This is a genomic window from Paraburkholderia sp. JHI869, assembly GCF_038900775.1.
GTDB lineage: Bacteria > Pseudomonadota > Gammaproteobacteria > Burkholderiales > Burkholderiaceae > Paraburkholderia.
On the sequence record NZ_JAYMSC010000023.1, the window covers coordinates 1 to 56,918 of the forward strand.

48 protein-coding genes, 3 tRNA genes and 1 pseudogene (1 of these 52 running past the window's edge) are annotated in these 56,918 nt (G+C 64.8%); 24 read left to right on the forward strand and 28 right to left on the reverse strand.

All coding sequences use genetic code 11. The annotated features are described in order from the left end of the window. The 3 genes from hemW to rph all read right to left on the reverse strand — a co-directional run. The coding region (gene hemW / locus VSR72_RS30445) for a radical SAM family heme chaperone HemW (protein ID WP_342956105.1) at positions 1-644 on the reverse strand (644 nt) is incomplete at its 3' end. A gap of 44 nt (positions 645-688) precedes the next feature. Next, positions 689-1,336 carry an RdgB/HAM1 family non-canonical purine NTP pyrophosphatase gene (gene rdgB, locus VSR72_RS30450; RefSeq protein WP_342955994.1) on the reverse strand — a complete coding sequence of 216 codons (648 nt, stop codon included), beginning with the start codon at positions 1,334-1,336 and terminating at the stop codon, positions 689-691. Then, entirely contained in the window at positions 1,329-2,069 is a 741-nt protein-coding gene (gene rph, locus VSR72_RS30455; protein WP_342955995.1) for a ribonuclease PH, read from the reverse strand. Before rph ends, rdgB begins: the two co-directional genes overlap by 8 nt. 290 nt (positions 2,070-2,359) lie before the next feature. On the opposite strand from rph, the gene VSR72_RS30460 reads away from it, so the two are divergent. The 5 genes and pseudogenes from VSR72_RS30460 (at position 2,360) to VSR72_RS30480 (ending at position 7,295) form a co-directional block, all read left to right on the forward strand. Beyond that, complete coding sequence (locus VSR72_RS30460) at positions 2,360-3,298, forward strand: DUF1732 domain-containing protein (protein ID WP_342955996.1); 939 nt, start codon at positions 2,360-2,362, stop codon at positions 3,296-3,298. 14 nt (positions 3,299-3,312) lie between these two features. Then, entirely contained in the window at positions 3,313-4,026 is a 714-nt protein-coding gene (gene gmk, locus VSR72_RS30465; protein WP_342955997.1) for a guanylate kinase, read from the forward strand. A gap of 39 nt (positions 4,027-4,065) precedes the next feature. Continuing rightward, positions 4,066-4,269, forward strand: coding sequence for a DNA-directed RNA polymerase subunit omega (gene rpoZ / locus VSR72_RS30470; protein WP_006400783.1), 204 nt, complete (start codon positions 4,066-4,068; stop codon positions 4,267-4,269). A gap of 101 nt (positions 4,270-4,370) precedes the next feature. Then, on the forward strand, positions 4,371-6,737 hold the full coding sequence (locus tag VSR72_RS30475; RefSeq protein WP_342955998.1) for a bifunctional (p)ppGpp synthetase/guanosine-3',5'-bis(diphosphate) 3'-pyrophosphohydrolase: 2,367 nt from the start codon (positions 4,371-4,373) through the stop codon (positions 6,735-6,737). Positions 6,738-6,816: 79 nt separating this feature from the next. Next, a pseudogene (locus VSR72_RS30480) lies at positions 6,817-7,295 on the forward strand (phage protein NinX family protein). A gap of 89 nt (positions 7,296-7,384) precedes the next feature. On the opposite strand, the gene VSR72_RS30485 reads toward VSR72_RS30480, so the two are convergent. Both VSR72_RS30485 and VSR72_RS30490 read right to left on the reverse strand, forming a co-directional pair. Further along, positions 7,385-7,461: transfer RNA gene (locus VSR72_RS30485), tRNA-Arg, on the reverse strand. An 81-nt stretch (positions 7,462-7,542) separates the two neighbouring features. Then, positions 7,543-7,619, reverse strand: a tRNA-Arg gene (locus VSR72_RS30490). Between the two features lie 141 nt (positions 7,620-7,760). Here VSR72_RS30490 and greB point away from each other — a divergent pair. After that, positions 7,761-8,324: a transcription elongation factor GreB gene (greB, locus tag VSR72_RS30495; protein WP_342955999.1), complete on the forward strand. Its 564-nt coding sequence runs from the start codon at positions 7,761-7,763 to the stop codon at positions 8,322-8,324. A gap of 81 nt (positions 8,325-8,405) precedes the next feature. On the opposite strand, the gene VSR72_RS30500 is transcribed toward greB, so the two are convergent. Together VSR72_RS30500 and VSR72_RS30505 are read right to left on the reverse strand one after the other, a co-directional pair. Then, on the reverse strand, positions 8,406-9,572 hold the full coding sequence (locus VSR72_RS30500) for a porin (protein ID WP_342956000.1): 1,167 nt from the start codon (positions 9,570-9,572) through the stop codon (positions 8,406-8,408). A 575-nt stretch (positions 9,573-10,147) separates the two neighbouring features. Further along, positions 10,148-10,348: a hypothetical protein gene (locus VSR72_RS30505; RefSeq protein ID WP_342956001.1), complete on the reverse strand. Its 201-nt coding sequence runs from the start codon at positions 10,346-10,348 to the stop codon at positions 10,148-10,150. 413 nt (positions 10,349-10,761) lie between these two features. On the opposite strand from VSR72_RS30505, the gene VSR72_RS30510 reads away from it, so the two are divergent. Continuing rightward, positions 10,762-10,965 (forward strand): cold-shock protein, encoded by a 204-nt coding sequence (locus VSR72_RS30510; protein ID WP_233863970.1) that lies wholly within the window; start codon positions 10,762-10,764, stop codon positions 10,963-10,965. A gap of 280 nt (positions 10,966-11,245) precedes the next feature. Further along, the gene (locus VSR72_RS30515) at positions 11,246-12,412 is read left to right on the forward strand and encodes an exonuclease domain-containing protein (protein ID WP_342956002.1); all 1,167 of its coding nucleotides are present in this window, start codon (positions 11,246-11,248) and stop codon (positions 12,410-12,412) included. Between the two features lie 6 nt (positions 12,413-12,418). On the opposite strand, the gene VSR72_RS30520 is transcribed toward VSR72_RS30515, so the two are convergent. From VSR72_RS30520 to VSR72_RS30530, 3 genes are all read right to left on the reverse strand, one after another. Further along, positions 12,419-13,009 (reverse strand): chorismate mutase, encoded by a 591-nt coding sequence (locus VSR72_RS30520; protein WP_342956003.1) that lies wholly within the window; start codon positions 13,007-13,009, stop codon positions 12,419-12,421. 256 nt (positions 13,010-13,265) lie between these two features. After that, on the reverse strand, positions 13,266-13,415 hold the full coding sequence (locus VSR72_RS30525; protein WP_027795377.1) for a hypothetical protein: 150 nt from the start codon (positions 13,413-13,415) through the stop codon (positions 13,266-13,268). A 558-nt stretch (positions 13,416-13,973) separates the two neighbouring features. After that, a complete protein-coding gene (locus tag VSR72_RS30530) occupies positions 13,974-15,086 on the reverse strand; it encodes an aldo/keto reductase (RefSeq protein ID WP_342956004.1) in 1,113 nt (370 codons plus the stop codon). A 117-nt stretch (positions 15,087-15,203) separates the two neighbouring features. Here VSR72_RS30530 and VSR72_RS30535 point away from each other — a divergent pair, with 117 nt between their 5' ends. From VSR72_RS30535 to VSR72_RS30570, 8 genes are all read left to right on the forward strand, one after another. Next, on the forward strand, positions 15,204-16,157 hold the full coding sequence (locus tag VSR72_RS30535) for a LysR family transcriptional regulator (protein ID WP_342956005.1): 954 nt from the start codon (positions 15,204-15,206) through the stop codon (positions 16,155-16,157). A 544-nt stretch (positions 16,158-16,701) separates the two neighbouring features. Further along, positions 16,702-18,048: an integrase family protein gene (locus VSR72_RS30540; RefSeq protein ID WP_342956106.1), complete on the forward strand. Its 1,347-nt coding sequence runs from the start codon at positions 16,702-16,704 to the stop codon at positions 18,046-18,048. A 200-nt stretch (positions 18,049-18,248) separates the two neighbouring features. Beyond that, entirely contained in the window at positions 18,249-18,941 is a 693-nt protein-coding gene (locus VSR72_RS30545) for a hypothetical protein (RefSeq protein ID WP_342956006.1), read from the forward strand. Positions 18,942-19,075: 134 nt separating this feature from the next. Further along, positions 19,076-19,498 carry a hypothetical protein gene (locus VSR72_RS30550; RefSeq protein WP_342956007.1) on the forward strand — a complete coding sequence of 141 codons (423 nt, stop codon included), beginning with the start codon at positions 19,076-19,078 and terminating at the stop codon, positions 19,496-19,498. Positions 19,499-19,619: 121 nt separating this feature from the next. Next, positions 19,620-21,620, forward strand: coding sequence for an AAA family ATPase (locus VSR72_RS30555; RefSeq protein WP_342956008.1), 2,001 nt, complete (start codon positions 19,620-19,622; stop codon positions 21,618-21,620). 190 nt (positions 21,621-21,810) lie between these two features. Continuing rightward, positions 21,811-22,242, forward strand: a complete 432-nt coding sequence (locus VSR72_RS30560; protein WP_342956009.1) for a hypothetical protein — start codon at positions 21,811-21,813, stop codon at positions 22,240-22,242. Beyond that, the gene (locus tag VSR72_RS30565) at positions 22,239-22,640 is read left to right on the forward strand and encodes a single-stranded DNA-binding protein (RefSeq protein WP_342956010.1); all 402 of its coding nucleotides are present in this window, start codon (positions 22,239-22,241) and stop codon (positions 22,638-22,640) included. Before VSR72_RS30560 ends, VSR72_RS30565 begins: the two co-directional genes overlap by 4 nt. Continuing rightward, positions 22,627-23,013 carry a hypothetical protein gene (locus tag VSR72_RS30570; protein WP_342956011.1) on the forward strand — a complete coding sequence of 129 codons (387 nt, stop codon included), beginning with the start codon at positions 22,627-22,629 and terminating at the stop codon, positions 23,011-23,013. Before VSR72_RS30565 ends, VSR72_RS30570 begins: the two co-directional genes overlap by 14 nt. Before the next feature lie 314 nt (positions 23,014-23,327). On the opposite strand, the gene VSR72_RS30575 is transcribed toward VSR72_RS30570, so the two are convergent. The 6 genes from VSR72_RS30575 to pepN all read right to left on the reverse strand — a co-directional run bounded on the left by VSR72_RS30575 (position 23,328) and on the right by pepN (position 28,917). Then, positions 23,328-23,456 carry a hypothetical protein gene (locus tag VSR72_RS30575; RefSeq protein WP_342956012.1) on the reverse strand — a complete coding sequence of 43 codons (129 nt, stop codon included), beginning with the start codon at positions 23,454-23,456 and terminating at the stop codon, positions 23,328-23,330. 170 nt (positions 23,457-23,626) lie between these two features. Further along, entirely contained in the window at positions 23,627-24,175 is a 549-nt protein-coding gene (locus VSR72_RS30580) for an ImmA/IrrE family metallo-endopeptidase (RefSeq protein ID WP_342956013.1), read from the reverse strand. Continuing rightward, a complete protein-coding gene (locus VSR72_RS30585; protein ID WP_342956014.1) occupies positions 24,175-24,537 on the reverse strand; it encodes a helix-turn-helix transcriptional regulator in 363 nt (120 codons plus the stop codon). The genes VSR72_RS30580 and VSR72_RS30585 overlap by 1 nt, the downstream gene beginning before the upstream one ends. Before the next feature lie 277 nt (positions 24,538-24,814). After that, positions 24,815-24,890 (reverse strand) — tRNA-Thr (locus VSR72_RS30590). Positions 24,891-24,955: 65 nt separating this feature from the next. After that, entirely contained in the window at positions 24,956-25,972 is a 1,017-nt protein-coding gene (locus tag VSR72_RS30595; RefSeq protein ID WP_342956015.1) for a class 1 fructose-bisphosphatase, read from the reverse strand. 254 nt (positions 25,973-26,226) lie between these two features. Further along, positions 26,227-28,917 carry an aminopeptidase N gene (pepN, locus tag VSR72_RS30600; RefSeq protein ID WP_342956016.1) on the reverse strand — a complete coding sequence of 897 codons (2,691 nt, stop codon included), beginning with the start codon at positions 28,915-28,917 and terminating at the stop codon, positions 26,227-26,229. A 359-nt stretch (positions 28,918-29,276) separates the two neighbouring features. Between pepN and VSR72_RS30605 the strand changes: the two genes are divergently transcribed. Then, positions 29,277-29,975 carry a DUF4136 domain-containing protein gene (locus VSR72_RS30605; RefSeq protein ID WP_342956017.1) on the forward strand — a complete coding sequence of 233 codons (699 nt, stop codon included), beginning with the start codon at positions 29,277-29,279 and terminating at the stop codon, positions 29,973-29,975. Between the two features lie 134 nt (positions 29,976-30,109). Here VSR72_RS30605 and guaD read toward each other — a convergent pair whose 3' ends face one another. The 7 genes from guaD to VSR72_RS30640 all read right to left on the reverse strand — a co-directional run bounded on the left by guaD (position 30,110) and on the right by VSR72_RS30640 (position 40,260). Then, positions 30,110-31,417 (reverse strand): guanine deaminase, encoded by a 1,308-nt coding sequence (gene guaD / locus VSR72_RS30610; RefSeq protein ID WP_342956018.1) that lies wholly within the window; start codon positions 31,415-31,417, stop codon positions 30,110-30,112. 181 nt (positions 31,418-31,598) lie between these two features. Further along, complete coding sequence (locus tag VSR72_RS30615; protein ID WP_342956019.1) at positions 31,599-32,660, reverse strand: adenosine deaminase; 1,062 nt, start codon at positions 32,658-32,660, stop codon at positions 31,599-31,601. A 40-nt stretch (positions 32,661-32,700) separates the two neighbouring features. After that, positions 32,701-33,759, reverse strand: coding sequence for a xanthine dehydrogenase accessory protein XdhC (xdhC, locus tag VSR72_RS30620; protein WP_342956020.1), 1,059 nt, complete (start codon positions 33,757-33,759; stop codon positions 32,701-32,703). A 118-nt stretch (positions 33,760-33,877) separates the two neighbouring features. Further along, on the reverse strand, positions 33,878-36,262 hold the full coding sequence (gene xdhB, locus VSR72_RS30625; protein WP_342956021.1) for a xanthine dehydrogenase molybdopterin binding subunit: 2,385 nt from the start codon (positions 36,260-36,262) through the stop codon (positions 33,878-33,880). Continuing rightward, positions 36,259-37,812: a xanthine dehydrogenase small subunit gene (gene xdhA, locus VSR72_RS30630; RefSeq protein WP_342956022.1), complete on the reverse strand. Its 1,554-nt coding sequence runs from the start codon at positions 37,810-37,812 to the stop codon at positions 36,259-36,261. The genes xdhB and xdhA overlap by 4 nt, the downstream gene beginning before the upstream one ends. Positions 37,813-38,189: 377 nt before the next feature. Beyond that, entirely contained in the window at positions 38,190-38,720 is a 531-nt protein-coding gene (locus VSR72_RS30635; protein WP_342956023.1) for a disulfide bond formation protein B, read from the reverse strand. Between the two features lie 151 nt (positions 38,721-38,871). Then, the gene (locus tag VSR72_RS30640; RefSeq protein WP_342956024.1) at positions 38,872-40,260 is read right to left on the reverse strand and encodes an amidase; all 1,389 of its coding nucleotides are present in this window, start codon (positions 40,258-40,260) and stop codon (positions 38,872-38,874) included. Positions 40,261-40,420: 160 nt separating this feature from the next. Here VSR72_RS30640 and VSR72_RS30645 point away from each other — a divergent pair, with 160 nt between their 5' ends. From VSR72_RS30645 to VSR72_RS30655, 3 genes are all read left to right on the forward strand, one after another. After that, positions 40,421-42,178 carry a cation:proton antiporter gene (locus tag VSR72_RS30645; RefSeq protein ID WP_342956025.1) on the forward strand — a complete coding sequence of 586 codons (1,758 nt, stop codon included), beginning with the start codon at positions 40,421-40,423 and terminating at the stop codon, positions 42,176-42,178. Between the two features lie 160 nt (positions 42,179-42,338). Then, entirely contained in the window at positions 42,339-43,706 is a 1,368-nt protein-coding gene (locus VSR72_RS30650; protein ID WP_342956026.1) for a gamma-glutamyl-gamma-aminobutyrate hydrolase family protein, read from the forward strand. A 273-nt stretch (positions 43,707-43,979) separates the two neighbouring features. Continuing rightward, positions 43,980-44,747 carry a DUF2968 domain-containing protein gene (locus tag VSR72_RS30655; protein WP_342956027.1) on the forward strand — a complete coding sequence of 256 codons (768 nt, stop codon included), beginning with the start codon at positions 43,980-43,982 and terminating at the stop codon, positions 44,745-44,747. Between the two features lie 121 nt (positions 44,748-44,868). Here VSR72_RS30655 and VSR72_RS30660 read toward each other — a convergent pair whose 3' ends face one another. Next, complete coding sequence (locus VSR72_RS30660; protein WP_342956028.1) at positions 44,869-46,026, reverse strand: hypothetical protein; 1,158 nt, start codon at positions 46,024-46,026, stop codon at positions 44,869-44,871. Between the two features lie 212 nt (positions 46,027-46,238). Further along, positions 46,239-46,769 carry a GNAT family N-acetyltransferase gene (locus tag VSR72_RS30665; RefSeq protein ID WP_342956029.1) on the reverse strand — a complete coding sequence of 177 codons (531 nt, stop codon included), beginning with the start codon at positions 46,767-46,769 and terminating at the stop codon, positions 46,239-46,241. Positions 46,770-47,113: 344 nt separating this feature from the next. Between VSR72_RS30665 and VSR72_RS30670 the strand changes: the two genes are divergently transcribed. Next, on the forward strand, positions 47,114-48,409 hold the full coding sequence (locus VSR72_RS30670) for an MFS transporter (protein WP_342956030.1): 1,296 nt from the start codon (positions 47,114-47,116) through the stop codon (positions 48,407-48,409). A 76-nt stretch (positions 48,410-48,485) separates the two neighbouring features. Here the strand turns inward: VSR72_RS30670 and VSR72_RS30675 are convergent, their stop codons facing one another. Further along, a complete protein-coding gene (locus VSR72_RS30675) occupies positions 48,486-50,426 on the reverse strand; it encodes a tetratricopeptide repeat protein (RefSeq protein ID WP_342956031.1) in 1,941 nt (646 codons plus the stop codon). Between the two features lie 153 nt (positions 50,427-50,579). Here VSR72_RS30675 and VSR72_RS30680 point away from each other — a divergent pair, with 153 nt between their 5' ends. The 3 genes from VSR72_RS30680 to VSR72_RS30690 all read left to right on the forward strand — a co-directional run bounded on the left by VSR72_RS30680 (position 50,580) and on the right by VSR72_RS30690 (position 53,704). Further along, a complete protein-coding gene (locus VSR72_RS30680; RefSeq protein ID WP_342956032.1) occupies positions 50,580-50,900 on the forward strand; it encodes a metalloregulator ArsR/SmtB family transcription factor in 321 nt (106 codons plus the stop codon). Next, positions 50,897-51,904 carry a cation diffusion facilitator family transporter gene (locus VSR72_RS30685; protein WP_342956033.1) on the forward strand — a complete coding sequence of 336 codons (1,008 nt, stop codon included), beginning with the start codon at positions 50,897-50,899 and terminating at the stop codon, positions 51,902-51,904. The genes VSR72_RS30680 and VSR72_RS30685 overlap by 4 nt, the downstream gene beginning before the upstream one ends. A gap of 108 nt (positions 51,905-52,012) precedes the next feature. After that, the gene (locus VSR72_RS30690; protein ID WP_342956034.1) at positions 52,013-53,704 is read left to right on the forward strand and encodes an FAD-dependent monooxygenase; all 1,692 of its coding nucleotides are present in this window, start codon (positions 52,013-52,015) and stop codon (positions 53,702-53,704) included. Between the two features lie 48 nt (positions 53,705-53,752). Here VSR72_RS30690 and VSR72_RS30695 read toward each other — a convergent pair whose 3' ends face one another. Further along, complete coding sequence (locus VSR72_RS30695; protein WP_233882393.1) at positions 53,753-53,992, reverse strand: formate dehydrogenase subunit delta; 240 nt, start codon at positions 53,990-53,992, stop codon at positions 53,753-53,755. Between the two features lie 4 nt (positions 53,993-53,996). After that, positions 53,997-56,918: the 3' portion of a formate dehydrogenase subunit alpha gene (gene fdhF / locus VSR72_RS30700; RefSeq protein ID WP_342956035.1), read on the reverse strand. Its footprint extends 15 nt past the window's final position; the window shows 2,922 of its 2,937 coding nt (coding positions 16-2,937); its start codon lies beyond the right edge, outside the window; it ends in the stop codon at positions 53,997-53,999.

Here is a 56,918-nt window from a genome sequence, read left to right on the forward strand (position 1 = left end):
GGCGGGAACTTGGCGAACAGCGTGTTCGGCTCGAGCGTCAGGTGATACAGCGACAGATGCGGCGGCCTGAACGACAGCGCCGTCTCGATGTCGGCCTGGCATTCGGCGAGCGTTTGCTGTGGCAGCGCGAACATCAGGTCGAGGTTGAAGTTGTCGAAAGTATTGGCCGCGACCTCGACCGCGTGGCGCGCCTGCGCCGCGTCGTGAATGCGCCCGAGCGCCTTGAGATGCGCTTCGTTGAAGCTCTGGATGCCCACCGAGAGCCGGTTCACGCCGCTCGCGCGAAACTGCGCGAACTTCGCGGCTTCGAACGTGCCGGGATTCGCTTCGAGCGTGATCTCGGCATCGGCGTCCAGCGGCAGCAGGGCGCGCACGTCCGAAAGCAGCCGATCGAGACCCGCCGCCGAAAGCAGGCTGGGCGTCCCCCCGCCGATGAACACCGTATGCACCTGGCGGCCCCAGACGAGCGGCAGCGCCTGTTCGAGATCGGCGCGCAGCGCGTCGAGGTAATCGTCTTCGGGGAAGCGTTCGCCCTTCCATTCATGCGAGTTGAAATCGCAATAGGGGCACTTGCGCACGCACCACGGGAAATGCACGTAGAGCGCGAGCGGCGGCAGCGAAGTAAGGCGAATGCTGCCAGGCATCGTGAACGACTTCACGACTTCGATGCCGATTCGATGCTGCTGGCTCACGCTTCCTCCTGCAGTCGCGCGAGCAGTTGGCGCAGGGCGATTGCGCGATGGCTCGACGCGTTCTTGAGCGCCGGATCGAGTTGCGCTGCCGTAGCTTCCAGCTCCGGAACGTAGAAGTAAGGGTCGTAGCCGAAGCCATTTTCGCCGCGCGGCGCGTCGAGTACGACGCCGTGCCAGCGGCCTTCGGCGATGAGCGGCTCGGGGTCGTCGGCGTGGCGCACGAGCGCGAGCACGCAGTAGTAGTAGCCGCGGCGATCCGCGTGCTCTTTCAGGTTCACGACGAGCAGCGCGTTGTTCGCCGCGTCGCTCTTCTCGCCGCCCGCGAGTTGCGCATAGCGCGCCGAATACACGCCCGGCGCGCCGCGCAGCGCGCGCACGCACAGGCCCGAGTCGTCGGCGAGTGCAGGCAGGCCCGTGAGTTTCGCGGCATGCCGCGCCTTGGCGAGCGCGTTCTCCACGAAGGTGGGATGCGGCTCCTCGGATTCGGGCACGTTGAGCGCGCCTTGCGGCACGAGCTCGATGCCGGCCGCGCCGAGCAGCGCTGCGAACTCGCGCAGCTTGCCCGCGTTGTTCGAGGCGAGCACGACGCGCGAGAGCGCGTCTGCTGCGGTTTTAGCCGCTGAATCCGGCTGCAAATCAGCCATGCGAAATCTCCAGCGCAGCCTTTTGCTTCTCGATCAGCGAGCGGATGCCGCTTTGTGCCAGATCGAGCAGCGCATTCAGTTCGTCGCGCGAGAACGGCGCGCCTTCTGCGGTGCCCTGGACTTCGACCATGCCGCCCGAGCCCGTCATGACGACGTTCATGTCGGTGTCGCACTGCGAGTCTTCGTCGTAGTCGAGGTCGAGCACCGGCACGCCTTCGTACACGCCGACCGAAATCGCGGCCACGTAGTCGGAGATCGGCGAGCGCTCGATGCGGCCCGTTGCCAGCAGCTTCGAGACGGCGTCGTGGGCCGCCACGAACGCGCCGGTGATGCTCGCCGTGCGCGTGCCGCCATCGGCTTGCAGCACATCGCAATCGAGGTTGATGGTGCGTGCGCCGAGCGCTTCGAGGTCGAACACGGCGCGCATCGCACGGCCGATCAGGCGCTGGATTTCCTGCGTGCGGCCCGTTTGCTTGCCGCGCGCGGCTTCGCGGTCGCTGCGCGTGTGCGTGGCGCGCGGCAGCATGCCGTATTCGGCGGTGAGCCAGCCCTGGCCCTTATCGCGCAGGAACGGCGGCACGCTTTCGGACACGCTCGCGGTGCACAGCACCTTCGTATCGCCGAACTCGACGAGGACCGATCCTTCGGCGTACTTCGTGTAGTTGCGGGTGATGCGGACTTCGCGAAGCTGGTCGGCGGCGCGGCCGGAGGGGCGCTGATTGGATTGGGTCATCGTGAAGGTGCGCGAGGGCACGAGAAGGAAGGGGAAACCGTGATTTTACCGCCTAAGCGCGGCGCGCGATGGGCGCGGCCGGAAGGCGGTGGAAGGCAAAAACGGGGTCGCCCCGGCCGGGCGAGCCACGCAGCCCGCGCTTGAGGGGATGCGCCCTCAAAAATGGGATAATGTGGTTTCTCCGCCCCGCGCTACCGTCCATTCGCGACAACCCGCCGGGCGCCTCGATTCCTCCGCCGTGACCCGCGCGCCCACCGCACGACGCCACGGCTTTCTTCGCGAGACGAACCATGATTTACAGCATGACCGGCTATGCCAGCGCCACGCGCGAGCTTGCTGCGGCTTCGGGCACGGGCGGCGCGAGTGTCTCCGTCGAGTTGCGTACGGTGAACTCGCGCTTTCTCGACCTGAACTTCCGCATGCCCGAAGACGTGCGCGTGTGCGAGCCCACGCTGCGCGAAATGCTGATGACGAAGCTCTCGCGCGGCAAGGTCGACATCCGCATCAACATCCAGCGCAGCGAGCAGGGCGCCAACGCAGGCGCGCTCAGCCGCGACGCGCTGGATCAGCTCGCTACGCTCGAGCGCGCCGTGCTCGAAGCGTTTCCCGAGTCGGGCCGTCTGCGCACGGGCGAGATTCTGCGCTGGCCCGGCGTGCTGGCGGAAAGCGGCGTGGCGGCGGACGTGCTGCGCGACGCCGTGCTCGGCTGCGGCAAGCAGGCCATCGCCGATCTGATCGAAGTGCGTGGGCGCGAAGGCGCGCAGCTCGCCAACATGCTGCTCGCGAACGTCACCGAAATGGAGGCGATCGTCGCGCGCATCACGCCGCTCGTGCCGGAGCTGATCGCCAAGCACCAGCAGAAGATCGTCGAGCGTCTGCAGGAAGCGCTGGGCATTGCCGCGCCGGACAGCAACGGCAACGGTGGCAGCATCGGCAATATCTCGCGCGAAGAAATCGCCGAGCGCATTCGCCAGGAAGTGACGATGTATGGCATTCGCATCGACATCGCAGAAGAGCTCTCGCGTCTCACGGCGCACCTGAACGAAACGCGTCACGTGATCGAGAAGGGCGGCCGCGTCGGCAAGCGTCTTGACTTCATGATGCAGGAGCTCAACCGCGAAGCGAACACGCTCGGCTCGAAGGCGGCGGCGAAGGAACTCGCAGACGCCTCGATGACGCTCAAGCTCCTCATCGAGCAGATGCGCGAGCAGGTTCAGAATCTCGAATGAAGGAAGCAACGAACATGACCGACCAAAGTAGCGCCCCGAAAGGCGACGCGAAGCAGGACAAGAAGCGCAATCCGTACGCGGGCAACTACCCCGGCAACCTCTTCATGGTGGTGGCGCCTTCGGGTGCGGGCAAGTCGACGCTCGTGAACGCGCTGCTCGCCGAAGACAGCGCGATCCGACTGTCGGTTTCGTACACGACGCGCGCGCCGCGTTCGAAGGAGCGCGACGGCGAGCACTATCACTTCACGACCGTCGACGACTTCCTCACGCGCCACGCGGCAGGCGAGTTTCTCGAGAGCGCGGAAGTGCATGGCAACTACTACGCCACGTCGCGCGTGTGGATCGAAGACCAGATGAAAATCGGCCATGACGTCCTGCTCGAAATCGACTGGCAAGGCGCGCAGCAGGTGAAGAAGCAGTTCCGCAATGCAGTGGAAATCTTCATCCTGCCGCCGTCGCTCGAAGCGCTTGCCGACCGCCTGAAAAAGCGCGGCGAAGACGAGCCGAACGTCATCACGCGACGCCTGCTTGCAGCAGGTAGCGAGATCGCGCACGCGAGCGAATCGGAGTACGTCGTGATCAACGAGAACTTCGATCGCGCGTTGCAGGAACTGCGTAACATCGTGAGCGCTACGCGCTTGCGCTTCGCTTCGCAATACGCGCGGCATACCGAGCTCTTCGTGCAGCTCGGTATCCACCACCCGCAGCCCGGCGCATCGGGCACATAAGGTAGAATAAGAACCTGCTGAGAATAGAAGGAACCCGACATGGCCCGCATCACCGTCGAAGACTGTCTGAAACAGATTCCGAACCGCTTCGAACTGGCGCTCGCCGCGACGTATCGCGCGCGCCAGCTCGCACAAGGTCACACGCCCAAGATCGAGAGCCGCGACAAGCCTACCGTTGTCGCGCTGCGCGAGATCGCGGCTGGCCAGGTCGGCCTCGAAATGCTGAAGAAGGTGCCCGTCTAAGGGCGCGTTCGTACGCATTCCGTTAGGCACGTAGTTCGTACCGCGCGCAGTTGCAATATCCGGCATCAATCGTCAACGCCAAACCTGATACGGAGGGGAACATGAGCACCACGCCCTCGCCGGCCACCGAGGTGGACCAGGAAGCCGAGACTGCGAGCCCTGCGCGCAATTACATCGACGCGGTCCTCGAACAGTCGTTTCGCCATCTGTTCGGACCGACCGCGACGCCGGAGCAGCCCCGCAAGCACGGGGTCGTCTCCATCGCCAATCTGACCGCTGCGCTCTCCGGTTACCTCACTCCCGAGGAAATCAAGGAGGTCAAGGCAGCGTTCCACTTCAGCGATGAAGCCCACCTCGGGCAATATCGCCAGAGCGGCGAACCCTATATCACCCATCCCGTCGCCGTCGCGGAAATCTGCGCCGGCTGGAAGCTCGACGCGCAGTCCATCATGGCCGCGCTCCTTCACGACGTGATGGAAGACCAGGGCGTGACCAAGGCGGAACTCGCCGAGCGCTTCGGCGCGAAAGTCGCGGAACTGGTCGATGGCCTGTCGAAACTCGACAAGATGGAGTTTCGCAACCGCGAGGAAGCGCAGGCGGAAAACTTCCGCAAGATGCTCCTCGCGATGGCGCGCGACGTGCGCGTGATTCTCGTGAAACTCGCCGACCGGCTGCACAACATGCGCACGCTCGGTGCGGTGCCGCCCGAAAAGCGCCGCCGCGTGGCGCGCGAGACCATCGACATCTATGCGCCCATCGCGCACCGTCTTGGCCTGAACAACACCTATCGCGAACTGCAGGACCTGAGCTTCGCGAACTTCAACCCGAATCGCTACGCCACGCTCGAAAAGGCGGTGAAGGCCGCGCGCGGCAATCGCCGCGAGGTGGTGAGCAAGATTCTGGAGGCGGTGCAGCGCGCCCTTGCCGATGCGAAGCTCGACGCCGAAGTCACCGGCCGCGAGAAAACCATCTTCAGTATCTACAAGAAGATGCGCGACAAGCAGTTGTCGTTCTCGCAGGTGCTCGACGTGTACGGTTTTCGCGTCGTGGTCGAGTCGGCGCTCGAGTGCTACACGTGTATCGGCGCGCTTCATGCGCTCTACAAGCCGGTTCCGGGCAAGTTCAAGGACTACATCGCCATTCCCAAGGTGAACGGCTATCAGTCCCTGCATACCACGCTGGTAGGGCCGTTCGGCGCGCCTATCGAGTTCCAGGTGCGCACGCGCAAGATGCACGAGATCGCCGAAGCGGGCGTGGCCGCGCACTGGCTCTACAAGAACGGCGGCGCCGATCTCAACGACGTGCAAAAGCGCGCGCACCAGTGGCTCAAGTCGCTGCTCGACATCCAGAGCGAAGTGGGCGACTCGAGCGAATTCCTCGAGCACGTCAAGATCGACCTGTTCCCGGACGCCGTGTACGTCTTCACGCCGAAGTCGAAGATCATGGCGCTGCCGCGCGGCGCCACGGCGCTCGACTTCGCGTATTCGATCCACAGCGACCTTGGCAACCAGTGCGTGGCCGTGAAGATCAATAACGAGCTACTGCCGCTGCGTACGGAACTGAAGAGCGGCGACATCGTCGAGGTGATCACCGCGCCGTACTCCAAGCCGAATCCGGCGTGGCTCGGCTTCGTGCGCACCGGCAAGGCGCGCTCGGCGATCCGGCACTACCTGAAGACCATGCGTCTCACGGAGTCGGTGCAGCTGGGCGAGCGGCTCGTCGATCAGGCGCTCAAGGGCTATGGCTACCAGCTTTCGGAAGTCACGCCGGAAGTGTGGGAAAAGCTGGTCCTGTGGACCGGCAACAAGAACCGCCAGGAAATTTTCGCCGACATCGGTCTTGGCCGACGCGTGGCGGCGGTCATGGCCAAGCGCATCGAAGTGCTGATGAGCGGCCAGGACGCCGACGACGCCGAGCATCACCATCCGCCGCGCGACCCGAATGCGCCGCCGGCGCCGCCTGTCGTCATCACGGGCACCGAAGGCATGTCGGTGCAGCTTTCGGCATGCTGCCGCCCGATTCCCGGCGACAGCATCATGGGCTACATCGGCATCGGCCTTGGCATGGCGATCCATACGACCGACTGCCGCGTCGCGCAGCGCATCCACCGGCGCGATCCGGGCCGCTGGATCGACGTGGCCTGGGCCCCGCAGCCGGGGCGTCTGTTCGACGTCGCGGTGAAGGTGCTCGTGAAGAACACCAAGGGGGTGTTCGCGCGCGTGGCGGCTGACATCACGTCGGCGGACGCCAACATCGTGCACATCGCGATGGACGACGATCTGGCTCAGGAATCGAACATGTTGCGCTTCGTGATCCAGGTGAGCGATCGCGTGCACCTCGCGAACGTCATGCGCCGCGTGCGCACGAATCCGGACGTGATGCGCATTGCGCGCGAGCGCTCGAGCGACGACGGGCACCATCGCCACGACGGCGGCATGCGCATCGAGCGCGAGCGCGCGGATTACTGATTCGAGCCTTTGCTGCAGCCTGACCGGGCTTGCCGGTTCACGTCGTCATCTTCCTTCGAACCGAAACGAGGGACTCGCAATGAACGTAGCTGAATTGACTGGACTCGCGCTCGATTACTGGGTGGCGCGCAGTCTGCCGGACTTCGTGCGCGAAATCTATTTCACCGACAGTGGCGAGACGGTTGCCGTGCGCGGCAACGACCGCGGGCGTCCGTGGGACGGCCGTTTCATGCCCACCGATTCGTGGGAGGCGGCCGGCGTGGTGCTGGACCGCGCCAGGCGCGTCGAGCTGCGCGAAGGTGAGCCGGCTTCCTGTGTGGCGGAGTTCGAGGGTGAGTCCGGTGCAGTGAAAGCCCACGGTGAAACCACACGCGAGGCGCTGCTGCGGGCGTTCGTAGCGAGCCGCTTCGGCGAGACGTAGGGGAGATGCTGCGACAGCCCCAGACCTTGCTGGGTACGGGCATGGAGCCAGTGGCCGAGCCCAGCGCGATTGGCGACGTGGAAGACCTGCCGCGTCCCGATGCGCAGATCGGCGACATCGGCACGCCGCCGCGCTAGGGTCTAGTCTCGCGCGAGAGGGCAGGCGCGCACAATTTCGTAGCTGAAATGACAAAGGGCCTTTCCATTCGGAAAGGCCCTTTGATTGGTGGCGCGGCTGGCAGGATTCGAACCCACGACCCCTTGGTTCGTAGCCAAGTACTCTATCCAACTGAGCTACAGCCGCACGCTAAAACGATACTACTTACAGCACTATACTGCTTGAAACCGTTCCCAGATCAATTAGACGGGAAACGTTCCGAATAAGTGGCGCGGCTGGCAGGATTCGAACCCACGACCCCTTGGTTCGTAGCCAAGTACTCTATCCAACTGAGCTACAGCCGCACGCAGAAAAGAGATTATAGCAGGGCTTTGAAAAAAGGGAAGACCCTTATCGTGATTTGTCTCGGGGCGAGGTTCGTGTACGCTGGCAGTAGTGACGCACAGTAACGAATCAGTCAGTACACGCACCGCAGTGATCCCATCATGAACAAGGCCTTTGTCAAAGAATCGACCGACAACGACGACGACGATCTCGAAGCCGGTCACCCCGAGATTCCCGCCGGCACGAAGAACTACATTACGCCAGCCGGCTATGAGCGCATGCGCAGCGAGTTGCTGCATCTGATAGACGAGGCGCGGCCTGAAGTGGTCAAGCTCGTCTCTTGGGCGGCCTCGAACGGCGACCGTTCCGAGAACGGCGACTACATCTACGGCAAGCGCCGGCTGCGCGAAATCGACCGTCGCATCCGCTTTCTCACGAAGCGGCTGGATCTGGCCGAAGTCGTGGACAGCAGCCGCCAGGAGAGCGTGGATCAGGTGTTCTTCGGTGCGACCGTCGAGTACGGCACCGAGGACGGCGAGGCGCACACGATCACGATCGTCGGTATCGACGAGGTCGATCTCGACCAGGGGCATGTGAGCTGGGTTTCGCCTATCGCGCGCGCGCTCATCAAGGCGAAGATCGGCGATCAGGTCACGCTGCGAACGCCAGCAGGGCCGGAACCGATCGACGTACTGGACGTGCGGTATCCGGCACCGCACGCCTGACCAGCGGCAGAAATGAAAAAAAGGCACCCGAGGGTGCCTTTTTAGCTGCAGTGCTGGCCGAAGCGGCCAGCAACGTGCTGCTTAGAAGCGGTGACGCATACCAACCGTCACAGCAACTTGGTCTTGCGTTGCCGACGACGCTGCCAAGCCGTTCAGGTACGGTCCGATACCTGCCTGGTTCGACGAGACGTGCTGCCAGTTGCCCTGGAGGTACACATCGGTGCGCTTCGACAGAGCGTAGTCCGACTGCAGCGAAACCGTGTTGTAGTTCGGGTTCACGCCGCCGCCGAAGTTCGTGCGCGTGTACGTGTACGCGCCGGCCAGGCTCAGAGCCGGGGTCAGAGCGTAACGAATGTTGCCTTCAAAGTTCTGGAAACGAACGCTGTTCCCGTGAAGATTGATGCCATTAGCCGTACCCGACTGCGTCGGCGAGATGCCAATCGCGTTGCCCAGTTGCGTCTGCGTGTAGACGAAGCCTGCCGTTGCCGGGCCGAACGTGTAGTTCACGCCGCCGCCGAACGTGCTTTGGCGAGCTGCACCGAAGGTGTAGTCGCCTGCTTGTGCGCCCGAGAACGTAGCAGCGTTGAACTGCTGGTTGTTGATGTCGTTGTTCGTGTGCAGGTAAGCAGCTGCAAAGTTCAGGCCGGCGTAGTTATACGTCGCGCCGAAGCTATAAGCACGGTTGTTCGCGAATTCGGTGCTGTTCGAGAACGAGTACGTACCGCCGAACTTGAAGCCAGCGTAGTTGACGCTCGAGTACTTGATCGTGTTGTTGAAACGAACCGAATTGTTCAGGTTGTCGTTATCGAACGGGTGAGCGGCGATCGTGCCACCGTATTGCGTGCCGGTGTTCGACAGCGGTGCGAGGTAGTCGACGACGGAGTCGTACTGACGACCGAGGGTGACCGCGCCGTACTGGTCGCTGGCCAGACCCACGAACGCTTGACGGCCGAACATGCGGCTCTTTTGACCGAGGTTGCCGTTGTCGATGTTGAAGCCGTTTTCCAACGTGAAGATGGCCTTCAGACCGCCACCGAGGTCTTCAGCACCGCGCAGGCCCCAGCGGCTGCCGTTGACCGTGCCGCTCGTGGCTTGCCATGCGCTGTGACCGCTCGTGGCGCTCACGCGTTGGTTGTTCGAGTACGTGATGCCTGCGTCGATCAGGCCGTACAGCGTAACGCTGCTTTGCGCGTGTGCAGCCGTTGCAAAAACGCCCGTCAGGGCGGCGACCATGAGAGTCTTTTTCATCTTTGTAAACTCCGAGAACAGAGGTGGGTTTCGTTGAACCCTGTTTGGGAAACCGTCCATGCGAAGCGCAGCGAGAGGCAAAGTTCGCGTGGTACGCATTAATCCGTTCGGAACGATCCGTCCGAGACAATCCGTCCAGGTCGGTTTCCAGACAGGCAGAGTGTAGAGAGGGTGCTCGAAGAGGGGGTATTCCGAAATCCGCAATAAAGTATTGCGCTATCTGAAATGATTATTGCGCTCGTCTTAAGCCCTGCTGGTAAAGGCTTTGAGCGGATTTCTCGAGAAGGGGATGAAACTGTCAACCGCGCGAGCGTTGTGCGATCGCTACAGCAATTCATTGCGGAAAACGGCTTATATCGGTCTCAACTGATTATTGCGCCCGGCGTAACAGATGATTGTGCGCCGCATGCTTAATCGTCAGACCTCGGTCCGGCTATACTCCAATCGCTGCTTTCCGAAGCAGACTTTTTCGTTGACGAAAAAGATCTCCAAACCTTTGTCGGCGCGGCCTTTTCAGCCGCGCTTTTTTTTCGTCTGTCTTCAGGCCACTTGTGCCGCCCGTGACTGCGAGCGCCTTACTGGGTGCCCGTTTGCGGGGGCTCAGGCTGCAGGCTCCAGTCTTCCATTACGTAGTGTCTTGCGTCCATAGGGGAACACAGCAGGTTGTGCCAGTGGTCCCCGTGCCATGCGCCATAGGTTTCGGCTTCTTCAGCCGTCGGCGCAATCCCGTCCGTTTGTACGAGCCAGTGAATCCAACGCCGTAGAGTTGTCAGCATGATCACCTCCGATGCCGCTAACGATATGGATCATGAATTGAATGTATTACTCGAACAACCGGGAGAAACACTTACGTTTGACACGGATTGTTACATTTCGGGAAAACTTCCCGGTAGAAATGACATGAATAAGATAATCGGGTAAAAATGACGCGAATCGATATATTGATTCGGATCGCATACGATTTTCTCGCGGCTTTTTGATGCGTACCGCTTTTATCGTTGAATCGGGAAAGCTGTTATAAAAAATTTGCTTGACTGGCGATTGACGTTCCCCGTATAACGGCAAGGCTGATTTTCGTTCTGCTGCAATTTCAAAACCTGGAAATCGCTGAAGCGGGACGGCAGGAATTGGCTGGATACGGCGTGAGGGTTATTGCCCGCGTCATTAAAATCTCGAGGGAAACGGAAACATGGAAACCGGTATCGTCAAATGGTTCAACGATGCGAAGGGCTTTGGCTTCATCACGTCTGACGCCGGCGGCGACGATCTGTTCGCGCACTTCTCGGAAATCCGCTCCGACGGCTTCAAGTCGTTGAAGGAGAACCAGCGTGTGTCGTTCGACGTCAAGGTCGGTCCGAAGGGCAAGCAGGCCGCGAACATCCAGCCGCTGTAACGACAGCGTGCGAGCGCTCGCCAGGCGAGCACTCATGCAACACCAGGCCCCGGGCGAATCCCGGGGCTTTTTTATTTTTGACATATTGATATTTAGTCGATATTGGTGATTGAGCTTTTTACTCACGGATTAAATCGGGAAAACCCTGGGAAACTGCGACTTTTTCGATTCGGGTTTTCACTAAAAGATAAAAGTCACACTTACGCTGCCGGAACCGTCGGCGCGTGGCGTCCAAACGGTGCATACTTGGGCCGTTTTCCATTTCCCCAGTCGTTTCACCATGTTTGAATCCTCCTTGAGCGCCGCACAGCCCGCCGGCGACCTTCCCATCGTCTTCGTGGACCTCGAGACGACCGGCGGTTCGTTAGGCGAGCACCGGATTACTGAAGTTGGCGTTGTGGAGGTGGCGCAAGGGCAGGTAACACGATGGAGCACCCTCGTCGATCCCGGTCAGCCCATTCCGCCCTTTATTCAGCAACTCACCGGTATTACGGACCGGATGGTGAGCGGCGCGCCGAGCTTCGCCGACATTGCCGCAGAGCTTCATGGGCGACTTGCCGGCAAGCTCTTCGTCGCGCACAACGCGGCCTTCGACCGCGGCTTCCTGCGCGCGGAGTTCGAGCGCGCCGGTTACTCCTTCAACCCCGACGTGCTGTGCACGGTGCGCCTGTCGCGGGCGCTGTTCCCGGGTGAGAAGCGCCACGGGCTCGACGCGCTGGTCGAGCGCCACGCGCTAGTGCCATCGGATCGCCATCGCGCGCTCGCCGACGCCGATCTGCTCTGGCAGTTCTGGCAGCGCCTGCCCGCGCTGGTGCCTGGGGATGCACTGGCGTCCCAGATCGAGCGCACGACGCGCCGTCACGTACTGGCTGGCGACATCACCGACGAACTCATCGATACGGCGCCGGCAGGTCACGGCGTTTATGCGTTCTACGGCGAGAACGACGTGCCACTGTATGTGGGGCGCAGCGTGCGGGTGCGCCAGCGCGTGCGCGCGCATCTTTCGGGTGAGCGGCGCTCTTCGCGCGAACAACGGATGGCGCAGCAGGTGCGCCGCGTGGAGTGGCGTGCCACAGGCGGCGAGCTTGGCGCGCTCCTTGTCGAGGCGCAATGGATCGCGACGCTCAAGCCTTCGTTCAATCGCATGCCGCGTGTGTCGAAGCGCGATCCCGCCGACCTTGGGGCGGCGCCCTGGCCATTCGATGGCGCGGTGGTCGTGCTGGAGCAGGACTCGACGAACGGCGCCGACGTTTATCACCTGATCGATCGCTGGTGCTATGTAGGCGCCTTTCCCAGCACGGCCGAAGCTGAAGCGCGGGTGGACCGTAGCGCCGAGCAGGTGTTCGAGCTTTCGACCTGGCGCATACTGCAGACGCACTTTGAACGCGGCCTGCGCGTGCAGGTGCTGCAGCCTTCCGAGGCTGACGGCCTCACGAGCGCCGCATAGCGGCGCTTACGCGACCCCGCCTACGCCGCCTGATTCGCACACGTGCTCCAGTGCCTGGTTCATCGCATTCGTGCGCGCGGAGTCGTAGCGCGTGAGTTCCTTCCAGTTCGCAACCGTTCTTGCGACGCGCGCCGGGCAATCCGGCGCGCCCCGCATTGATTGCACGCGTGCGAGCGCGCCGATCAATTGTCCGGTGAGTCTGTCGAGTTGGGGCCGTGTCGCTGTGGCGAGATCCGGTGCCGGGTCGCTGGGCGCCTGCGAGGCGCGCCACGTGTCGAACAGCGACTTCTGCATTTGCGTGCTGGCATCGATCTGATCGCGGAAAAAGGCCCGCGCAAACGCGGGGTCGACGCCGGCAGCCGTGGCACGCTTCTGCACATCGGCAAGGAGGGCGTCTTCACGAGGCGTATCGGTGATCGGCTTGTGATGCTGCCATTTCCAGTGCGCGACCGGCTCGGCAAGCGCCAGCCGCTGCGAAACGAGCGCGACGAGGTTGGTCAGGGCCGTGTCGTCGCCGTCGGCGTGGACGGATGCGATCGGCAGGGCGAAGAGCAGCGCAGCAGCGCAACGCGCGCTTGCGCGGGTCAGCAATGTCATCGAGTGGAAGAAGGACGGCGGCAATGAAAACCGAAGCATAGCCGGTTATGGTGCGCTTGCGTCCAACGGCGCGGAGGTCGAATCGCGATGCCCGCGTGAACGCGCGCCCTCGATCGGGCGTGGCGGGCGCATACCGCTGCGGCGCAAAACCGCGCGCGCAGCACGACACGCGCGTCCCCGTACTACGCGTGCTGATTTGCACACGAACGTCTACAGCGCGCGTGGCCGCGCGAGCGCGTACGTGTGCGTTTCCCCGTCACTTCTGTTCGTGTGCCTTGCGTTGCTCGTCAAGAAATGCCCGCACGTGAGCGGGCAATTCGTCGCCGAGAAACTCAACGGCCACCGGTTCCGGATCCGGGCTGAAAACTTGGTCCGGGGTCGGAATCCTTGGCGGTTTGGCGTCCATGATCTTTCTCCTATGTAAGCCGATTATCCGGCTCGGCACTTCTACTGCGCTAGTCCCGCTCACGGTAACAGTGCTTTTCTCGCACGCGTGTTGCTTTCTTCGCACAGCGATACAAATGATTAACGGCGCGGGAATATAATTGTTGAGATGTCCTCTGCACTGTCGCATGCTGCGTGAGTCGCGCACGCTCGGCGTTTCTCCCAAATCTCCCGCACAGCGGCTGCTGCAGTCGCACAACGCCTCGATCGCAGTTCCCCCGGCCCTGTGACCCGCGTTCGCCCTGGCGTCTCGCCGCGCCTGTGTTGCGCGACGCCGCAAGCGCGGGCCGGTTCCGCCGGCTCAGCATGCACCCATCATCCGTCTACAACGGTCGATTATGCTTAACCGTTGACGTCCAAACGTTAATAAGAATTAAAACTATGTAAGCGTCCGTTTCTATCCGATTGGGCGATTAATACTTTGCTCCGCGTCATATGGCCGCGAGTTAATGACCGAACGTACGTAAATAGCCGCGCATTGGGGCGCGGCGTATTGATGCACTCCGATAATTCGTTACGTTCACACCGCGGGCGGGGCCGGCACGCGTTGCACGTGAGCGTGGTTGGCGGGCGTTGCGCGAACATCCACCTGGCCGTGGATGCGCGACTGATGGCCGTCCGCGAACATGTAGTACGGAAACGGATGCGCCGGTTCGGAAGCCGTGTCGAGGCGGGCGACCAGCTCGGGGGCGAGTGTGAAGTCGAGCGCGCCGAGCGACTCTTCGAGTTGGGCGGCCTTGGTGGCGCCCACGATGATGCTCGCCACGCCGCGCTTCTGATACAGCCAGTTCAGCGCGACCTGCGCCATGGGCCGATTGGCCTCGTGCGCGACCCGCTCGAGTTCGGCGACGATTGCGAAGTTGTGTGCCGAGAGCTTGTCAAAGCCGGGCGGCGGTTTTGCGCCCATCGTCTGCAAGCGGCCCGCGCCGCTTACCCCGACGCTCGCCTGCGACGGCCGATATTTCCCCGACAGCACGCCCATGCCGAGTGGGCTCCACGGCACGAGGCCCATGCCGAGTTGCGTCGCGAGGTCGGCGAATTCGTGCTCCACGTTGCGTTCGATCAGCGAGTATTCGAGCTGCATGGCCGCCACCGGCTCGAAGCCGCGCCAGTCGGCCAGCGTCTGCGCGCGGCCCGCATACCAGGCGGGCACGTCGGAGAGCCCCACGTAGCGGATCTTGCCCGCGCGCACCGCGTCGTCCATGGCGCGCATCACTTCGTCGGCGGGCGTCATGCGGTCCCACGTGTGCAGGTAATAGAGATCGATGTAGTCGGTGCCGAGGCGTTTGAGCGAGCCTTCGAGCGCACGCAGCAAGTTCTTGCGATGGTTGCCGCCGGCGTTCGGGTTGCCCGATTCCGCGTTGTAGGAATACTTGGTGGCGATGACGAGTCGCTCGCGCAAACCGCGCGCCGCCGCGAAGCGCCCGACCCAGGTTTCACTCGTGCCTTCGGTATAGAGATCGGCGGTGTCGATGAAATTGCCGCCCGCGTCGACATAGAGGTCGAAGAGCTGCTGTGCTGCGGCTTCGTCGGCGCCCCAGCCCCATTCGGTGCCGAACGTCATCGTGCCGAGGGCGATGGGGCTCACGCGCAGGCCCGAGCGGCCGAGCAGCGTGTAGGTATCGAGTTTCATGGCGGTTTCCTCCAGGGGTGAGTGGCGAACGCGAGCTCATCTTGCGCCTTTCCTTTTTGTGGAAAAATCGGGTTCAGCTGAAAGTACTGTGAAGCTGTGCTTCACAACGGAGACAACATGAGCCCCGTTTCCACCACGCCGTTAGCGCCGCCTGCCGCATCGGGACTGGCGGGGCGCCTGCCTGCGCTGCTCGCGGTCGCCGCCGTCGCGCGGCACGGCAGCTTCACGCGGGCGGCTTCTGCGGCGGGCTTCTCGACTTCGGCGCTCTCACAAACCGTGCGCGCGCTCGAAGCGCAACTCGGCGTGAGGCTCTTCAATCGCACCACGCGGCGCGTCGCGCTGACCGAGGCGGGCGCGCAGTTTCTCGCGCGCGTCCAGCCCGCGCTCTCGGAGATCGAAGCGGCATTCGATGCACTCGACGCTTCACGCGACGCCCCGGCGGGCACGTTGCGCATCAATCTGCCGCGCGTGGCCAGCGAGTTGCTCGTCATGCCGCATCTCGCGGAATTCATGACTCGCTATCCGCAGATCAAGCTCGAACTCGCGCTCAACGACGGTTTTGCCGATCTGGTGGGCGAGGGTTTCGACGCGGGTATTCGCCTTGGCGAATCGGTGGCGCCTGGCATGGTCGCGGTGCCGATCGGCGGGCCGATTCGCATCGTCGTGGTGGGCTCGCCGGACTACTTCGAGCGCCGCGGGCGGCCCGTCACCCCCGACGACCTCGCCGCGCACGATTGTCTGCACTATCGCTTCGCGACGGGCGGCGTGTATCGCTGGGAGTTCGCCCAGCCGGACGATCCCGGTCGCGTGTTCGATGTGGTCACGGAAGGCCGCTTCATGACCAACGATCTGCGCACGATGGTGCGCGCCGCGGAGCAGGGCGTGGGTCTTTTGCACGTGATTGAAGACTACGTGCGGGCGCCCCTGGAGGAGGGCCGGCTCGTGCCGGTGCTTGGACCGTGGGGCGCCTCGTTCCCGGGCTTCTATCTATATACGGCCGGGCGCACACAGTTGCCGCCGAAGCTGCGCGCGTTCATCGACTTTCTGCGCGAAAAGCGTGAGGGTGCCTAGATTCAGACAGCCGTTTTCAGATACGTCTGATTCGGTCGCGAGGCGATCTTGCTTAGCTTTAAAAGCTGCCGATACCACTTCCGCGCGGCGTCGAGCGAGCAGTTTTTGGTCGGCGAGCAGGGACTGTATCCGTCAGCGCGGCTTTTCAGGCAGAGCGAGCTGGGGCAATGGGGTGATGTGATCGCAGAAGTGGGCGCTGGATGCGCAGCAGCGAGAGGAATAAGACGCTCGGCGAACCAGGCGCCAAGCGCAGGCGGCACAAAGCAAAAAGCCCAGTCCGAAGACTGGGCTTTTTGCTTGAATCCTGGTGCCGGAAAGAGGAATCGAACCCCCGACCTTCGCATTACGAATGCGCAAAAGTTGGGGTGGTGGGGGGTGGCGCAGCATGGCGAGATTTTTCATAAAAGCCATTAAAAACAATGTATTAATAGACTCTCTCGTATGCTGTGGCATGGCATCAGATGGCGCGATATTGCTATAATTCGCTTACACAGGCACTTACATGGTCGATGGGCGGCACGATGTAAGCGCGACGGGAGCGACTATGGCAAGGGTGAAATTCACGGCGGCGCGGGTGCGCGATTTCGTATGCGAGCCGGGCAGGCAGCAGTCTTTTCTGTGGGACAGCGAGGCCGTTGGGCTGGCACTGCGCGTCACGACGAAGGGCGCACGGTCCTACGTGTTCCAGGCTAGCCTGCGCGATGGCCGCGAATTTCGGCTGACCATCGGGAAGCAGCGTGACTGGGACATTGCCCACGCCCGCGAGCGTGCCCGCGAACTGCAACGCCTGATTGATGCAGGGAAAGACCCGCGCGAGGAAAAGCGCGCCACGATGGAAGCCGACCGCGCCGCCGCCGAGGCCCGCCGCCAGGCTGCGCAGCGTGACGATGTAACAGTGCGCGAGGCGTGGGGCGTTTATCTGGAGCACTTGCGCACTGCGATTTCACCCAAGACGAAGAAGCCGCGCAGCGCGCGCTATCTGGCCGACCATGAGGCGCTCGCCTCGCCCGGTGGCGAACCGCGCAAGCGTGCCAAGAAAGGCACGAAAACGACCGCAGGCCCGCTGGCCGTGCTGATGCCGCTTAAGCTGGCGGACCTGACCGCCGCGCGGGTTTCGGCTTGGCTTGAAGTCGAAACGGCGCAACGCCCGACGAACGCGGCGCACGCGTACCGCCTGCTAAAGGCGTTCATTCGCTGGAGCGCAGACCATGACGATTACGCGGGCATCGTGAGCGCGGACGCGTGGCAATCCGCCAAAGTAAGGGGGCTCGTGCCACAGAGCAAGGCGAAGGCGGGCGGCGCCCTGCAACGCGAGCAGCTAAAAAGCTGGTTTGCTGCCGTCCGGTCGCTGGATAACCGCGTTGCTAGTGCCTACCTGCAAGCCACGCTGATTACCGGCGCACGGCGCGAGGAAATGGCCTCGCTCAAATGGACGGACCTCGATTTCCGCTGGCGTTCGATGACGATTGCCGACAAGGTGGAGGGCCAGCGCACAATACCGCTCACCCCCTACCTTGCCAGCGTGCTTGACGCGCTGCCGCGTCGCAACGAATGGGTGTTTTCCTCGCCCCAGGCAGAGGACGGAAAGATTGCCGAGCCACGCTTTGCCCACAATCGCGCGCTGGCAGCGGCGGGCCTGCCGCACCGGACGATTCACGACTTGCGCCGCAGCCTCGCCAGCCTGTCCGAATGGTGCGAGGTTCCGACTGGTATCACGGCGCAGTTACAGGGCCATGCGCCGTCCGCCCTGCGAGAAAAGCATTACGTGCGTCGCCCGCTCGACTTGCTGCGCCTGTGGCACGACCGCATAGAAGCGTGGATGCTCGAACAGGCTGGGATTGAATTTGATGCAGCCGTGCAGCAAACGGGAGCATTGCACGCCATCAAGTAGCTGGAAAGCCGTTCGGCGGGTTGTGGTACGCTCAATCGTCTTCGCGCGGCGACAGCGGCCCTGAATTGTTGAGGATTACTACAGGATGCTAGCAGAACGCTAGCGCACTACTGAAACGCCATGCGGGAAGCGGCGACGCGTCTAGTTTGCGCTAGGCGCGTCGCCTGACCAATACCCTGTCTTGTAGGGAGACACGGCCAATGGCTGACGGCATTCTACCGCCGCGTCCCGCGCGCGTTACCTTCTTTCGTCCCGCCAGCGATGACGACCTTGTGGACGTGGAGCAGTTCATCGTTGCGTACTGCACGCGCATTCGTGCCGAGCGGGTGTGGTACACCGTACGCGGCAAGCGGCGCAACTGGCAGTGCAACCCCGTGCAGTTACGTGAGCGTCGATGCAGGTATGGCCGAACGCTGCCATACGGGGGGCATTTGCGCATGCACGTCATGGACGAAATGCGCGCCGAGGTCGAAGGCGCCGCCCGTGCTGGCTTGCTGACGTTGCGCGACAGGCTGGGCCACATTCTCACGACCTTGCCAAATCGCGGTCAGTTTGACCCATTCGCGGGGGTGTATGTCCGTGGCGCGGACCTTGAGGCATTCGCGGAGGTCCATTGGGACGTGCGCAAACAACCCGAAGCCGATGCGCAAAGCACGGTGCCTGCCGCTGCCGTGCATGTTTCCAGGGCCGAGCGGCAAGAGGCTCGCGTCCTCGAAGTGATACGCGCGCTAGGCTTTGACCCGCTGGCACTTCCGCCCACGAAAGGCAAGTCAGGAGTAAAGGCCAAAGTATGGGTCGTTTGCTCGAAAGAGGCGGGCTTGCTTACCAGGAGTAGCTTTGAGCACGCTTGGGAGCGCCTGCGCGCCGACAAGCGCATACAGGGTGGCAAATAGCAGAGTCTCGCAACGGTATCCCCTGGTAGGTATCCCCAAAAAACAGAGATAGGGGGAAACTTGCGAGGGGGATAGTTCGGGGCGCTCAATCGTTCGCGACGCCATCACCTGCGATGGCGCAGGAGCGACGAACGATGCAAACCTGCAATTCCCCTCAATTGGCCACGCTGGCTGAAAGGCTGCGCGCCGCACAAAAGGCGTGTCAGGACGCGCATGCGGCGGCGCTCGCTGCCCTGGCCGCGCTGGTGCCCGATGGGCTGGATGACGCGACGCCGCTTTACGAAAGCCAACCTGCGCGAGCGCACGCGATACGCGGGCCGCCAGTCAAGCCGCTGACAACCGCCGAACTTGCGCGCGCGCTGAATATCACCCAGGGCACTATCCGCCGCCGCTTGTGCGATGACGGCAGCTATTTCGGTCTGGTGCCGGTAAAGCTTGCGTCTGGTCGCCTGCTCTGGCCCGCTGACTCTCTGGCGCGCCTGATGATAGCCGGGGGGGCATCATGGGTGGATGCTGGCTCGCAGGCGCAACTGACCCGCAGCGGGGGCGCGAAGTGAAAAAAACGCCCAACTCCCAAAACGGCGAGCCGGGCGCATCGTATCTGCCTGGCAATTCTAACGAATTTTGCGGCACGGGTAACGTGCGCCATTTGCGCGTGATTGCCTCGCGGGGGGCAGCATGAATGGCGCCGACGATTACGGCCGCGCACGCAGCGCGTTACAGGCGCTCGATGCAGGATGCGACCGCGAAACATGGGTCCGCGTGGGCATGGCTGCCAAGGCGGCGGGCGTGAGCGAAGACGATTTTCTGGAATGGTCGGCGAGCGCGCCGAATTACGGCGGCGAGCGCCCGACGCGTAGCGTGTGGCGTTCCATCAAATCCGGTGGCATCGGCGCGGGCACGCTGTTCAAGCTGGCGGACGATGCAGGCTGGTGCGACCCGTACAAGGGCAACGGATACGACGCACCGCCGCGTCCGCCAGCCGCGAACGGCGCCGCGCGACCCGCGAGCAAGCCGACGAAGCCCGACAGGCCGCGCGTGGACGCGCAGGCGTTATGGGACAGCTACGCGCACGCGCCCGAGGCGCACGGCTATATCTCCGCGAAGTGCGGTGTTGGCGAAGGGCTACGCGTGGTGCCCGACGAGAGCACGCAGACGATAAGCGGCCTGCGCATAGCGGGCTGGCTGGCGGTGCCGTACTGGGGCATCGCAGACGGCAGATTGCGCACGCTGCAATACGTGCCGCCGCCCGAGGCGGACGCGCCCAAGCTGAATCTGCCCCGCGCGGCGTTTGACGATGCCGCATTCGTTACAGGCGCCGTCGCACCAGATGGCCGCCTGTATGCCTGCGAAGGCATCGCAACGGCGTGGGCCTGCGTGCGCGCGGACCCGCAGGCGGCAGGCGTGGTAACGGCGGGCGTGGGCCGTTTTATGACCGTCGCCAGGGCGCTGCGCGCGAAGTATCCCGGCGCGCAGATTGTGTTGATACCCGACCGTGGAAAAGAAGTCGAAGCCGAGAAAGTGGCGCGCGAGGTGCGCGGCACGTGGGTGCCGATGCCCGACGATGCGCCGCCGAATTTCGATGCAGCCGAGTACGCAGCGGCGCACGGCGACGAAGCGCTGGCAGACCTGCTGGCGAAGCCGCACAGCCCCGAAATGCGCTTTCGCGTGCTCGCTGCGCGCGACCTGCTGACCCAGCCGCCTATGTCCTGGCTGGTGCATGGCGTGTTGCCACGCGAAGGGTTGGCGACGCTATACGGCCCGCCCGGCAGCGGCAAGAGCTTTTTGACGCTCGACGTGGCCGCCGCCATCGCGCAGGGCCGCGCGGAATGGTTCGGCTACCGCCTGAGCGGCGCGCCCGTGACGTATTGCGCACTTGAGGGTCGCGCTGGCATGGCGCAACGTCTCCAAGCCTGGCAGACGCACCACAGCGACGAGTTGCCCGAGCGCCTGCGTTTTGTGGCGCAGGAACTCGACCTCCGCGCAGACGCGCCCGACCTCGCAGACTCCATCGTTGCCGCAGGCGGCGCGAGCGGCCTTGTTGTGCTCGACACACTCGCGCGCAGCATGGGGGCGTTCGATGAGAACTCGCCCGAGGACATGGGCGCGCTGGTGGACGCTGCTAGCACATTGCAACGCTTAACGGGCGGCGCGGTATTGCTGGTGCATCACTCCGGTAAAGACCCGACGAAGGGCGAGCGCGGCCACTCCACGTTGCGGGGAGCGCTCGATTGTTCGATTGAGGTTGTGCGCGAGGGCGGTACGCGCCGCTGGCGGGTGAGTAAGGCCAAGGATGGCGCGGATGGCAACGAGGCGCATTTTGACCTGTGCGTGGTTCCGTTCGGCGTGGACGATTACGGCGATGAGCTTTCGTCCTGCGTTGTGGTGCCCGCGAACGGTAGCGCAGCATCGACAGCCGTATTGCGTGCGCCCACGACGGCACAGCAACAGGTTGTGTATGAAACGGTGGGCGCGCTGCTGAAAGCGTCACGCGACTTAGGCAAAGGCGGTGCGCCCGTCGCAAGGCCGTGCGTGCTCTACGCAGACGCCGTGGAAGCTGTCGCACCAAAGCTGGTGCAGTACCCACCAGACAAACGCAGGTGGGCAGCGAAGCGGGCGATTTTTGCGATGCAGGCGAAGTGGTACGACACGGACGGCGAATGGATGTGGCATCGCTGACGATTAGCACTCACAAACTCACAACTCTCACAAAGTGAGGGTTTGTGAGCGGGTGTGAGGAGTCTCACAACTCTCACTCACTCACACCCCCCTATAAGGGGGTGAGAGTTGTGAGAGTGAGACCCGACACCTGACCGTGGGGAAAACGTGATTTTCAGCGTGGAGCGAAACCACGCCGGGAGCGCAGAGCATGGGAGCGATGCAGCGGCGAAAAGGTGGCGACGGCGAACGCGAACTGGCGCGCCTGCTGGCGGACGAATTGGGCGCGGATGTGCGGCGGCGCTGTCGGCAGCACCCCGGCGATTCGGACGTGCTGGGCGTCGATGGCTGGGCCGTCGAATGCAAACGCGTGCGGGCCGCCAGCCGTGGCGATCTCGTTGCGTGGTGGCGGCAGGCCGTGGCGCAGGCGCAGGTAACTGGCGAACTGCCCGCCTTGTTCGTGCGTTGCGACCGCTCGCCGTGGCGCTGCGTCTGGCCGCTGGCCGTCGCGTTTGGCGTGCCGGTGGCGGACGGCTGGCGTGATTTCGAAATGACCTGCGAAACGTCGATTGCAGGCTGGGCCGCCGTGGTACGCGAGCAGCAGGCCGCGCGCGAGCGCGAAACAGTGGAGGTGGCCGAATGATTGACGCATTAGTGAGCGGCAAGCTGCACGGCAAGCCGCAGCAGCGCACGGCGAGCAACGGCAGCGGCAAAACGTTCGTCACGGCGACCCTGCGCTGTGGCACGGGCGAGGGCGAAGCGCAATTCGTGAACGTGATTGCGTTTTCCGAGACTGTGAAGGCGACGTTGCTGACGCTGGGTGACGGCGACCCCGTGGCCTTGTGCGGCTCGCTGACGGTTAGCGTGTGGACGCCCGCGCAGGGCGAAGCACGCCCCCAGGTGAAGCTGACCGCGACGGCGGCGCTGTCGCCCTACCATGTGACGAAGCGGCGCGCCGCAGTGCAGGGCGTGCGCCGCCCCGTTCGGAACGGGCGCGAACCGGCTACCGCTGACGCAGGCTTTTACGATGACGACCTTTGACCCTGAGCGCACAGCGCGGCACCGCGAATTGCTCGCGTCGGCCAACTTCAAACGGGTGTCGTATTTCATGTGCGACGAGGCGCGCCGGGCACTCGCGGCGCAACGGCGGCGCGGCGAGTCGCTATCACAGGCGCTTAACCGGTTGCTGCTGGAACAGAGCAGTGGACGCGACGAAAACCCCGGCGATGCACGCGAGTTTGCGAGGCGAGTGCGGCAGGCTCAAAACCAGATTCGCCATAGTCAGCGACCCGCCAACCGTAATGGTCCATACATAACCCGTAGCTGGGTGCTACGCAGCGATGGCAGCGGCTCGGGCGCTTACGTTACTGCCGATGATGTCCAGGAATTCGATAAGGATTCGCGCCCGCCGTAAGGTATTGCTCGCCTTCGCGCGCGCGCGCGAGTGACGCACGCTTCGGGATGCACCCGCCTGCACTATCAAACGGCAAGCAGGTGCAGTTGCGGCTAATTACGTCCCAGGATAGCTGCGACAATGCTCGCAGACGGTCTCAAGACGGCCCTTGCGCATCCGTACATAAGGGCGAACGTGTACGGACTTTGGAAAGTGGCATGAGAGTGCCATATCGTAAGTTCCTATAAATACCGATGAGTTGATAGCAACAGGTACCCCGCACGACCCCGAAAACGGGTCGTGCCGAGCCTGCCGAATGCAGCTACCTTTTGCCGCTATTGCTTGCGGCGTACCTTAATCGGCCACGCTGCAATGCCAAATTTCTTGGCATCCAACAGCGCACCCGACTTGGTACGACGGAAGCGGCGGAAGATGGTGATGTACTCTTCATCTTGCGTCGTCATTTCCGACCTCGTCAGAAATGCCTCACCGACATGGAACTTACGCGCTTGCAGCAGTCAAATTGTTTACATACAATTCGCGTGCTCCTGAACCGAGCGCATGAAGAGGAAGCCAGAGGCATTTGTCTTCCTTTTCCCCGAACGTCATTCGAGCGCCAACTCGAATGACGTTTTTACATTTCGCGGTGCTTCTTAAGCCGGTCTATCCGAATGCGTGATGCCTCCATCGAGACACCGAACGCGTTCACTAGGTCTTGCTCCGTGCGCAACCCTCGCGTTCGAATCTCATCCAGCGGCATCAAGATTTCGGCCGCGAACTGGTTTGCCTGCCACTCAGAATCTTCGAACGTCTTGAACTCCCGTCCGGGTACTTCACGGTTGAGTGTGCGTTTGTGGCCGAGCAACGCATGCCCAATTTCGTGGAATACCGTAAATAGCGCACGTGGATCGTTCATGCATGCGCGGTCGTACACTTTCTGCGTAAGGCATAGGGTGAACGTTTCCGGAATCCAGCACGCCTCTACACCTGGCGGCAATCCACTTGCGCCGTCCTCTAGAACATCGAGCGTGATTGAATAGCTCGAAAGCTGTTCCAGAAAGCGGCCAAGCGGAATTGGAAACGTCAGGCCCAACGCGATCCGAGCGCGATTCGCGACGTAACGTATGTCGTTGATGCTCTTAGCCGGGACTCGAAACCCGTTTAATGGACCGTGACCGAACATCAGTTACCTCCGATTTTTTTCAGTAGCTGCTTCAGCTTTTCCAGGTCCCCCATGTCCACGTGGTCCCACGACGCTCGCGCAAACCCCGCGACCATAAGTTGATGTTCTGGGTTCAAGCCTTCCAGCGACACCGAGGCGTTCGACACGTCGGCAAGTGGTTGTAACCGTTCTACATGGGTACCTCGTTGCGCAAAGAAGCTCTCAGCCTTCGCAACAAGGTCACTTGGAATCTTTTTCCGTCCTGTTTCCATCGCGCTCAAAAACGCGGAGGTAACGCCTAATGCAATAGCCATGTCCGAGAGCGTGACTTCCGCATCCAGCCTAGCCTTTCTCACGGCCTTGCCAAACGGGGTCAGTGCCATTTCGTTCTCCAGTGAGGGTCCTTCAATTTATCCTTATGCAATCTTAATTTAACCGATTCGGTTAAGATGCGCAAGATATTTTGAGAAAATTCTCGAATAGGGTACATGCGTGGCCGCGCCTTCGTCTTCCGATGTGGAATTGTCGAAGTGGGCTGAGGGAGAGCGGAGGGGGTGGGGCGAGGGGTGGATGGTGTGAAATTGCTTACACCAGCGCTTACACGAATCCAGAAAGCAAAAAGCCCAGCCGGTTAGGGCTGGGCTAAGTGCTTGAATCTTTTGGTGCCGGAAAGAGGAATCGAACCCCCGACCTTCGCATTACGAATGCGCTGCTCTACCGTCTGAGCTATTCCGGCGTGCATCAGAGAAGAAAGATTATAGGAAGTTGCCGCGAATTATGCAAGCCCTTTCCTCATCTTTTTCATTTTTTCGCTTCGTGGTGATAGCGCGTGACGCGCTCGACCTCGTTCTTCGAGCCGAGGAACACGGCCACGCGCTCATGCAGGCTCTTCGGCTGGATGTCGAGAATGCGCTCTTCACCGTTGGTCGCCATGCCGCCCGCCTGCTCGACGATGAACGACATCGGGTTCGCTTCGTACATCAGGCGCAGCTTGCCCGGCTTCGACGGATCGCGTTTGTCGGCGGGGTACATGAAGATGCCGCCGCGGTTCAGGATACGGTGCACGTCGGCGACCATCGAGGCGATCCAGCGCATGTTGAAGTTATCGCCGCGCTCACCGTCCTTGCCGGCATTGAGTTCGCCGATGTACTTCTGCACCGGCTCATACCAGTGGCGCGCGTTCGAGGCGTTGATCGCGTATTCGCGCGTTTCTTCCGGAATGCGCATGTTGCTTTGCGTGAGCACCCACGAGCCCAGTTCGCGGTCGAGCGTGAAGCAGTTCACGCCGTTGCCGGTCGTGAGCACGAGCACCGTTTGCGGACCGTACACGGCGTAGCCTGCGGCGACCTGCTTCGTGCCCGGCTGCAGGAACGATTCTTCGGTGGCCTGCTTGCCGTCCGGGCAGCGCAGCACCGAGAAGATCGTGCCGATCGACACGTTCACGTCGATGTTCGACGAGCCGTCGAGCGGGTCGAACACGAGCAGGTATTCGCCCTTCGGATAGTTGGCCGGGATCGGGAAGAACGTTTCCATTTCCTCCGATGCCATCGCGGCGAGGTTGCCGCCCCATTCGTTGGCGTCGAGCAGGATCTCGTTCGAGAGGATGTCTAGGTTCTTCTGCACTTCGCCCTGGACGTTCTCGCTGCCGGCTGTGCCGAGGGCGTCGCCGAGCGCGCCCTTGCTGACGTTGAAGCTGATCGCCTTGCACGCGCGTGCGACGACTTCGATCAACAGGCGCAGGTCGGCGGGCAGGTTGCTGTGCTGGCGCTGCTGCTCGATCAGGTACTTGGTGAGGGTGGTGCGACGTTGCAAAGCCATTGCAGTACTCCGGATACGCTTGGGAATAGCGCAATTCTACCCGCTCGACTGTGACCGCCCGCCGCACAGCCGTGCAAAATAAAGCGCCAGGGCGCGTCCGGCTTGCTGGTGCGGCTTTTCGCGCGGCGGCGGGTGCGCTCGCGCGGCCAGAAATAATCACGAAAAAATGCGCAAAAAAACCGGCGCGAAGGCCGGTTTGTGGGTTGGCGAGCGGCGCTGTTCCGGCGCCGCGCGTTTTGCCTCGTTTTGTCTGATCAAGCCAGGGCTTTTTCGACGATCTCGCGCACGTCGCGCGATTTCGCCTCGGCGGCCACACGCTCGAGCGCCGTGCGCATCGCGTCGCGCAGCGCGGGCGTGAAGCGGCGCCACAGTTCGAGATTGCGGGCGAGGCGCGCCGCGACCTGCGGATTGAGCGCGTCGAGCGCGATCACCTGGTCGGCCCAGAACGCGTAACCCGAGCCGTCGGCGGCGTGAAACTGAGCCGGGTTCGCGGCGCAGAAGCTGAAAATCAGCGAGCGAGCGCGGTTTGGGTTCTTGATGTTGAACGCCGAGTGGCTCATGAGGGCGCGCACCGTCTCGATGGTCGGGCGTTGCGCCGTGCCGCGTTGCGTGGCCTGCAGCGCGAACCACTTGTCGATCACGAGCGGCTCGTTCTCGAAGCGCACGTAGAAGTCCTCGAGCGCCTTGCGCGCGACATCGACGCCGGTGGCCGCCTGCACGTTCAACAGTGCGGAAAGCGCCGCCGAACGATCGGTCATGTTGTTCGCGGCCTCGTACTGCGCCGTGGCGAGTTGCACCGCTTGTGCGGAATCGCCGAGTTCCGAGAGATACGAGAGCGCGAGGTTCTTCAAGCCGCGGTGTCCGGCTGCCTCGGGCGTCGGCTCGTACGCGCCCGGCGTGACATTGCGCTCGTAGGCCGCGAGCCATTCGGGCTTGAGTGCCGCTGCCAGTTGCTTGCGCACGAACTGCCGCGCGGCGTGCACGGCAGCCGGATCGGACTCGGTCATCTGCTCGGCGAGATACGTTTCCGAAGGCAGCATGAGCGCAAGTTCGCGGAACGACGGCGAGAGCGATTCGTCGGTCAGCACGCGGCGGAAGGCATCGACGAGCGCGACGTTGATTTCGAGCGGCTGGCCCGAGGCAGCGCGAGCGGCGAGCGCGAGCAGTTCGCGCGTGGCGAGGCGCTGGCCTGCTTCCCAGCGGTTGAACGCATCGCTGTCGTGCGCGAGCAGGAACGCGAGTTCGTCGTTGCCGTAGTCATAATCGACGATGACCGGCGCCGAGAAGTTGCGCAGCAGCGAGGGCAGGGGCTTGGCCGGCACGTCGGCGAACGTGAAGGTCTGCTGCGCTTCGGTCAGCTCCAGCACGCGCGTCGTGCCGTGCGCCGCGGCTTCGCCTTCGAGGCGCAGCGGCAGATCCGCGCCGTCCGGGCCGATCAGGCCGATGGCAAACGGAATGTGCAGCGGGCCCTTTTGCGTTTCGCGCGCCGCGGGCGAGCCGTTTGCGTAGCCCTGCGTGAGCGTCACGCTGTAGCAGCGCGTGCCTTCGTCATAGCTCGTCGTCACGGCGACGCGTGGCGTGCCCGCCTGGCTGTACCAGCGCTCGAACTGCGCGAGGTCGCGGCCGTTGGCGTCGGCCATGGCGTGGCGGAAGTCGTCGCAGGTCACGGCCTGGCCGTCGTGACGCTGGAAATACAGGTCCATGCCCTTGCGGAAGCCGTCGCGGCCGAGCAGCGTTTGATACATCCGCACGACTTCCGCGCCTTTCTCGTAGACGGTCATCGTGTAGAAGTTGTTGATCTCGACGTAGCTCTCCGGGCGCACCGGGTGTGCCATCGGGCCCGCGTCTTCGGCGAACTGCATCTGGCGCAGCACGCGCACGTCCTCGATGCGCTTCGTCGCGCGCGCCGCTTCGTTCTCGTCGCCGCCCGACATCGCCGCGGAGAACTCCTGGTCGCGGAACACCGTGAGGCCTTCCTTCAGGCTCAACTGGAACCAGTCGCGGCAGGTCACGCGGTTGCCGGTCCAGTTGTGGAAGTACTCGTGGCCGACCACGGCTTCGATGTTCGCGAAGTCGACGTCGGTGGCCGTTTCGGGATTCGCGAGCACGTACTTCGTGTTGAAGATGTTGAGCCCCTTGTTCTCCATCGCGCCCATGTTGAAGTCGCTCACGGCGACGATCATGAAGCGGTCGAGGTCGAGTTCGAGGCCAAAGCGCTGCTCGTCCCAATGGATCGAGTGGATGAGGGAATCCATGGCGTGGCGCGTCTTGTCGAGGTCGTGCGGCTCGACCCAGACCTGCAGCAGTTTTTCCTTGCCCGAGCCGCTCTGGATGCGCTCTTCCAGCGCCACGAGCTTGCCCGCCACGAGCGCGAACAGGTAGCTCGGCTTGCGGAACGGATCTTCCCATTTCGCATAGTGACGGCCGTCGGGCAGGTCGCCTTCGGCGATCAGGTTGCCGTTCGAAAGCAGCACCGGGCAGGCGATCTTGTCGGCGCGCAGCGTGACCGTGTAGGTCGCCATCACGTCGGGTCGGTCGAGGAACCAGGTGATGCGGCGAAAGCCTTCGGCCTCGCACTGCGTGAAGAAGTTGCCGCTCGACACGTACAGGCCCGAGAGCGTCGTGTTAGCGGCGGGATCGCACGCGCCGGTGAGCGTGAGCTCGAAGGAATCGGGCACGTTCTCGACAGTGAGGCCGTGCTCGTGTGCGCGCACGTTCGCGTAGGGTTTGCCGTCGATCGCCGCGCCGATGAATTCGAGCTGCTCGCCCATGAGTTCGAGATGCGCGTTGGGTTTCGCGTCAGGATTGCGACGCACGCGCAGCGTGCTCTTGACGACCGTGCGCTCGGGCGCGAGGTCGAATTCGAGGTCGACGGTATCGATCAGAAACGCGGGCGGCGCGTAGTCTTCGCGGCGGATCACGGTGGGCGTGGCGGTATCGGACATGGTCTGGATTCGGGCGTGTCGGATCGGTGTGGATCGGAATGGCCGGCCGCGGCGGCATGGACGCCCGTTGGGCGCTGCCTGCCGCCGCGTAGCACGGTGGTTCGCCCCATTGTACAAAGGCTCGGGCCGCTTTGTCCGTCAGCGCCCGGCCTTCGAACTTTCGCGCCGCGCCGCGAGTCAGTATGATCAGGCCCTGCCGCGCGGCGAACGAACCACAAAACAAGACACGACCGGCGTGGAATGCGCACGGATCGGACATGGAACGAGCATGGAATAGGCGCGGCGCGAAGATCGTATCGGAGAGAGCGGCCCCCACGACTGCACTTTTCCAACTGAAGCAACACTGCTACGAGAAGACCATGATGCACGACAGATGGACCCGGCGCGCCCTGCTGATGCTGGCGGCGCTCGCACTCACGCTCTCCGGCTGCACGACTTACGTGACGAGCCAGGTGACCGCTTTCTCCGCATGGGACGGCGGCAGCGACGCCACGCGTACCTTTGCGTTCACACGCAGCCCTGAGCAGAGTCAGAGCATCGAGCAGAGCACCTACGAGCAGTTCGTCGCCAACGGCCTCGCGATGCACGCGTTCCGCCTGGTGGCCGAGCCGCAGGCGCGTTATCTGGTGGGCCTCGCGTATGGCAGCCGCACGGACACGGTGACGGTTGCGCAGCCCGTGTTCTACAACCCCTGGCCGGGCCCGTACTGGGGGCCCTGGAACCCGTGGGGGGCGTGGGGGCCGTATCAGCCTGCCTACGTGAACCAGAGCTATCCCGTGTATTCGCATGCGCTCGGCATTCGCATCACGGAAAAGGCGAGCGGCAAAGAGGTCTACAACGTGCAGGCGCGAACCTCGGGCGACGATCCTTCGCTCGTGCGCGTGATGCCTTTTCTCGTGCAGAGCGCACTGGGGAATTTTCCGCTAGCTAACGGGACGGTGACGGAGGTCAAGATTCCGGTCGGCAAGAATGGCGGCGCGCCGAATGAGACGAGCGCGGCCCCGGCGGGTGCGATGCAGGGCGGCACGGCGGCGCCCCAGGCCACCCCCGCCAAATAGGCAGGTAACGCAGGTTCGCAGAATAAAAAAAAGCGCGCCGGGCCTTGTGTCCGGCGCGCTTTTTTGTTCAGTTCGTGACAGCACGGCACGGCGCATTTCGTGCAACCGGCGCGCAGGGGCGCCGTCGGCGCTCGTCAGCGGCGTGCGCCGTCGCGGCTGTGCACGCGTTTGCCCGCCGCATAGGTCTCGAACACGGCGCGGTCGTCGCCGAGCAGGGCGAGCGCGAACAACAGTTCTTCCAGCGATCCGGCGCGCGCCGTGCGCCGCGCGAGCAACGGCGTGGCCTGCGCATCGAGCACGACGAAATCCGCTTCGCTGCCGGGCGCGAGCGTGCCGATCTTGTCGGCGAGATCGAGCGCCTGCGCCGCGCCCGCTGTCGCGAGCCAGAACATGCGCGTGGCCGTGAGATGGTGGCCGCCCATGCGCGCGACCTTGTGCGCCTCGTTCATCGTTTGCAGCATCGAGAACGAGGTGCCCCCGCCCACGTCGGTGGCGAGCGTCACGGGCATCGACGATTCGCCCGCCTTGTCGAAGTCGAACAAGCCGCTGCCGAGGAACAGGTTCGAGGTCGGGCAGTGCGCCGCGACCGTGCCCGTATCCGCCATGCGGCGGCGGTCTTCGTCGTCGAGCCAGATGCAGTGGCCGTAGACCGCGCGTTTGCGCAGGAGTCCGTAGTGATCGTAGACGTCGAGATAGCTGCGGTGGCCCGGGAACAGCTCCTTGACCCACTTCACCTCGTCCGGGTTTTCAGCCACGTGGCTCTGGATGAAGATGTCGCCGTGCGCCTTCGCGAGCGCGCCGCACGCTTCGAGCTGCGCCTCGGTCGAAGTGGGCGCGAAGCGCGGCGTGAGTGCGTACATCTGGCGCCCGCGGTTGTGCCAGCGCCCGATCAGCTCGGCGCTGTCGTCGTAGCCCGTTTGCGGCGTGTCGCGCAGGAACTCGGGGCAGTGGCGGTCCATCAGCACCTTGCCCGCGACCATGCGCAGGTTCTTCGCTTCGCTCGCGGTGAAGAGCGCGTCGGCGGACTGCTTGTGCACCGTGCAATACACGAGCGCCGTGGTCGTGCCGCACGCGAGCAGCTCGTCGACGAAAAAGCGCGCCGTGTCCTGCGCCACCGCCTCGTTTTCGAAGCCGCGTTCGGTCGGGAACGTGTAGGTGTCCAGCCATGGCAGGAGGCCCGGCGCCGGCGACGCGATCATGTCCGTCTGCGGATAGTGGATGTGCGTGTCGATAAAGCCCGGCACGATCAGCTTGTCGCGCAGATTGTGAACCGTCGCGCCTTCGCTTACGCGCGACTTGAGCGCGGACCACGCGCCCGAGGCGACGACGTGGCCGTCTTCGACGATCACGACGCCGTCTTCGTCAAAGACAGCGGCGTCGGACGATTGCGCTGGGTCGCCGGTGAACGTCAACAGTTTTGCGCGGTAAGCCGATTGAGTCATGGGAACTTCGTCTCCGATAAATTCAGGTATTCGTCCAGTGCGTGCCCCGCATGACCCGTGCCGCTCCTGAAAACGAGGCACGAGAGGGCCCACGGTCCGGCGCTCGCGCGCTGGACCGGATTCGTGTGACAGCCCGGGCTGGGGCTTGCTGTGCGGACGAGTCCGCGTTTTAGTTTGCGCTTTAAGGCGTCGCGCGATTCCAGTTCGCGTCGAGCTTCGCGATCAGCGCGGCGCGTTCTTCGGGCGTCACGAACGAAGCCTCGAAGCCGTTGCGCAGGATCGTGTACACCTCGTCGTCGTCGAGCTTGAGCGCTTCGATGATGGCGCGGTAGTTCTCGTTGACGTAGCCGCCGAAGTAGGCGGGATCGTCGGAATTGACGGTCACTGCGACGCCCTTGTCGAGCAGCGCCTTGAGCGTGTGCTGCGTCATGTCGTCGAACACGCACAGCTTGGTGTTCGAGAGCGGGCACACGGTGAGCGCGACGCGCGTGTCGGCCAGACGCGTGACGAGCGCTGCGTCTTCGATGCTGCGCACGCCATGATCGACGCGATCGACCTTGAGCAGATCGAGCGCTTCGTAGATATACGAGGGCGGGCCTTCCTCGCCCGCGTGCGCGACGAGCTTCAGTCCCATCGCACGCGCTTTCTCGAACACGCGCTCGAACTTCGACGGCGGATGGCCGCGCTCCGACGAGTCGAGGCCCACGCCGATCATCCGGGCATAGCGCTCGAAAAGCGGCCGTGCGGCTTCGAACGTGGCGAGCGCATCGGCTTCGCTCAGGTGGCGCAGGAAGCACAGGATCAGCTTGCTCGTGAGGCCGCGCTTTTCGGCGTCGGCGAGCGCGCGGTCGATGCCCGCAACCACGGTTTCGATCGGCACGCCGCGTTCGGTGTGCGTTTGCGGATCGAAGAATATTTCGGTGTGCACGACGTTGTCCGCGAGCGCGCGCTCGCAGTACGCCATCGTCATGTCGTAGAAGTCCTGCTCCGTGAGCAGCACGCTTGCGCCCGCGTAGTAGATGTCGAGGAACGACTGCAGGTCGGTGAACGCGTAGGCGGCGCGCAGCGCGTCGATCGAGTCGTAGGCGAGCTTCACGTTGTTGCGCTGTGCGAGCGCGAAGATCAGCTCGGGTTCGAGCGAGCCTTCGATATGGATGTGCAACTCGGCCTTCGGCGCATTGGCGGCCTTTTCGACGAGCGCCTTTGCGTTGGCGGCGGTGTTAGCGGGGGTCGTGATCGTCATGTTCGGTTCGATTGGCTTATCAGTTCTTCAGTATTTGACATCACGCGGAATGGGTTGCGGCGGCATGCGCGGCGCTCGCCAACTTCGCCGCCTCGATGGCTTGCAGCAGTTGCGCGGCAGCCGAGACGGCGATGACTTCGGGCGACTTGTCGACGATACCGTCCACGCCGAGCGGGCAGTTCATGCGCGCGATCTGCATGGGATCGATGCCGCGCGCGGCGAGCCGGTGCTCGAACTGCTTGCGCTTCGTGTGCGAGCCGATCATGCCGAAGAACACGAAGTCGCCGCGGCGCAGGATACGCTCGGCGAGATCGAGGTCGCGCGAATGATCGTGCGTCATCACGATGAAGCTCGTGCCGGGCGGGGCGGTGTCGACGGCTTCGTCGGGCGCGTCGTTGGCGTCGATCGCGACGTTGGGCGCGCCCAGCAGCGCGAACGCCTCGGGCGTCGGAAACGCGGCGTCGCGCTCGTCGACCCACAGCACGCGGCAGGGCAGCGTGCCGAGCACGCGCACGAGCGCCGCGCCCACGTGGCCCGCGCCGAACAGCACGACGGGAAAATCGTTCGGCGCGATGGTCTCGGTGAGGAGCAGCGAGCCGCCCGTTTCCCAAAGCAGGCAGTCGGGCGCTTCCACGCCCGGCTCCGGCTCGGAAAGCATGGCCGGATCGGCTGGGGTGCCTTCGCCTTCAGGGCTCCCGTTCCGCGAGGAGCGGAATGATACGCTACGCACGGTCGACGCGCCTGCCGCGAGGCGGCGCGCGAGAGTGGCAAGCCAGCCAAGATCGGCTACGTCGAGGCGCTCGAACGCGAGCACCACGGCGCCGCCGCAACATTGGCCAAGGCTCGGCCCGAGTGCGAGGCGCTCGAGGCGCCGTGCGTGGGGCGTGCGCATGCCGTCGCGCAGCACCTGGCGCGCGATCTCGATGGCCTTCCATTCGAGATGGCCGCCGCCAATGGTGTGGCGGGCCGCTTCTCGCGTGACGATCATCTTCGTGCCGGCCTCGCGCGGCGCCGATCCCTCGACGCGCGCAACGGTGACCAGCACGGCGGCGTCGCCGTGCGCGAGCAATTGCTGCAGATCGGAAAGCCAGGCTTGCATCTGGCGGTTCTCCCTACGAGGCGGCACGTTCATGCATGTGCCGCCGGTTAATCTTCGTGCCTTCGCGCGGGCTGCGCTTCGCGGTTGGAGTGTGCGAGGCGCTGGCGGGTTCGCGCGATCAGTCCATTTTGCCGCAGTTTGCCCGCAGCGCATCCAGCGCATCCAGAATCGCTTCAGGCGTCGCGGGCGCGCGCAGCGGCGCGGCCTTGCGCGCGTCGGGCACTGCCGCACCCACGGCGTCGCGAATCGCGAGCAAGACCGAGAACGGCAAAAGCAGGGGCGGTTCGCCCACGGCCTTCGAGCGAAACACGGTTGGCTCGACGTTGTCGTTGCCGCCGCTGCGGTAAAGCTTCACGTTGAACGCCTCCGGCGTGTCGCTCACCGCCGGAATCTTGTACGTGGACGGCGCGTGCGTCATGAGCCGCCCGTCGCGGTTCCACCAAAGCTCTTCGGTCGTGAGCCAGCCCATGCCCTGAATGAAGCCGCCTTCCACCTGGCCGAGGTCGATGGCCGGATTGATCGACTGGCCGGCGTCGTGCAGCACGTCGGCGCGCACGAGCTTCCATTCGCCGGTGAGCGTGTCGACAACCACTTCGGACACCGCCGCGCCATAGGCGAAGTAGTAGAACGGATGGCCGGTGAGCGTGCGCGCGTCCCAATGCACCTTGGGCGTCGTGTAGAAGCCATCGGACCACAGTTGCACGCGCTTCATGTACGCGAGTTCGACGAACTCAGCAAAAGCGATCGCCTTGCCGTTCGCTCGCACCTGACCGTCTTCGAACGCGACGCTTTCGGGCGCGCCGCCGTATTGTGCCGCCGCGAATGCCGCAAGGCGCGCACGGATCGTCAGTGCGGCGTCTTCGGCCGCCTTGCCGTTGAGATCGCTGCCCGTGGAGGCCGCCGTGGCCGACGTATTGGCCACTTTCGATGTATCGGCGGCACTCACGCGCACGCGTGCGAGCGGCAAACCGAGCGTACCCGCCACGACCTGCGCGACCTTGGTGTTGAGCCCCTGGCCCATTTCCGTGCCGCCGTGGTTCACGAGTACCGAGCCGTCGCGGTACACATGCACGAGCGCGCCTGCCTGGTTCAGATGCGGCACGTTGAACGAGATGCCGAACTTGACCGGCGTGATCGCGATGCCGCGCTTGAGCACGGGGCTCGTGCGGTTGTACGCGGCGATCGTCGCGCGTCGCTCGTGATAGCGGCTCGACGCGAGCAGCTCGTCGGTGAGCGGCGCGAGCACGTTGTCCTCCACGCGCTGGCCGTACGGCGTGACATCGCGCTCGCCAATGCCGTAATAGTTCGAGCGCCGCACGTCGAGCGGATCGCGGCCGAGCGCGCGGGCGATCTCGTCGAGCATCACCTCCATCACGAGCGCGCCCTGCGGGCCGCCGAAGCCGCGAAACGCGGTGTTCGACTGCGTGTTCGTCTTGCAGCAGAGCGCGACGATTTCGACGTCCGAAAGATAGTAGGCGTTGTCGAAGTGGCAAACCGCGCGCGTGGCGACTGCGCCCGAAAGATCGGCGGAATAGCCTGCGCGCAGCGCGATCTCCACGCGCGCGCCGAGGAGCCGTCCTTCGTCGTCGTAGCCCGCTTCGTACGTGTAGAGCGCGTCGTGGCGCTTGCCGGTGATCATGAAGTCGTCGTCGCGATCGGCGCGCATCTTCACGGGGCGCTGCAGCTTGTGCGCCGCGAGCGCGGCGACGCACGCGAACAAAGCCGACTGCGATTCCTTGCCGCCAAAACCGCCGCCCATGCGCCGGCATTCGCAGCTCACACGATGCACGGGCCAGCCGAGCAGATGCGCGACGACCTGCTGCATCTCGCTCGGGTGCTGCGTCGAGCTGTAGACGAGCATGCCCGTTTGCTCTTGCGGCAGCGCGTAGGCCACCTGGCCTTCGAGATAGAACTGCTCTTGCCCGCCCACGGCGAACGTGCCCGCGAGGCGATGCGGCGCCGCGGCAAGCGCGGCGTCGGGCGCGCCGCGCACGAGACGCAGCGGCGGCAGCACGTAGTGCTGGCGCTTGCGCGCTTCTTCGATGCTGAGAACAGGTTCCAGCGGCTCATAGCGAACCACATCGTCGCTTGCGGCGAGCGACGCGGCGCGGCGCGCCAGTTCGTGGCTCGTGGCGATCACCGCGAACACGGGCTGCCCGAGGTACTGCACGATGTCGCTTGCGAGCACGGGATCGTCGTGCACGACCGGGCCGCAGTCGTTCTCGCCGGGGATGTCGGCGGCTGTGAGCACAGCAAGCACGCCCGGCGACGAGCGCACGCGTTCCAGATCGAGCGCGACGATGCGAGCGTGCGCATGGCGCGCGAGGCCGAGCGCCGCATGCACGGTGCCGTGCAGTTCGGGAATGTCGTCGGTGTAGCGCGCCTCGCCGCTCACGTGCGCATCGGCCGATTCGTGCGGCAGCGGCGCGCCGAGCGCGCGTTCGTGGGCGTGCTCGGCGCCTTGATCCGCGTGTATGACGAGCGCTTCGGCTTGATCGTTCATGGCGTGGCTCCGGCGGCTGCGCTGTCCTGGCCATCGTCGTCGCCTTCGGCGAAAGCGAACGCGTTGACGTCGCACAGTGCGAGCGGTGCGTCGTCGCGCGTTTCGAGCCAGCAACGCCACAGCAGGTTACGCGCGACCTTCAGGCGATAGGCGCTGCTCGCGCGCATGTCCGTAAGCGGCTGATAGTCGGTGGCAAGCGCATCCATTGCGCGCTGTGCGCCGGCTTCGTCCCAGCGTGCGCCGGCAAGCGCGGCCTCGGCGCGCGCGGCGCGCTGCGGGATCGCTGCCATGCCGCCGTAGGCGATGCGCGCGCTCGCGATTGTGCCGTCCTCGCGCACGTCGAGTGCGAACGCGGCGCACACCGCCGAAATATCCTGGTCGTAGCGCTTCGAGACCTTGTAGGTGCGAAAGCGCAGTGCCGGGGCGGGGCGCGGCACGCGGACCGCTTCGACGAATTCGCCTGCTTCGAGCGCGTTCTTCTGATAGCCCGTGTAGAAGTCCGCGAGCGGCAGCGTGCGCACGCGCGCCGCGCGGCGCAGCACGAGCGTGGCGTCGAGCGCGAGCAGCGCGGGCATCGAGTCGCCGATCGGCGAGCCGTTCGCGACGTTGCCGCCAAGCGTCCCTGCGTTGCGAATGGGCAGCGAGGCGAAGCGCGCCCATAGTTCCGCGAGTTCGGGGTAGTCGATGGCGAGCGCCGCGTAGGCTTCTTCGAGCGGGACGGCCGCGCCGATCGTGAGCGTCTGGGCGTCGCGCGAAACGGTCTTCATTTCCGCGACGTTGCCGGTGTAGATGACGTTGCCCAGGTCGCGAAACTGCTTCGTGACCCACAGGCCGACATCGGTGCTGCCCGCGAGCACGCGTGCGTCAGGATGCGCGGCACGCAGCGCGGCGAAGGCTTCGAGCGTGCGCGGCGCGTAGAACGTGCTTTCGCCGTGCGCGGCGCCTCTCACGTCGGGGCCGTGATATTCGAAGGTGGCGGGGCGTTGCAGCGCGCGCAACTGCGCCTCGACGCGTTCGCGATCGAGCACCACGCGCGGGTGGCAGGTTTCGTCGAACATGCGCAGCGCCGCTTCGACGATCGGCCGGTAGCCGGTGCAGCGGCACAGGTTACCCGAGAGCGCCTCGTTGATCTCCTCGCGGCCCGGCACCGCGCCGGCCGGCTGGTTCTCGTAGAGCGCCCACAAGGACATGATGAAGCCCGGCGTGCAGAAGCCGCACTGCGAGCCGTGGCAATCGACCATCGCCTGCTGGACCGGGTGCAGTGCGCCATCTGGCTGGCGCAGGTCTTCGACGGTATAGAGCGCGCGGCCGTCGAGGGTAGGCAGGAACTGGATGCAGGCGTTGACAGCCTTGAGCGCGAGACGGCCGTCGCCATCGAGTTCGCCCACGACAACCGTGCACGCGCCGCAGTCGCCCTCGGCGCAGCCTTCCTTGGTGCCGCAGGCGCGCAGATCCTCACGCAGATGCTGAAGCACCGTGCGCGTGGGAGGCAGGTCGCGCACTTCGTGCACGGCGCCTCGGTGGAGGAAGCGGATGGTTTGCGTTGTCATGGTGAACCCGGGGACATTGCGGATCAGGCGCGCGTTACGAGAGGGGCGCGCCAACACCGGCCTCGCGCACGTAGATCGCCATCCAGTTCCGAAGATAGCACCGCTCGCGGCAGGAAAGTATTTCCCCCGCAAGATGGGGGTTATGTGACTTGGGTCATGACGCCGTCACAGCGCACATGGCCGTGCGCAGGTGTTGCGTGCGGCGATCGCGCCTGGACGGCGGGAGAGGTGCGGGAGTCGTGCGCGATTCGATGCTGCCGTGCAAGGCTAGTGCGCGGATCGCGCTGGCGGGACGCGCCGCCCAAAGGCTGGGGCGGCGGATAAGGCGGGTGAGCCGGATGAGGCCGCAGGCGCCTGAACAGGCGGCCTTTGGCCGTTCAACGGCGGATGCCGGGCCACGAGACCTGGCGGTGCCGGTTGCGCCACAGGCTCAGCATCACCACCAGGAACACGATGATGAACGCGAGCAGCGACCACACCGGGATGGTCAGGCCAAGCGTCGGCGGATAGGTGGTTTCGCAGAGACCCTGCACCTTGAACACGCCGGGCAGCCAGTGCGCGAACGGCAGGCTGTCGACGATGGGCTGCAGCGTGTCGAAACCGCAGCTGTAGTTGGGGAACGCCTGCACCCAGACGAGCTTTGCGGCCGCGACCGCGCCGCCCGCCGCCGAGATCACCACGAGCGCTTCGAGCACGCGTACGCCGCGCCAGCTCGTCATGCGCGCGCCGAGGAAGGCGAAGACCGCGATCAGGATCAGGAAGTAGCGCCCCAGGATGCACAGCGGGCAGGGATCCTGATGCTCGACATACTGGAAGTACAGGGCGCCGCCCAGGAGCGCGAGGCAGATCAGGCCAAGGAGGACCAGCAGGCCGCGCTCGCGGCGCAACAGCGCGTTATCGTCGTTCATGAGGCTCGTTTGTTGGCTCGTTCATTCGGGTTATCTGGCGCAGCGCCCAGGCGGCTGCGACGGCGTGACGGGATTCTAGCGCGAAGGTTGCGCGCGGCGCGGACGTGTCCTTGCTCGCGCGCAGGGATGGGTTGAGCGATTCCCGCTCAGGTCAGCGCAGCGGCGCGAGCACCGCCTCGACGCCGCGGCCAATGGCGAGCAGCGCGTCGTCGTTATAAGGCGCGCCCGCGAGCATCAGCCCGACTGGCGCCGCACCATAGTGATGGCACGGCAGCGAGAGCGCGCAGCTATCGAGGAAGTTGAATGCGGCCGGATTGCGCAATACCAGCGCGTTGGTGCGTGCGAAGACATCGTCGTCGGCGGCGAGCGGGGCGGCGGGCGGCGGCGCGATCGGCACGGTCGGCGCGATCACGACGTCGAAGCGCGACCAGAGCGTGGCCTGGGCCTCTGCCATCACGGCGGCGCGTGCGGCGATCAGGTCCAGATAGTCGGCGGCCGTGGCGTGTTCGCCCTTGAGGATGCGCACGAGCACGCGCGGATCGTACTGGTCGCGATGCTTCGCGATCAGCTCGCGATGCCACGCATACGCTTCCATCGGCGAGAAGCCGATGCGGTTGATCTCCGCGAAGCGCTCGAAGGCGGCAAAGCGGACTTCGCTCACGATCGCCCCGGCCGCATCCAGATGCTTGAGCGCCGTATCGATCGTTTCGGCGACTTCGGGGTCCACGCCGTCGGTCACATAGTTGGTGAGCACGCCGAGGCGCACGCCTTCGAGGTGGCGCGCCGCCGGCACGCGCGGTTCGAGCCCGGCGAGCACGCGGTCCACGAGCGCGCAGCACGCCACCGTGTTGCCGATCGGCCCAAACGAGTCGAGCGTCGGGGAGAGCGGCACGCCGCCCGTTTTCGGTATGCGCGCGGCCGTCGGCTTGAAGCCCGTGAGGCCGCAGAACGCGGCGGGAATGCGCAGGGAGCCGCCGGTGTCGGTGCCCAGCGCGACGGCGGCCATGCCGTCCGCGACCGAGGCCGCCGCGCCCGAGGACGAGCCGCCCGCGACCCGCGCATCGCCTGCCACGCCGCGGCGCCAGGGCGAGAGCGGCGTGCCGTAGTGCGGATTCAGGCCGAGCCCCGAGAACGCGAACTCGCTCATGTTGGTACGTCCGACCAGCACCGCGCCCGCATAGCGCAGCCGCGCGACGGCGGCGGCGTCCTCCTTCGCAGGCGCCGCATTCGCGAGCGCGGTGGAGCCCGCGCGCGTGACTTCGCCCGCCACGTCGAACAGATCCTTCACCGAGACGGGGATGCCCGCCAGCGGCGAAAGCACGGTGCCGGCCGCGCGCAGGCGGTCGTGCGCGTCGGCGGCGGCGCGCACGCGCCCGGCGTCGACTTGCGTGAAGACGGTCGCGCCCTGGCCGGCCGGGTCGGCGATGCGTTCGAGCGCGGCTTCGGCGAGCGCGCGGCTCGTCGTGCGGCCCGCGGCGAGATCGGCGGCTAGCTGGGCGAGGGGAGGGAACGGCGTGAAGGCGGTGGATGCGGATGTCATGGCGGCAGAAGATTCGGTCGATGCGCTGCGGCGCGGGCGTGCGTTGCCTGCAAGGGTCGCATCATTGTAGGTCGGCTTTTTTCCTTGCGTGCGATTTGGCTCACGCCGTGCATCGGGTAACATGCGGAGATTCGATAGCTATTTGTAAGGAAAGACCTTCATGCACCACGGAATCGGCTTCATTCAGGACCTGGCAGTCGTGATGGCGCTTGCAGGCGTCGTCACCGTGCTGTTTCATCGCCTGAAGCAGCCGGTCGTGCTCGGCTATATCGCGGCGGGCGTGATCATCGGGCCGTACACGCCGCCGTTCCAGCTCATTCACGACGAGCAGACCATCCAGACGCTGGGCGAACTGGGCGTCGTGTTCCTGATGTTCTCGCTCGGCCTCGAATTCAGTCTGCGAAAGCTCTTTCAGGTGGGCGCGACCGCCATCGTCGCGGCGCTCTCGGAAATCGTGCTGATGCTGTGGATCGGCTACGAGATCGGCCGCGCGTTCGGCTGGGCCACGATGGATTCTCTGTTCCTCGGCGCGATTCTCGCCATTTCGTCGACCACCATCATCGTCAAGGCGCTCTCCGATCTCGGCGTGAAGCGCGAACCGTTCGCGCAGCTCGTGTTCGGCATACTGATCGTCGAGGACATCCTGGGCATTGCGATGCTCGTGCTGCTGGGCGGCATTGCGCAGACGGGTGAACTGTCGCCTGGCATCGCGCTCATCACGCTCGGCAAGCTGCTGCTGTTCATGCTGGTCTCGCTGCTCGCGGGCATCCTGATCGTGCCGCGCGTGCTCGGCTACATCGCGCGCGTGGGCAACGATGAGATGCTGCTCGTCTCGGTGCTGGGTTTTTGCTTCGGCTTCTGCCTGCTCGTCGTGAAGCTCGACTACTCGATCGCACTCGGCGCGTTCCTGATCGGCGCGGTCATGGCCGAGTCGCGTCATCTGCATCGTATCGAGCATCTCGTCGCGCCGCTGCGCGACGCGTTCTCCGCCATCTTCTTCGTGACGATCGGGCTCATGCTCAACCCGCTCGTGCTGGTCGATTACGCCTGGCCGATCGCCGTGATCTCGATTGCCGTGGTGCTCGGCAAGCTCGTTTCGTGCGGACTCGGCACCTTCCTGGCCGGCCGGGACGGACGCACCGCGATGCGCGTGGGCATGACCGTCTCGCAGATCGGCGAGTTCTCGTTCATCATCGCCTCGCTCGGTCTCACGCTGAAGGTGACGAGCGGGTTTCTCTACCCGATCGCGGTGACTGTCTCGGCCATCACGACGCTCACCACGCCTTACCTCATCCGCATTGCCGATCCGCTCTCGCAGCGCCTCGCGCGCGCCATGCCGCCCGCCGTCTCGAACGTGTTCGGCATGTACAGCCAATGGCTGCGCTGCCTCGTGCCGCGCTCGGACGGGCCCACGATCTTTTCGCTCACGAGGCGCATCGTCGTGCAGATTGCCGTGAATCTCGCGCTCGTCTCGGCGATCTTCATCGGCGTGTCGTACGGCGCGCGCTATGCGGGGCCGTTGCTCGCGCAATGGATCAGCGACGAGCGCATTCAGCGCGTCGTGCTCTGGAGCGCCGCGCTCGTGCTGGCGATGCCGTTTCTCGTGGCGGTGTGGCGCAAGACGCAGTCGCTCGCGCTCCTGCTTGCCGAAGTGAGCGTGCAGCCGGAGAAGGCAGGGCGCTTCACGCGCGCGATCCGCCATGTGATTGCGGAGCTGGTGCCCGTGGTTTCGATGTTCGGCGTGTTCCTGCTCGTGGCGGCGCTCTCGGGGACGATCCTGCCGCCAACGGGCTTCCTCGTCGGCGTGCTGGTGTGTGCAGCGGCGCTCACGATGCTGCTGTGGCGCTGGTGCGTGAAAATCCACGCGTCGATGCAGATTGCGTTGCGAGAGACCTTCGATGAGCGGCCGGACGCCTGATCTGACCTGACCCGCAAGCGGCGCGCCTCGCATGCCCGGTTGAGCCGGCTTTGCGTGACGGGATGTGAGCAATTGTGTGCGGGGGTGGCGGCGGCGTGCCGTGCGACGGATAATCAAAGCTTGTTCATTCGTTCGCGCGCCGCGCGCCTGACCCCACGTCATGAGCGATAACAAATCAGACCACCCCGAGGTCCCTGACGGCGCAAGCCGTCCTGCCGATGCCGGTTCTACCGGCGCCCCCACGTCCTCATCATCGCCTCCCGCCGCTCCTGCCGGCGCTGTTTCTGGTTCTCCCGCTGCATCGTCCTCCGCTTCGCCCTCTGGGGAAGCCGCGCAACGCGCTTCGACCGACGCGCCCGAGAGCGCTTCGGCCGTCACGCCTGACGCTGGAAAGACGGCGGCTTCCACGCCTGGCGAACCGCCGAAGCAGGCGCCGGTCGGCACCACGCCGAGTATTCCGATCGCGGAAACCGCCGAAGCCGGCAAGACCGCGCCCGCGCCGGCGCCGCAGACGGAACCGGCGAGCACTGCCGAGTCGGCCGCGTCTGCTGCGCCGCAACGTCCCGGTGCTGCGCCCGCTGGGTTCGGCCAGGCGCCAGACTTCACGGCGCATCACCCGCCGCCGCCCAGCGCCATTCCCAAGGAGCCGCCGCGCTATCTGCGCCCGGCCGATTCGGCCTGGTCGGTGTTCGGCCGCATCATCGCGGCGCGTGCGCGGCAACTGTTCGACCGCGCCGGCCAGCGCATCACGCAGCGCACGTTGCGCATCGGCGTTTCGGCGCGGATCTTCCACCCGGAGCCGGGCGCACAAGGGCTGCGCGGCAAGACGCTGCAATACCTGGAGGAATCGATCGCACACTGGGTGATGTCGCGGGACGTCATCGTGTTCATGATCCCGACAGTCGGCCACCAGGGCATGCTGCACCCGAGCAATATCCGCTTGCGCGATTACGCGAAGCATCTCGACGGCCTGCTGCTCCAGGGCGGCGCCGACGTCTCGCCGCAGACTTATGCCGAGATCTCGCCGCGTCCCGAATGGCCGGGCGACCGTGTGCGCGACATGTACGAACTCGAACTGCTGCATGAATTCGTCGAATCGGGCAAGCCGGTGCTCGGCGTTTGCCGCGGCTGCCAGCTCATTAACGTGGCGTTTGGCGGCACGCTTTATCAGGACATCGCTTCGGATGTGCCGACGGCCGGCGTGCACGTGAGCGAGCATTACGACCAGCATCGCCACGCGGTCACGTTCCCGGAGGGCTCGACGTTCTCGACCATGTTCCCCGGACGGCGCGAGGCAATCGTCAACTCGATCCACCATCAGGCCGTGAAGAACCTCGGACGCGACCTGACCGTCGAGGCGGTTTCAGCGGGCGACGGGCTCATCGAGGCGGTGCGCTATCGCCGCTCGCCGTTCGTCGTAGGCGTGCAGTGGCACCCCGAGTTCCATCGCGCGGGCGGCCCCGAAATGCTCGACTGCACGCCGCTGCTCGACACCTTCTTGCGAGCCGCGCGCGAAACGCGCTTTTGATTGCAAACGACGGCACCGGCGCAACGCATCGCAACGAATCGCAGCAACCCTGTCCTGGCCGCGCGCACACCTGCGCGCGGCTTTTTTATTTCGTTCTCCTTCCTCGGCGTCCTACGTGCCTCTCGCCCTTTCTGTTCTTGATCGGCGCGCTTCCTACATAAGACTCGTCCTAATCTTCCGATTCCACTGCTTATCCAAATTTAAACGTCGTTTTTGAGATTTCCCGGCGGCGATAATGAAGGGTTACTGAGATCCTGAATGGAATAGGCAGGTATGAAGCACTCAATCACGTTGCGTCGTGTGATGCTCAGCGCCGCGGCACTCATGCTGCTCCAGCAGGGCACGACGGCTTGGGCCGGCATGCCGGCCGGCGCGGTGAACGCGGACGGCATGTCTGGCGCGGCTGGCGAGCGTGTGCCGCTGGCGGGCAGCCGCCCCTCGCTCGGCAGTCTGACGCCGCAGCCAGCCGGCGCGTTGCCGCCCGCGAGCACGATGGCCAACGCGGACGAGCAGGCCAGCGCCGGCGCGGCGCAAGGCGACGTCGCCACGCTCATGCAACTGATTCACGACGCCCAGCTCGTCGAACTGCGTACGACCTATAACGCGAGCTATGGTGCGAGTCTCTTCTTCTACCCGCCGGAGATGACGTACTATGTTGTGCTGTTTCAGGACAAGCACTTCTGGCGCGTGATCCGTTCGCAGGACGAAGCACGTTCCGAAGCGATCTACGCTGACTTCGTGCGGCAAACCGAGCAGCTTTCCCAGGTGGAAATACGCCGTACGGAGCTCGAGGCGCAAAAGGCGTTCATCGAGCGTGTGATCGCGCTGTCGGAAGAACGTGCGCGTCGCCTGCAGGCCGATCTCGACATCGCTCGCACACAGCAGGCGCGAGTCGACGACTACCAGCGCCAGGCGCAGGGCGACGCCGCTGCGCTCAATGCGCAGAAGTCACAGGCACAGGCGCAATTGCGTGAGCTGCAAAGACAGGTGGACGCACTGCAGCGCGCAACGGAGGCAGGCTTGCCTGGAGCGCGGCGCTGAGTGCTGCGGGGCGGCGTTTTCGCCCCGTGTATGGAGCGCTATTCGTGCGAACGACAAAAAGCCCGGCATTTGCCGGGCTTTTTTTATGGTGCGACGGCGAGCGAGCCCGCCCGCGTGCGAGTTACTTTGCGAACCGGTCCGGCACCTCGGTGATGCGGCGTTGCGAAACGTGATTGACCCATTCCGTACTGTCGACCGGCGTGGCTGGCGAATTCGATGCGCGTGCCGGGGCGTACGTTTTCGCATAGGAAAGGATGGACGCGTATTCGTCAGCGGGATTCGGGCCGCTTTGCCGCGGCGAATAGCGTTGCGCCTCCGAATAGGCGCCGTGCGTGCGATGTGACGTCACCGGACCTGCTTCGCGATACGGAGCAAACGTGCGGACGTCGCGATGCGGGGTCGTGCCGCGTTGCGCAACGCGCTGTGCGCCACTGCGCTTGACTGCGCGCTCATGGCTGCGCGCTTCGCGCTGGATCAGTCTCGCGGATGCTGCGGGTTGCGTCTGCGCACGTGCGCTGAAATCGGCAGTGGTGCGCGCAGGCGCCACTGCCTGCGAGGGCTTGCGGGTATCGACGACTGTCGCGTGGGGCGCCTGCATGGCCGCTGCCGCAGGCGCTTGCGCCGACTTTTCAACCGTGCGCTGCAAGACCGCGGCAGGCGTAGGCGCCGAGTGGCTGGTGAGATCCTTCGTGCCGCTGGTGACGTTCTCGTGCAGTGCGCGCGCATCGGCCAGGCGCTGCGAGGTGTCTTGACGCGTGCTCGCATTGGGGCGTGGGGTTGCGTTGCCGGTTGCGCCTGGCGTGTCGTGTGGTGCGTTACTCGCGACGATCCAAGCAAGCAGTGCCGCGCCGCCAATCGCAACCGCGCCGCCTGTGAGCTTGCTTTGCTCGAACGGCGGTGTGTGCTTTGGCATGGGGTTCGGTGATGCCTCAGATGCGCTCCGCGTGTGTGCGGCGCGCCCGGCTGGCGGGCTACTTGCGGTTTCCCGCGCAACGGAACCCACGGAAGCGGGCGGTGCGACAGGCGCGGCAACAGGCCTGGGAGGCCGCGGAGCCGAGCTGTGATCGTTGCCCCAGCCGACCGCCGCACGAAACGCTTCGGCGCTCAGACACACGGTGCGCATGATGGCGGCATAGAGCGCACGCAGTTCAGTGCGCAGGCTGAATTGAGAGGGCGTCAGCGCCCATTCCCGGCCAAACGACGCGGGCAGACGGGCAAGCGGGCGAATGTGCGGCAACGCAAGCGCGCCTTCGACCTGAACGAACGGAAATGTTGACATCGATCTCTCGCAACCCCGGTGTGGCGCCGGCGCCGGGTGGCAATGTCATCAGCGGTGCGTGTTGATGGGTCGCCTGCGGCGCATGGAATTAAATGGAATGCCGCAAATAGTGACCGACGCCATTTCGCCGTTCTATCGGAAATGTCTTAAAAGCCAGAGGCCTTTGCGCTGCGCATGATGGCGGTTGTCTGAGGAAGCGGCTGAAGGGCGCTTCACCTGCCGTCGAGCCGGTACACGTAACGCAACGCTGTGATGTCGATGCCGCCCATTCGGTCGGGCTCAGAGCCCGAATAGGTCCAGCCCTGGCGTTCGTAGAACGCGATCGCGGGCGTGTTGCCGTCGAGCACGTACAGATACAGCTGCGTCTCGCCCTGAGCGCGCGCCCAGTCCTGCGCCGCACGCATGAGTCGCTTGCCGACGCCAATGCCCTGATGCGCCGGCAGCGCATGAAGATTGTCGAGCAGCACGCCCCAAGGCGAGCCGGGCTGTCGTTCGACGCACACGAAGCCCACTGCCGCACCCGATGCAAGCTCGGCGATCAGGACGAGACGCCGTTCGCCGCCTGGTGCCTCCATGCGCGCGCGCCAGTAAGCCGAGCGCTCGGCGTCGACTTCGCGTTCGAGAAACGCGGCGGGCAGCAGCGCGCGGTAAGTGGCCTGCCAGCTCGCGGTGTGCATGGCCGCGAGCAAGGGAGCGTCGGCTACGGTGGCCGGGCGTAGCGTGAGGGCTGGGATTTCGGTCATGCGGATGGTGGACGAGTGGGCGTCCAGATCAGGGCGCGCGTCGGGGGCCGCGCGCCGAGCCCTGCTGCGAAGTATTTTGCCCCATTCGAGGTCGCCCGCGGCCGGCTTGCGGTAGCGAAAGTAAGATGAATTAATAAAGTAATAAATATGAAATAAATGTGCAATGTTGATGTTTTTCGCTAGCCACTTTTAAGGAAATGTCCGAATATCTGGCTCCCGGCGCGTACCGCACAATAAACACCCGCGCGTGCGCGCCCGCGCGACCCTCGCTTTACCGCGGGTGCTTGTTTTTCACTGTCCCGTGAGCCGCACAGGTTTCCTGGACAGTCTCTTAAGAGAGTGTCATGTCTACCGCGTCCCACGCACCCCAAAGCGAATCAAAATTCCGGACCGTTTTCCGCGTCACCAGCGGCAACTTCCTGGAAATGTACGACTTCATGGTCTACGGCTATTACGCTTCGGCGATCGCCCGGACCTATTTCCCAAGTGACAATGCGTTCGCTTCGCTGATGCTTACGTTGTCCGTGTTCGGCGCGGGCTTCCTCGTGCGTCCGCTCGGCGCCATCATTCTCGGCGCGTACATCGACCATCACGGCCGGCGCAAGGGCCTCATGCTCACGCTCGGCCTGATGGCGTTCGGCACGCTCGCGGTCGCCGTCGTCCCCGGTTACGCGACCATCGGCATACTCGCGCCGGCGCTCGTGCTGCTCGGGCGCCTGCTGCAGGGCTTCTCGGCGGGCGTGGAACTGGGCGGCGTCTCGGTTTATCTCTCCGAAATCGCGACCAAGGGCAACAAGGGTTTCTACGTTTCGTGGCAGTCGGGCAGCCAGCAGGTTGCCGTCGTGTTCGCCGCACTGCTGGGCGTGGTGCTGCACCGCCTGCTGCCCGTCGAGCAAATGACGGCCTGGGGATGGCGCGTGCCGTTCCTCATCGGCTGCCTGATCGTGCCGTTCCTCTTCATCATCCGCCGTTCGCTCCAGGAAACGGAGGAGTTCGCGAAGAAGAAGCATCGTCCGTCGATGGGCGAAATCATGGCGTCGATGATGCAGAACTGGGGTGTCGTGATCGCCGGTATGGGCATGGTCATCATGACCACCGTGTCGTTCTACCTCATCACCGCCTACACGCCGACCTTCGGCAAGGAAGTGCTCAGGTTGAATGAAATCGACACGCTGATCGTGACGGTCTGCATCGGCTTGTCGAATCTGTTCTGGCTGCCGGTTTCCGGCGCGGTGTCGGACCGTGTGGGCCGCCGCCCGATGCTGATCACCTTCACCGTGCTCACGATCCTCACCGCGTATCCGACGGTGCAGTGGCTCGTGGCGGAACCGTCGTTCGGCCGCCTGCTCACGGTCGAGCTGTGGCTGTCGTTCCTCTACGCCTGCTACAACGGCGCGATGGTCGTGGCGCTCACCGAAGTCATGCCTGCCGACGTGCGCACCGCTGGCTTCTCGCTTGCCTATAGCCTCGCGACGACGATTGGCGGCTTCACGCCGGCGATCTCGACGTACTTGATCCACGTGAGCGGCAACAAGGCGGCGCCGGGCGCGTGGATGGGCGTGGCGGGCGTGTGCGGCCTCATCGCGACGCTCGTGCTCTATCGCACGCCGGAAGCGCGCAATCAGTACAAGGCGGCTTGATCGATCAGGTAATCGCTAGCAAAAAAACGGGGCGCTCAGGCGCCCCGTTTTTATTGTGCCGCTGAGGTGTCAGCGCTTACGCGTCGCGCAACTCGCGCGCGACCGCCTCCACGACTTCCGCCCAGGCATGCGGGCGCGGCTGGCGCACGAGCCGCGCGCGCGGGTACCAGGGGCTTTCGTCGGTGCCCGCGAACCAGCGCCAGTCTGCGGCGAACGGCAGCATGACCCAGAGTTTGGCCCCGAGCGCGCCCGCGAGGTGGGCGATCGAGGTGTCGATCGACACGACGCCGTCCAGCCGTTCGATCACGGCTGCGGTATCCGCGAAATCCTGCAGCTTGCCGCCGAGGCGGTGGATCGAACGCGAGCGCGGATGCGCGTCGAGCGCCGCATGCTCCGCGGTGCTGAGTTCGGGTTGCAGCACGATCCAGTCGATCCCTTCAAGCGCGAAGAGCGGTTCGAGCGCGTCGAGCGCAATCGCGCGGTTCTCGTGTTTCTGGATGCGTCCGGACCACGCGAGGCCGATCTTGCGGCGCGCCTGGCCGCCCAGCGAGCCGCGCCATTTGCGCCCGTAGGCAGTGCTGGCGTTGAGGTAGGGCGTGCGCGCGGGCAGCGTGTCGATGCTCGTGCCGAGCGCGAGCGGCAGCGAGAGCAGCGGGCAGTGCAGGTCGGCGGCGGGGCGTGGCGCGCCCTGCTCGACGAGCGTGACGTGCCAGGCTTGCGCCGCGGGCGCGATGAGCGGCACGAGCGCGCGCTGCACTTCGAGCACGACGCGTGCGTTGGTCTTCTGTGCCGCTTCCATGACTTGCGGCACGAAACGCGCGAATTGAAGCGTGTCGCCGAAACCTTGTTCTGCCTCGATCAGCAGCGTGCGGCCGTCCAGGGGCTCGCCGTGCCAGCGTGGCAGCGCGTTTTGCGGCGTGCGCGGTGCAACCGGTGCAATCTGCGCGTTCACCTGCGGGGCGTAGCCCGCCCCGCGCGGCGCGTTGGCACGCGCCTCGTCGCGCGCGGCCGGGTCGAGCCGCCATTCGTACTCGGGCAGTCCACGCCGGAAGTCGCCGAGCGTGAGCCAGGTGAGCGCGCGATTCAAATGCGCGGCGGCAAGATCGGGCCGCACGCGCAGCGCTTCGTCGAAGGCGCGCAGCGCAGCCGCATGCCGGCCGAGCGCATGATGCGCCACGCCAAGCGCGAGCCAGGAGAGGGCGAACTTCGGATCGAAGCCGATCGCACGCTCGTAGGGCCCGATGGCTTCGTCGTGGCGGCCGAGTGCGGCAAGCGCATTGCCGAGGCCGAAAAGGGCCGGCGCGAAGTGCGGCTGCAGCGCAAGTGCCGTTTCGAAGGCAGCCACGGCCTCACGGTGATGGCCGGTCGCATCGAGCGTGTTCGCAAGATTGAAATGCGCGGCGACGAAGCGCGGCTGCACGCGCAGCGCCTTCTGGAAATGCTCGACCGCGCTCGCGCTGTCGCCCAGCGCGTTGAGCGACATGCCAAGGTTGTTGTGCGCCCCTGCGTGGCCGGGGCGGATCTTCAGCGCGCGGCGAAACGAGTCGGCGGCTTCGGCGTGGCGGCCGAGCGCGTGCAGCGCGTTGCCGAGATTGTTGTGCGACGAGGCGTCGCCAGGCTGCAGGCGCACGGCCTGGCTGAACGCGTACATCGCGTCCTCGTGGCGGCCGATCGTCGCGTAGGCGTTGCCGAGGTTGTAATGCGCGAGGGGGAAGGTCGGTGCGAGCGTGAGCGCATTGCGAAAGCGCTCGATCGCGCCGTCCAGTTCGCCGAGCGCTTTGAGTGCGTTGCCGAGGTTCAGCTGGAGCGCGGCGTCGTCGGGGCGCAAGGCGACCGCACGGCGCACGAGGTCCGCGGCTTCGGCGTGCTGGCCTCGCTGATGCCGCAGCACGCCGAGCAGATGCAGCGCATCGACGTGAACGGGATCGGCGGCGAGCGTTGCGCAATAGTCGCGCTCGGCGTCGTCCAGCCGGCCGTCGCGATGTGCGGCGTACGCGCGGACAAAAAGCTGTTCCATGACTGAAGAAGCAAAACGATCGGGACACAAAGGCGGCATTTTCCCACACTCGCGGACCCGCTCCCGAAGTTGGCCGAATGTTGATCGAAAGTTGACGGGAATCCGTTGTTTAACTAACATATGAACACGTGTTCATATGTATCGTGTGTATTCATGACCCCAGTTTCCGATGACGAGCGTGTCGTCCCGCTCGCCGATCTCTTCCGTCTGCTCGGCGACGCAACGCGCCTGCGAATCGTGCTCGCCTGTGTTCAGGACCGGATCGCGGTGGGGGCGATTGCCGACTTGCTCGGCTTGTCGCCGTCGCTGGTGAGCCACCATCTGCGGCTCCTGCGCGCCGCGCGTATCGTGCGCGCCGAACGCGAGGGCAAGCAGGTGTTCTATGTGGCCGCGGACGCGCATATCAGCGCGATGATCGCCGGCATGCTGGAACACGTGGCCGAGCCCTCGACGCAATGGCAGGAGGGCGCATGAGCGGCGCTGACCACGACCACGGCCACGATCACGGCCATGCACACGACGGCCACGCGCACGGCCACCATCACCATCATCACGCGCCGGTCGCGGGGCACGGCCGCGCGTTCGCTATCGCCGTCGCGCTGAACGTGTTCATCGTCGTCGTGCAGACGGTCTACGGCGTGCTTGCGCATTCCTCCGCGCTGCTCGCCGACGCCGGCCACAATCTCTCTGACGTGCTTGGCCTGCTGCTCGCCTGGGGCGCGGCGTGGCTCGCAACGCGCCGTCCGTCCGCGCGCTTCACGTTCGGGTTCGGCAGCTCGTCGATTCTCGCCTCGCTCGCCAACGCCGCGCTGCTCCTCCTTGCGTGCGGCGCGATCCTCGCCCAGGCGATCGGGCGCCTGTTCCATCCGGCGCCGGTCGCAGGTTTCGACGTGTTCGTCGTGGCGACCATCGGCATGGTGGTCAACGGCTTTTCGGCGTGGCTCTTCATGCGCGGGCAAAAGGACGACCTGAACGTTCGCGGCGCCTTCCTGCACATGGCCGCGGATGCCGGCGTTTCCGCGGCCGTGGCCGTGAGCGGTCTGATCATTCTCTCGACCGGCTGGAGCTGGATCGATCCGCTCATGTCCATCGCGGTCGTGCTCGTGATCCTCTTTGGCACCTGGGGGCTGTTGCGCGAGTCGGTGCGGCTGGCCCTTGCCGCGGTGCCCGAGAATGTCGATATCGTGCGCGTGCGCAGCTTCCTCTCGCAGCAGGAGGGCGTAGTCGATGTGCACGATCTGCACGTCTGGGCGCTTTCGACCACGGGCTGTGCGCTGAGCGCGCATCTCGTGATGCCAGCGGGGCACCCCGGCGACGCCGCGCTCGATCGCATGGTCGAGTCGCTCGAAGTGCACTTCGGCATGCGGCACGTGACGCTGCAGGTGGACCTCGGCACGAGCGAGCATCGCTGCGCGCTGGACAGGCCGCACGGCGCGCAGAAGCACGCGCACGGGCACGGCCATCCGCACGCACATTGAAGCGCGGCGATTTGTCGGGGCATTCAGGCCGCATTTGATGCGCTGCCGCGCGACCGCTTGAGGCGCGGGCGATACACTACGTATCGTGTCGAGCGCATGGAGGTCTGCATGGCCGTGGCTTCTTCTCTCGCGCCCGTGCTCATCGTGGGCGCGGGACCCACCGGGCTCGCCGCCGCGATGAGTCTTGCGCGCGCGCATATCCCGGTGCGGCTGATCGATCGCGCGCCGCAGGCCGGACGCCACTCGCGGGCGATCGGCATTCAGGCGCGCACGCTCGAACTGTTCGAGCAGCATCGCATCGTCGAGCCGTTTCTCGAACTCGGCCACCGTGCGCACATCGCGAATCTCTATTCGAACGGCCAGCGCCGTGCGCGGCTCGACTTCGATCCGCTCTTCACGCGCTATCCCTACCTGCTTTTCATTGAGCAGACCGTTACCGAACGCATTCTCGGCGGGCACCTCGCGACGCTCGGCGTGGAGATCGAGCGCGGCTGCGAGCTGCTCGAGTACACCCAGGGCTCGGCCGGCGCGAGCGCAGAAGTGCGCCGCCCAGACGGGCGCGTCGAGTCGGTGCGCTGCGCTTATGTGATTGCCGCCGATGGCGCGCATAGCACCGTGCGCCATCGCCTCGACATGAAGTTCGACGGAGAGACGATGGCGCAATCGTTCCTGCTCGCCGACCTGAGTGCGAGCACGCCCTGGTCCGACGACGAGTTTCACATCTTCGCCTCGGGCGACGGCCTTGCCGCGCTCTTTCCGTTCGGCCACGGCCGCTATCGCCTGATCGCCGATCACAAGGCCATGCTGCCCGCCGCGCCCGAAGGCACGATACCCGTGCCCTCGCTGGAAGAATGCCGCGACATCATCCAGCAACGCGTGCACCACCCGGTGTCCGTCTCGGACATGACCTGGGCTTCGTACTTCAGCGTGAACAGCCGCATGGTGCGGCAGCTGCGCGTCGAGCGCACGTTCTTTGCCGGCGACGCTGCGCACGTGCACAGCCCCGCAGGCGCGCAGGGCTTGAACACGGGTATTCAGGAAGCCTTCAACCTCGGCTGGAAGATCGCGCGTGTGCACGCGCGCGGCGCGCCCGAGCGTCTGCTCGACACCTATCACGCGGAGCGTTATCCGATCGAGCGTCTCGTGCTGCAGCAGACGAGCTTCATGACGCAACTGGTGGAAGCCGATCACGGTCCGCTCAAGCTGCTGCGCGAGCGCGTGATGCCGGCGCTCGTCGCGCTCGGGCCGCTGCGCGACGCGGCGCGCCAGGCGGTGAGCGAGCTGTCGATCCAGTATCGCAAGAGCCCGCTCACGCTCGAGCGCGTGCTGGACGGCGGCCCGCGTGCAGGCGAGCGCGCTCCGGACGCCTTCGTGCGCGTGGTGGACGGTCCACTAGGCAAGGCGCCGGGCAAGGGGCGCATCTTCGATCTGCACGATCCGGCGTGCTTCTCGTTGTTCCTGCTGGTGGAGGGCGATGCGGATGCCGCTGGCGCGGCTGCGAAAGATCAGACTGAAGCGAGCGCCACGCTCAAGCGTTTTGCCGAAGCCATCGAGCGGCTGTTTCCGCAGGCGCTGCGCGTGTGGTGGATCGCCGATCTCAACGGCGAGACGCCGCTCGCGGGCGAGGGCGCGGCCCCGCTCGGCGAATCGTACGGGCGCACGCGGCCCGCGTTTTATCTGGTGCGGCCCGACGGCTATATCGGCGCGCGGGGGCGCCCCGCGTCGGACCTCAATGCGTTGCTGCGCCACTGTGAGACGTGGTACGCGGCAGCGGGATTTGGACAGGCGCCGCCGGTCTGAACCGTGCGGCGCCGTGCGTCCGATGCGATGGCGATGGGCCGGCCCGGCTCAAGCCGCCGCGGGCGCCAACGCCTCGCGATGCTTGGTGAGCGAGGCGAGCACGATCTCCGTGAAGCCCGCTTGCTCGCCTTCGCCATCGAGCGCCGCGAGCAGCGTGCGGCGCATGCGCGGTTCCCAGAACTTGCGGATGTGCTCCGCGATACCCGTGAGCGCTTCTTCGCGATCGGGCAGCGAGTCGAAGAACATGCCTATCTGGTTCGCCATCTCGATCAAGTGATCAGCTTTCATCGCTTTATTTCCCTGAGGTTGTAAGCGGTTCGCGCTTGCTCAGCAGCTCGAGCTGGGTCGTGTTGAAGCGCGAGTATTCGCGCTGCCACTCCGAGGGCTGCTGCACGTGGTTCACTTGCACGGCCGTCACCTTGTACTCGGGGCAGTTCGTGGCCCAGTCGGAGGCGTCCGTGGTGATGACGTTCGCACCCGATTCGGGGAAGTGGAACGTCGTGTAGACCACGCCCGGCTGCATGCGCGTGCTGACCTTCGCGCGCAGCACCGTATGCCCGGCGCGCGATTCGATGCCCACCCAGTCGCCGTCGCGAATGCCGCGATCTTCGGCGTCCACCGGATGGATCTCGAGGCGGTCCTCCTCGTGCCAGCGCGAGTTTTCGGTGCGGCGCGTTTGCGCGCCCACGTTGTACTGCGAAAGGATGCGGCCCGTCGTGAGCAGCAGCGGGAAGCGGCGCGTGACCTTCTCCGGCGAGGCGATGAACTTCGTGATGACGAACTTGCCCTTGCCGCGCACGAATTCGTCGATGTGCATGATCGGCGTGCCGTCGGGCGCTTCTTCGTTGCACGGCCACTGGATGCTGCCCATCTCGTCGAGCCTCTTGTACGAGACGCCGTGGAACGTGGGCGTGAGGCGCGCGATCTCGTCCATGATCTGCGACGGATGCGTGTAGTCCATCTCGTAGCCTAGCGCGCGCGAGAGCAGGATCGTCGCTTCCCAGTCCGCGTAGCCGGCGACGGGCGGCATGACCTTGCGCACGCGCGAGATGCGGCGCTCGGCGTTGGTGAACGTACCGTCCTTTTCGAGGAACGACGAACCCGGCAGCAGGACGTGCGCGTACTTCGCCGTTTCGTTCAGGAAGATGTCCTGCACGACGATACATTCCATCGACGAAAGCGCCGCCGCCACGTGCTGCGTGTTCGGGTCGGACTGAACGATGTCCTCGCCCTGGCAGTAGAGGCCCATGAAGGTGCCGTCGAGCGCCGCATCGAACATGTTCGGAATGCGCAGGCCCGGCTCGCTTTGCAGCGCGACGTTCCAGGCGCTTTCAAAGAGACCGCGCACCGTTGAGTCGCCGACATGGCGGTAGCCTGGCAGTTCGTGCGGGAACGAGCCCATGTCGCACGAACCCTGCACGTTGTTCTGGCCGCGCAGCGGATTCACGCCCACGCCTTCGCGGCCGATGTTGCCCGTGGCCATCGCGAGATTGGCGATGCCCATCACCATGGTCGAGCCTTGTGCGTGCTCGGTTACGCCGAGACCGTAGTAGATCGCCGAGTTGCCTTGCTGCGCGTAGAGGCGCGCGGCGGCGCGAACTTGCTCAGCGGGCACGCCGGTCACTTCCGCCATCGCTTCGGGTGAGTTTTCCGGCAGCGAGACGAAATCGCGCCATTGCTCGAATGCACGCGTTTCGCAGCGCTCGGCCACGAACGGCTCGTTCACGAGCCCTTCGGTAACGATCACGTGCGCGATCGAGTTGACCATCGCGACGTTGGTGCCCGGGCGCAGTTGCAGGTGATGCTCGGCCTTCACGTGTGCCGTATCGACGATGTCGATGCGGCGCGGATCGACGACGATCAGCTTCGCGCCCTGACGCACGCGGCGCTTCAGGCGCGAGCCGAACACGGGGTGGCCGTCAGTGGGGTTCGCGCCGATCACCATGATCACGTCGGAATAGTCGACGGAAGCGAAGGTCTGCGTACCCGCCGATTCGCCGAGCGTCGTCTTCAGGCCGTAGCCCGTAGGCGAGTGGCACACGCGTGCACAGGTATCGACGTTGTTGTTGCCGAACGCGGCGCGCACGAGCTTCTGCACGAGATACGTTTCCTCGTTCGTGCAGCGCGACGAGGTGATGCCGCCAATCGAATCGCGCCCATGCTTCGCCTGGATGCGGCGGAACTCGCTTGCGGCGTAGTTGATCGCTTCTTCCCAGCTGACTTCGCGCCACGGATCGGTGATCTTCGCGCGGATCATCGGCTTCTTGATGCGGTCCTTGTGCGTGGCGTAGCCCCACGCGAAGCGGCCCTTCACGCAGGCATGGCCTTCGTTCGCCTGGCCGTTCTTGTGCGGCACCATGCGCACGACTTCGTTGCCCTTCATCTCGGCCTTGAACGAGCAGCCCACGCCGCAATACGCGCAGGTCGTCACGACCGAGTGTTCGGCCTGGCCCAGCATCACGACGGTCTTTTCCTGCAGCGTGGCGGTCGGGCATGCGGCCACGCAAGCGCCGCACGACACGCATTCCGAGTCCATGAACGCTTCGCTTGCGCCAGCAGCGACGCGCGATTCGAAACCGCGCCCGGCGATGGTCAGCGCGAACGTGCCTTGCGTTTCTTCACACGCGCGCACGCAGCGATTGCAGACGATGCACTTCGACGGGTCGTAGGTGAAGTACGGATTCGATTCGTCCTTCTTGTCCTTCAGGTGATTTGCGCCGTCAAAGCCGTAGCGCACTTCGCGCAGACCCGTCACGCCGGCCATGTCCTGCAGTTCGCAGTCGCCGTTGGCGGGGCAGGTGAGACAGTCGAGCGGGTGATCGGAGATGTACAGCTCCATCACGTTGCGGCGAAGCTTTTGCAGTTGATTGCTTTGCGTGCGCACCTTCATGCCTGCTTCGACGGGCGTCGTGCACGAAGCAGGGTAGCCGCGGCGGCCTTCGATTTCCACGAGACACAGGCGGCACGAGCCAAACGGTTCGAGCGAATCGGTGGCACAGAGCTTCGGCACGTTGATGCCGGCCTCGATGGAGGCGCGCATCACCGACGTGCCGGCAGGCACCGTAACGGACTGGCCGTCGATTTCGAGCGTGACGTCCACATCGGCGTGGACGAGCGGCGTGCCGAAATCGGTATCGTCGAAGGGCGAGCGTTGCTTCTTTGCCTGGGACTTGCAGGCGCAATTGCCGGAACCGCAACCACCGGCTTGGGACAT

Bases quoted from the DNA above. Each gene is read 5' to 3' on its own strand.
- VSR72_RS30580 (WP_342956013.1), bottom strand. From the start codon at position 24,175: ATGTTCGGTCACGGTCCATTAAACGGGTTTCGAGTCCCGGCTAAGAGC.
- xdhB (WP_342956021.1), bottom strand. From the start codon at position 36,262: ATGAACGATCAAGCCGAAGCGCTCGTCATACACGCGGATCAAGGCGCC.
- VSR72_RS30525 (WP_027795377.1), bottom strand. From the start codon at position 13,415: ATGGACGCCAAACCGCCAAGGATTCCGACCCCGGACCAAGTTTTCAGC.
- VSR72_RS30545 (WP_342956006.1), top strand. From the start codon at position 18,249: ATGGCTGACGGCATTCTACCGCCGCGTCCCGCGCGCGTTACCTTCTTT.
- VSR72_RS30560 (WP_342956009.1), top strand. From the start codon at position 21,811: ATGGGAGCGATGCAGCGGCGAAAAGGTGGCGACGGCGAACGCGAACTG.
- VSR72_RS30475 (WP_342955998.1), top strand. From the start codon at position 4,371: ATGAGCACCACGCCCTCGCCGGCCACCGAGGTGGACCAGGAAGCCGAG.
- rpoZ (WP_006400783.1), top strand. From the start codon at position 4,066: ATGGCCCGCATCACCGTCGAAGACTGTCTGAAACAGATTCCGAACCGC.
- VSR72_RS30690 (WP_342956034.1), top strand. From the start codon at position 52,013: ATGGCCGTGGCTTCTTCTCTCGCGCCCGTGCTCATCGTGGGCGCGGGA.
- guaD (WP_342956018.1), bottom strand. From the start codon at position 31,417: ATGACTCAATCGGCTTACCGCGCAAAACTGTTGACGTTCACCGGCGAC.
- VSR72_RS30575 (WP_342956012.1), bottom strand. From the start codon at position 23,456: ATGACGACGCAAGATGAAGAGTACATCACCATCTTCCGCCGCTTCCGT.
- VSR72_RS30510 (WP_233863970.1), top strand. From the start codon at position 10,762: ATGGAAACCGGTATCGTCAAATGGTTCAACGATGCGAAGGGCTTTGGC.
- VSR72_RS30565 (WP_342956010.1), top strand. From the start codon at position 22,239: ATGATTGACGCATTAGTGAGCGGCAAGCTGCACGGCAAGCCGCAGCAG.
- VSR72_RS30675 (WP_342956031.1), bottom strand. From the start codon at position 50,426: ATGGAACAGCTTTTTGTCCGCGCGTACGCCGCACATCGCGACGGCCGG.
- VSR72_RS30695 (WP_233882393.1), bottom strand. From the start codon at position 53,992: ATGAAAGCTGATCACTTGATCGAGATGGCGAACCAGATAGGCATGTTC.
- VSR72_RS30650 (WP_342956026.1), top strand. From the start codon at position 42,339: ATGAGCGATAACAAATCAGACCACCCCGAGGTCCCTGACGGCGCAAGC.
- VSR72_RS30460 (WP_342955996.1), top strand. From the start codon at position 2,360: ATGATTTACAGCATGACCGGCTATGCCAGCGCCACGCGCGAGCTTGCT.
- VSR72_RS30540 (WP_342956106.1), top strand. From the start codon at position 16,702: ATGGCAAGGGTGAAATTCACGGCGGCGCGGGTGCGCGATTTCGTATGC.
- rph (WP_342955995.1), bottom strand. From the start codon at position 2,069: ATGACCCAATCCAATCAGCGCCCCTCCGGCCGCGCCGCCGACCAGCTT.
- VSR72_RS30520 (WP_342956003.1), bottom strand. From the start codon at position 13,009: ATGACATTGCTGACCCGCGCAAGCGCGCGTTGCGCTGCTGCGCTGCTC.
- VSR72_RS30570 (WP_342956011.1), top strand. From the start codon at position 22,627: ATGACGACCTTTGACCCTGAGCGCACAGCGCGGCACCGCGAATTGCTC.
- xdhA (WP_342956022.1), bottom strand. From the start codon at position 37,812: ATGACAACGCAAACCATCCGCTTCCTCCACCGAGGCGCCGTGCACGAA.
- VSR72_RS30530 (WP_342956004.1), bottom strand. From the start codon at position 15,086: ATGAAACTCGATACCTACACGCTGCTCGGCCGCTCGGGCCTGCGCGTG.
- VSR72_RS30680 (WP_342956032.1), top strand. From the start codon at position 50,580: ATGACCCCAGTTTCCGATGACGAGCGTGTCGTCCCGCTCGCCGATCTC.
- VSR72_RS30605 (WP_342956017.1), top strand. From the start codon at position 29,277: ATGATGCACGACAGATGGACCCGGCGCGCCCTGCTGATGCTGGCGGCG.
- VSR72_RS30535 (WP_342956005.1), top strand. From the start codon at position 15,204: ATGAGCCCCGTTTCCACCACGCCGTTAGCGCCGCCTGCCGCATCGGGA.
- VSR72_RS30645 (WP_342956025.1), top strand. From the start codon at position 40,421: ATGCACCACGGAATCGGCTTCATTCAGGACCTGGCAGTCGTGATGGCG.
- rdgB (WP_342955994.1), bottom strand. From the start codon at position 1,336: ATGGCTGATTTGCAGCCGGATTCAGCGGCTAAAACCGCAGCAGACGCG.
- VSR72_RS30665 (WP_342956029.1), bottom strand. From the start codon at position 46,769: ATGACCGAAATCCCAGCCCTCACGCTACGCCCGGCCACCGTAGCCGAC.
- VSR72_RS30640 (WP_342956024.1), bottom strand. From the start codon at position 40,260: ATGACATCCGCATCCACCGCCTTCACGCCGTTCCCTCCCCTCGCCCAG.
- VSR72_RS30515 (WP_342956002.1), top strand. From the start codon at position 11,246: ATGTTTGAATCCTCCTTGAGCGCCGCACAGCCCGCCGGCGACCTTCCC.
- gmk (WP_342955997.1), top strand. From the start codon at position 3,313: ATGACCGACCAAAGTAGCGCCCCGAAAGGCGACGCGAAGCAGGACAAG.
- VSR72_RS30670 (WP_342956030.1), top strand. From the start codon at position 47,114: ATGTCTACCGCGTCCCACGCACCCCAAAGCGAATCAAAATTCCGGACC.
- greB (WP_342955999.1), top strand. From the start codon at position 7,761: ATGAACAAGGCCTTTGTCAAAGAATCGACCGACAACGACGACGACGAT.
- VSR72_RS30550 (WP_342956007.1), top strand. From the start codon at position 19,076: ATGCAAACCTGCAATTCCCCTCAATTGGCCACGCTGGCTGAAAGGCTG.
- VSR72_RS30500 (WP_342956000.1), bottom strand. From the start codon at position 9,572: ATGAAAAAGACTCTCATGGTCGCCGCCCTGACGGGCGTTTTTGCAACG.
- VSR72_RS30635 (WP_342956023.1), bottom strand. From the start codon at position 38,720: ATGAACGACGATAACGCGCTGTTGCGCCGCGAGCGCGGCCTGCTGGTC.
- VSR72_RS30505 (WP_342956001.1), bottom strand. From the start codon at position 10,348: ATGCTGACAACTCTACGGCGTTGGATTCACTGGCTCGTACAAACGGAC.
- VSR72_RS30585 (WP_342956014.1), bottom strand. From the start codon at position 24,537: ATGGCACTGACCCCGTTTGGCAAGGCCGTGAGAAAGGCTAGGCTGGAT.
- VSR72_RS30555 (WP_342956008.1), top strand. From the start codon at position 19,620: ATGAATGGCGCCGACGATTACGGCCGCGCACGCAGCGCGTTACAGGCG.
- xdhC (WP_342956020.1), bottom strand. From the start codon at position 33,759: ATGCAAGCCTGGCTTTCCGATCTGCAGCAATTGCTCGCGCACGGCGAC.
- VSR72_RS30615 (WP_342956019.1), bottom strand. From the start codon at position 32,660: ATGACGATCACGACCCCCGCTAACACCGCCGCCAACGCAAAGGCGCTC.
- VSR72_RS30655 (WP_342956027.1), top strand. From the start codon at position 43,980: ATGAAGCACTCAATCACGTTGCGTCGTGTGATGCTCAGCGCCGCGGCA.
- pepN (WP_342956016.1), bottom strand. From the start codon at position 28,917: ATGTCCGATACCGCCACGCCCACCGTGATCCGCCGCGAAGACTACGCG.
- VSR72_RS30660 (WP_342956028.1), bottom strand. From the start codon at position 46,026: ATGTCAACATTTCCGTTCGTTCAGGTCGAAGGCGCGCTTGCGTTGCCG.
- VSR72_RS30595 (WP_342956015.1), bottom strand. From the start codon at position 25,972: ATGGCTTTGCAACGTCGCACCACCCTCACCAAGTACCTGATCGAGCAG.
- VSR72_RS30685 (WP_342956033.1), top strand. From the start codon at position 50,897: ATGAGCGGCGCTGACCACGACCACGGCCACGATCACGGCCATGCACAC.